This is a genomic window from Paraburkholderia sp. J7, assembly GCF_905220155.1.
Taxonomy (GTDB): Bacteria; Pseudomonadota; Gammaproteobacteria; order Burkholderiales; family Burkholderiaceae; genus Paraburkholderia.
The window spans coordinates 1-45,045 of the sequence record NZ_CAJMYZ010000042.1 but is presented as its reverse complement, the minus strand read 5'-3'; the positions used below and the strand labels follow the sequence as shown (position 1 = coordinate 45,045).

The 45,045-nt window shown below is 58.7% G+C and carries 41 protein-coding genes and 2 pseudogenes; 16 read left to right on the top strand and 27 right to left on the bottom strand.

Annotated features, from left to right (window positions below; translation table 11 throughout):
• Positions 1–302 precede the first annotated feature (302 nt).
• Complete coding sequence (locus tag U5A58_RS38695; protein WP_321965244.1) at positions 303–1,385, top strand: IS630 family transposase; 1,083 nt, start codon at positions 303–305, stop codon at positions 1,383–1,385.
• Positions 1,386–1,393: 8 nt separating this feature from the next.
• On the opposite strand, the gene U5A58_RS38690 is transcribed toward U5A58_RS38695, so the two are convergent.
• A complete protein-coding gene (locus U5A58_RS38690; protein WP_321965242.1) occupies positions 1,394–2,008 on the bottom strand; it encodes a hypothetical protein in 615 nt (204 codons plus the stop codon).
• A gap of 1,361 nt (positions 2,009–3,369) precedes the next feature.
• Between U5A58_RS38690 and U5A58_RS38685 the strand changes: the two genes are divergently transcribed.
• On the top strand, positions 3,370–3,891 hold the full coding sequence (locus tag U5A58_RS38685) for a hypothetical protein (RefSeq protein ID WP_321965241.1): 522 nt from the start codon (positions 3,370–3,372) through the stop codon (positions 3,889–3,891).
• Positions 3,892–4,138: 247 nt separating this feature from the next.
• On the opposite strand, the gene U5A58_RS38680 is transcribed toward U5A58_RS38685, so the two are convergent.
• Positions 4,139–4,459: a DNA-binding transcriptional regulator gene (locus U5A58_RS38680; RefSeq protein ID WP_321965240.1), complete on the bottom strand. Its 321-nt coding sequence runs from the start codon at positions 4,457–4,459 to the stop codon at positions 4,139–4,141.
• Between the two features lie 320 nt (positions 4,460–4,779).
• On the opposite strand from U5A58_RS38680, the gene U5A58_RS38675 reads away from it, so the two are divergent.
• The 4 genes from U5A58_RS38675 (at position 4,780) to U5A58_RS38660 (ending at position 8,119) form a co-directional block, all read left to right on the top strand.
• A complete protein-coding gene (locus tag U5A58_RS38675; RefSeq protein ID WP_321965239.1) occupies positions 4,780–5,751 on the top strand; it encodes a hypothetical protein in 972 nt (323 codons plus the stop codon).
• A 6-nt stretch (positions 5,752–5,757) separates the two neighbouring features.
• Positions 5,758–6,399, top strand: a complete 642-nt coding sequence (locus U5A58_RS38670) for a hypothetical protein (protein ID WP_321965238.1) — start codon at positions 5,758–5,760, stop codon at positions 6,397–6,399.
• Between the two features lie 85 nt (positions 6,400–6,484).
• Positions 6,485–7,570, top strand: coding sequence for a hypothetical protein (locus U5A58_RS38665; protein WP_321965237.1), 1,086 nt, complete (start codon positions 6,485–6,487; stop codon positions 7,568–7,570).
• 72 nt (positions 7,571–7,642) lie between these two features.
• A complete protein-coding gene (locus U5A58_RS38660; protein ID WP_321965236.1) occupies positions 7,643–8,119 on the top strand; it encodes a hypothetical protein in 477 nt (158 codons plus the stop codon).
• A 780-nt stretch (positions 8,120–8,899) separates the two neighbouring features.
• On the opposite strand, the gene U5A58_RS38655 is transcribed toward U5A58_RS38660, so the two are convergent.
• Positions 8,900–9,142 carry a hypothetical protein gene (locus U5A58_RS38655; protein WP_321965235.1) on the bottom strand — a complete coding sequence of 81 codons (243 nt, stop codon included), beginning with the start codon at positions 9,140–9,142 and terminating at the stop codon, positions 8,900–8,902.
• 280 nt (positions 9,143–9,422) lie between these two features.
• Between U5A58_RS38655 and U5A58_RS38650 the strand changes: the two genes are divergently transcribed.
• Positions 9,423–10,136 carry a hypothetical protein gene (locus tag U5A58_RS38650; protein ID WP_321965234.1) on the top strand — a complete coding sequence of 238 codons (714 nt, stop codon included), beginning with the start codon at positions 9,423–9,425 and terminating at the stop codon, positions 10,134–10,136.
• Between the two features lie 161 nt (positions 10,137–10,297).
• A complete protein-coding gene (locus tag U5A58_RS38645) occupies positions 10,298–10,975 on the top strand; it encodes a hypothetical protein (protein ID WP_321965233.1) in 678 nt (225 codons plus the stop codon).
• Positions 10,976–11,271: 296 nt separating this feature from the next.
• Here U5A58_RS38645 and U5A58_RS38640 read toward each other — a convergent pair whose 3' ends face one another.
• The gene (locus U5A58_RS38640) at positions 11,272–11,571 is read right to left on the bottom strand and encodes an H-NS histone family protein (RefSeq protein WP_321965243.1); all 300 of its coding nucleotides are present in this window, start codon (positions 11,569–11,571) and stop codon (positions 11,272–11,274) included.
• A gap of 804 nt (positions 11,572–12,375) precedes the next feature.
• Positions 12,376–12,819 (bottom strand): cupin domain-containing protein, encoded by a 444-nt coding sequence (locus tag U5A58_RS38635; RefSeq protein ID WP_321965232.1) that lies wholly within the window; start codon positions 12,817–12,819, stop codon positions 12,376–12,378.
• Between the two features lie 588 nt (positions 12,820–13,407).
• Here U5A58_RS38635 and U5A58_RS38630 point away from each other — a divergent pair.
• Entirely contained in the window at positions 13,408–13,563 is a 156-nt protein-coding gene (locus U5A58_RS38630) for a hypothetical protein (RefSeq protein WP_321965231.1), read from the top strand.
• Between the two features lie 350 nt (positions 13,564–13,913).
• On the opposite strand, the gene U5A58_RS38625 is transcribed toward U5A58_RS38630, so the two are convergent.
• The 3 genes and pseudogenes from U5A58_RS38625 to U5A58_RS38615 all read right to left on the bottom strand — a co-directional run.
• Positions 13,914–14,609, bottom strand: a complete 696-nt coding sequence (locus tag U5A58_RS38625; RefSeq protein WP_321965230.1) for an HAD family hydrolase — start codon at positions 14,607–14,609, stop codon at positions 13,914–13,916.
• 31 nt (positions 14,610–14,640) lie between these two features.
• Entirely contained in the window at positions 14,641–14,928 is a 288-nt protein-coding gene (locus tag U5A58_RS38620) for a hypothetical protein (RefSeq protein ID WP_321965229.1), read from the bottom strand.
• 75 nt (positions 14,929–15,003) lie between these two features.
• A pseudogene (locus U5A58_RS38615) lies at positions 15,004–15,318 on the bottom strand (SDR family oxidoreductase); the annotation flags it as partial.
• Positions 15,319–15,570: 252 nt separating this feature from the next.
• On the opposite strand from U5A58_RS38615, the gene U5A58_RS38610 reads away from it, so the two are divergent.
• The 3 genes from U5A58_RS38610 (at position 15,571) to U5A58_RS38600 (ending at position 17,408) form a co-directional block, all read left to right on the top strand.
• Entirely contained in the window at positions 15,571–16,197 is a 627-nt protein-coding gene (locus U5A58_RS38610) for a phage exclusion protein Lit family protein (protein ID WP_321965228.1), read from the top strand.
• A gap of 500 nt (positions 16,198–16,697) precedes the next feature.
• Complete coding sequence (locus tag U5A58_RS38605) at positions 16,698–17,054, top strand: hypothetical protein (RefSeq protein WP_321965227.1); 357 nt, start codon at positions 16,698–16,700, stop codon at positions 17,052–17,054.
• A gap of 12 nt (positions 17,055–17,066) precedes the next feature.
• Positions 17,067–17,408, top strand: coding sequence for a DUF2489 domain-containing protein (locus U5A58_RS38600; protein WP_321965226.1), 342 nt, complete (start codon positions 17,067–17,069; stop codon positions 17,406–17,408).
• Positions 17,409–17,556: 148 nt separating this feature from the next.
• On the opposite strand, the gene U5A58_RS38595 is transcribed toward U5A58_RS38600, so the two are convergent.
• Positions 17,557–18,972 (bottom strand): IS1182 family transposase, encoded by a 1,416-nt coding sequence (locus tag U5A58_RS38595; protein WP_321965225.1) that lies wholly within the window; start codon positions 18,970–18,972, stop codon positions 17,557–17,559.
• Positions 18,973–19,169: 197 nt separating this feature from the next.
• Here U5A58_RS38595 and U5A58_RS38590 point away from each other — a divergent pair.
• A pseudogene (locus U5A58_RS38590) lies at positions 19,170–19,280 on the top strand (integrase); the annotation flags it as partial.
• A gap of 24 nt (positions 19,281–19,304) precedes the next feature.
• On the opposite strand, the gene U5A58_RS38585 reads toward U5A58_RS38590, so the two are convergent.
• The 6 genes from U5A58_RS38585 to U5A58_RS40930 all read right to left on the bottom strand — a co-directional run bounded on the left by U5A58_RS38585 (position 19,305) and on the right by U5A58_RS40930 (position 23,852).
• Positions 19,305–20,033 (bottom strand): hypothetical protein, encoded by a 729-nt coding sequence (locus U5A58_RS38585; protein WP_321965245.1) that lies wholly within the window; start codon positions 20,031–20,033, stop codon positions 19,305–19,307.
• 16 nt (positions 20,034–20,049) lie between these two features.
• Complete coding sequence (locus U5A58_RS38580; RefSeq protein WP_321965224.1) at positions 20,050–21,198, bottom strand: hypothetical protein; 1,149 nt, start codon at positions 21,196–21,198, stop codon at positions 20,050–20,052.
• Between the two features lie 773 nt (positions 21,199–21,971).
• The gene (locus U5A58_RS38575) at positions 21,972–22,439 is read right to left on the bottom strand and encodes a hypothetical protein (protein ID WP_321965223.1); all 468 of its coding nucleotides are present in this window, start codon (positions 22,437–22,439) and stop codon (positions 21,972–21,974) included.
• Positions 22,440–22,482: 43 nt separating this feature from the next.
• A complete protein-coding gene (locus U5A58_RS38570) occupies positions 22,483–23,049 on the bottom strand; it encodes a hypothetical protein (protein ID WP_321965222.1) in 567 nt (188 codons plus the stop codon).
• A gap of 231 nt (positions 23,050–23,280) precedes the next feature.
• Entirely contained in the window at positions 23,281–23,565 is a 285-nt protein-coding gene (locus tag U5A58_RS38565; protein WP_321965221.1) for a hypothetical protein, read from the bottom strand.
• 98 nt (positions 23,566–23,663) lie between these two features.
• Positions 23,664–23,852: a GNAT family N-acetyltransferase gene (locus tag U5A58_RS40930; RefSeq protein ID WP_415774356.1), complete on the bottom strand. Its 189-nt coding sequence runs from the start codon at positions 23,850–23,852 to the stop codon at positions 23,664–23,666.
• Positions 23,853–24,688: 836 nt separating this feature from the next.
• Here U5A58_RS40930 and U5A58_RS38560 point away from each other — a divergent pair.
• Positions 24,689–26,371, top strand: coding sequence for an AIPR family protein (locus U5A58_RS38560; RefSeq protein ID WP_321965220.1), 1,683 nt, complete (start codon positions 24,689–24,691; stop codon positions 26,369–26,371).
• 450 nt (positions 26,372–26,821) lie between these two features.
• Here the strand turns inward: U5A58_RS38560 and U5A58_RS38555 are convergent, their stop codons facing one another.
• From U5A58_RS38555 to U5A58_RS38505, 11 genes are all read right to left on the bottom strand, one after another.
• Positions 26,822–27,832: an AraC family transcriptional regulator gene (locus U5A58_RS38555; RefSeq protein WP_321965219.1), complete on the bottom strand. Its 1,011-nt coding sequence runs from the start codon at positions 27,830–27,832 to the stop codon at positions 26,822–26,824.
• 179 nt (positions 27,833–28,011) lie between these two features.
• Positions 28,012–28,380 carry a BON domain-containing protein gene (locus tag U5A58_RS38550; protein ID WP_321965218.1) on the bottom strand — a complete coding sequence of 123 codons (369 nt, stop codon included), beginning with the start codon at positions 28,378–28,380 and terminating at the stop codon, positions 28,012–28,014.
• A 126-nt stretch (positions 28,381–28,506) separates the two neighbouring features.
• Positions 28,507–29,706 (bottom strand): porin, encoded by a 1,200-nt coding sequence (locus U5A58_RS38545; RefSeq protein ID WP_321965217.1) that lies wholly within the window; start codon positions 29,704–29,706, stop codon positions 28,507–28,509.
• A gap of 67 nt (positions 29,707–29,773) precedes the next feature.
• A complete protein-coding gene (locus U5A58_RS38540) occupies positions 29,774–31,426 on the bottom strand; it encodes a fatty acid--CoA ligase (protein ID WP_321965216.1) in 1,653 nt (550 codons plus the stop codon).
• A 112-nt stretch (positions 31,427–31,538) separates the two neighbouring features.
• Positions 31,539–31,865, bottom strand: coding sequence for a Rieske (2Fe-2S) protein (locus U5A58_RS38535; protein WP_321965215.1), 327 nt, complete (start codon positions 31,863–31,865; stop codon positions 31,539–31,541).
• Between the two features lie 40 nt (positions 31,866–31,905).
• Positions 31,906–32,454, bottom strand: a complete 549-nt coding sequence (locus U5A58_RS38530; protein ID WP_321965214.1) for an RBBP9/YdeN family alpha/beta hydrolase — start codon at positions 32,452–32,454, stop codon at positions 31,906–31,908.
• Between the two features lie 37 nt (positions 32,455–32,491).
• Positions 32,492–33,340 carry a TauD/TfdA dioxygenase family protein gene (locus U5A58_RS38525; protein WP_321965213.1) on the bottom strand — a complete coding sequence of 283 codons (849 nt, stop codon included), beginning with the start codon at positions 33,338–33,340 and terminating at the stop codon, positions 32,492–32,494.
• Positions 33,341–33,362: 22 nt separating this feature from the next.
• On the bottom strand, positions 33,363–34,343 hold the full coding sequence (locus U5A58_RS38520; RefSeq protein ID WP_321965212.1) for a quinone oxidoreductase: 981 nt from the start codon (positions 34,341–34,343) through the stop codon (positions 33,363–33,365).
• A 154-nt stretch (positions 34,344–34,497) separates the two neighbouring features.
• Positions 34,498–35,844 (bottom strand): MFS transporter, encoded by a 1,347-nt coding sequence (locus tag U5A58_RS38515; RefSeq protein ID WP_321965211.1) that lies wholly within the window; start codon positions 35,842–35,844, stop codon positions 34,498–34,500.
• Positions 35,845–36,219: 375 nt separating this feature from the next.
• Positions 36,220–37,152: a 3-keto-5-aminohexanoate cleavage protein gene (locus U5A58_RS38510; RefSeq protein ID WP_321965210.1), complete on the bottom strand. Its 933-nt coding sequence runs from the start codon at positions 37,150–37,152 to the stop codon at positions 36,220–36,222.
• An 85-nt stretch (positions 37,153–37,237) separates the two neighbouring features.
• A complete protein-coding gene (locus U5A58_RS38505) occupies positions 37,238–38,293 on the bottom strand; it encodes a 3-keto-5-aminohexanoate cleavage protein (RefSeq protein WP_321965209.1) in 1,056 nt (351 codons plus the stop codon).
• Positions 38,294–38,422: 129 nt separating this feature from the next.
• Here U5A58_RS38505 and U5A58_RS38500 point away from each other — a divergent pair, with 129 nt between their 5' ends.
• Positions 38,423–39,439: an AraC family transcriptional regulator gene (locus tag U5A58_RS38500; RefSeq protein WP_321965208.1), complete on the top strand. Its 1,017-nt coding sequence runs from the start codon at positions 38,423–38,425 to the stop codon at positions 39,437–39,439.
• A gap of 185 nt (positions 39,440–39,624) precedes the next feature.
• On the opposite strand, the gene U5A58_RS38495 is transcribed toward U5A58_RS38500, so the two are convergent.
• Positions 39,625–43,791 (bottom strand): hypothetical protein, encoded by a 4,167-nt coding sequence (locus tag U5A58_RS38495; protein ID WP_321965207.1) that lies wholly within the window; start codon positions 43,789–43,791, stop codon positions 39,625–39,627.
• Positions 43,792–44,523: 732 nt separating this feature from the next.
• Between U5A58_RS38495 and U5A58_RS38490 the strand changes: the two genes are divergently transcribed.
• Positions 44,524–45,045, top strand: a 522-nt coding sequence (locus tag U5A58_RS38490) for a 3'-5' exonuclease (protein WP_321965206.1), incomplete at its 3' end; no start/stop codon positions are given.

The following is a 45,045-nucleotide window of genomic DNA, read 5'->3' as shown; positions in this document are numbered from 1 at the left end:
AAAAATGTTTTGCGAACGTCTGCCATGGTCGCGAAAGCGTCTTGAATCCCCGCATCGGCTCGGTCGAGAAGTGAGAGTTGGAGATACGCCATGCGCGTGCAGCACAAGGTGCAAGTCGCGCAGAATTCGCATGATTCGAAGATTACCCCAACCATGGCGCCCCGCGGGGTAGCGGTCGGAGGCGGCACGCTAGATGATTTTCAACTTTGGGCTTTTAGGAAATATGCAACTAGTGTTCTGTCCCAGAAGAAACTTTATTAAATGAGTAATGTCCTATGATCGAGCTTATTCAAGGAGCGACCATGGGACGACCCGGCATTGCTGTGGAAGTATCGGCCAGCGAAAGAGAGCAACTTGTGGCGATGAGCCGCTCTCGTTCGCTCCCACATTCTCTGGTGCGTCGCGCGAAGATTGTCCTCATGGCAGCCGATGGTCATTCGAATGCCGAGATCGCTGCTCAGTGCGCAGTCACGCCGCCAGCGGTAACGCATTGGAAAAAGCGATTCGTCGCGCAAGGCTTGGCAGGGCTCCACGATCAAGCGAAATCCGGCCGCCCCCGTACGCATGACGATGAGGCTGTTGCCGAGTTGCTTAGCAAGGTCTTGCGTGAAACGCCCTCGGGTTCGACGCATTGGAGCGTGCGTGCAGCGGCAGAGGAAACGGGCATATCGAAGAGCTCCGTTGCCCGTTACTTCGCTTTGTTCGGTGTGCAACCCCATCGCACAAAAAGCTTCAAGCTGTCCAACGACCCGTTCTTCGTCGAGAAAGTCCGCGACATCGTCGGGTTGTACCTGAGCCCTCCGACCAACGCGTTGGTGCTGTGTGTCGATGAGAAGAGTCAGTGTCAGGCGTTGGAGCGTACCCAGCCGATGTTGCCGATGGGACTGGGCTACGTCGAGGGCGTCACGCACGATTACGTTCGCCATGGCACAACAACGCTGTTTGCAGCGCTTAATGCCGCTACGGGCGAAGTCATTGCTCAATGCAAACCGCGTCATCGGCATCAGGAATTCATCGCCTTTCTGAATTACGTCGACCGTGCGGTGCCCGCGAATCTTGATGTGCACCTTATCGTCGACAACTACGCGACACACAAGCATCCGAAGGTCAAAGCGTGGCTGGCCCGACGGGCTCGCTATCACATGCACTTCACACCGACGTACTCGAGTTGGCTCAATCAAGTCGAGCGCTGGTTCGGGTTGATCACCCAACAGGCAATTCGTCGCGGATCGTTCGAGAGCGTGCGTCAATTGATCTCCAGCATCCAACGTTACGTCGATCAGTACAACGTCCATAAACGCCCGTTCGTGTGGACGGCCACCGCCGATTCCATTCTCGAAAAGCTCGCGCGTTTATGCAAAGTTATTTCTGGGACAGAACACTAGGCGTAGACCTAAAATTCCTTGAAAAGCTTGACAAGTCTTTGACGAATCCCCTCTTCCAGTCCATGGGAAAGACCACTGGCAATCCCGCATAGGACCATCCCAGCGGGCACCGTCACGAGCAGGAGCGGTCCCTCATGAACCATGATAAAACCGGCATAGGCGCCAACGGCGGCCCCAGACGCGTGCAAAACGTCACTCAGGGAAATACCAGTGACCGGCGAGTTCTCGAACGGAATGATAGCTGTCTCAGCGAAAAACTTTCGAGTAATGACGGGCATGCCTCGCAGTCCATATTTTTCCGGGGCTGGGTCATCAGGCGGTGCTTTCAGCGTCATTTCAATCAACTGTGTCACCGTTCCAACGGGATCCTTGGAAACCGGAAAATCTAAATTGGGTCGCAAGCCAAGATGCTCTCTTACCAACGTCGCTGCGGTGTTCGCCTCTTCAATTGTCCATCGAAAATCAGCATCTGAAACTCCCATGCCTCTAGCAACGTGTGCGGACTGCAGCATCACTCGCATTTTCGCAGGGAGCGTTCGCACGGGCACAGATATATAGAACATGCTGATGTCGGTGTCTGGATCGTGCATCACAGTGCTGTATATGTGCGGCAGATATCGCATCACTTTCTCCATCGACGAATGAGTTAGTCTTGCGAAAGAAGCGATACTTGATTCTAGACAGCAAAGGAGGGCCAAAGAAGCGATATAGTGCGTTAGCGGCCACTCTGCGCGCAGATATTTTGTCCCTATTTATTGCTGACAGGCTGGAGATAGTTTTCGAATGTTCTACCACGGGCCGGCAATGCAAGCCAGTTGAACAGATTAAGCTTGGTGAGGTAACCCACAGTCTTGCGCGTCGCTTCGACCGGATGTCACCACTCGCCCACGCCTTCAACGCCGCTCGCGTGAAGTAGGGTTTGCGTGTTTCCGAAGGCGTCGCGCAGATAGCGCAGGCGTCGGACAGGGATAGGCCGCGCAAGTCGCGTTTGCCTATCGCGAGCACATCGAACACATAGAGACGCGCCGGATGCTCGCACAGTGCTGCGCGCGCACTGCCTATTCAAGGCTACTCGAATCGCTCATGGAAACGTTCCGCCTTGTGCATCGGAACCATAAGGGGCACGAATTCTCGATAGACGAAGTTACCAAGATCATGGAAGACAAAGCGTTAGTCAACGCGTGATAGAACAGCGCCGGTCACAAAAAGACGTTGCTTAACGAGGATCGTCGGAGAGGCTTCGATCGTCCATTCTTCATATTCAGCAAAGCGCATCGTGGCGATCTCCCGTCGTCGACATCGAACAGTCTATGCCACTGGTCATCGCGTTGCCGCGGTTGTTTTTCGTATCCTGGGGCGACGGGTTTGTTTCGGCATGCTGTGAATAAGTTCACGGGATGGTCTGGTCGATGCGTGCCGGAGACACTGGGCTGAATCAATGGGAAGTCCGTGCGCTTGCCCTCACTTGAACGCGAATATTGGCCGCGTCGAAATAGCCGCTCGCCTATGCTCGAAACGCCAACCGAGCGCAGGAGAAATCGTGGGGACAACTCGTCGTCGCATACTGCTAGTCCTTCTCTGGATCGCAGCAATCGGGATAACCATCGCATACCAGCGTGGCGCGACTACTCACGCGGACTACGCATTGTTGTCCGCCGCGGCGCCAGCGCCAGCTATCCCTGACGACACATTCCGACCCGTCGTCACCTCTCGATCCGTCGACAAATGTCCTCCGCCGTTTGATCGTCAGGTTTGTAGCTTGGATCGATGCTGGTGCGGCAATAGAAGTGGGGACGAGCGGCTTCCGCATGTCCCATCCTTCAGTGATGGAGGCGGGCCTGTAGGCGGCGGTGCTCTAGGCAAGTCCCTCGACGGCCCCAGCGAACGTTCCCCTGCCAATACCGGCAGCCTTTTTGATCGTTCCCCCACCGTTTCCGGCTTTGCCCAGGTTGGCGCTGCAATCGCAGCGTCGAAAGAGTCAGAGATGGCGTTCAATGTTCCGCCGCCAATGAACATCGACGACCCTGCGGCGCGTGTCCACCTAACCATCGCTCCGGGTGAGACAGGCGAGCAGGCTGCCAAAATGATTCGGGAGCCCGGACTCGTGGAGAATCACGATGTGCGAATCTCGTCTCGGATGAGAGCCAGGCTCTCTGCCGCCTCGGATGCAGTTGTGATCACGGAGTTGTCGGAGGCGGTGCAGGGAGTGAGTGATACCGAGCCCACAAACTGGTACTGGGCTGTGAAGCCGCTGAAGTCGGGTGAGATACCTCTGCACGTCTCGCTCGAAGCACTACTCAAAATAGACGGGGAAGTAACGCCGCGCCTCGTCAAGGTCTACGACGGTTCGATGACCGTGACGGTGACCGGGATACAGCGACTTGAGGAATTCAGTAAAGAGAACTGGAAGTGGCTGTGGACCGCAATCCTCGTGCCCGTCACGGGAGTTTTCTGGAAGCGAAAAGAGAAGCCGAAAGGTGATGAGTCGACCACCGTCGATGACTGACCCAAAACAAAACAACTCAAGGCATGGGAGCTATACGGGCATGCTTCGGGTCATCACCCCATAGATCGATCTGACGAGGATCGATGCCTCGTTCGCCAAGCTCTGCCGCTCGCTTTCGCGAGGGTGCCCCTCGTTGAACAATGTCCACCTGCGGAAACACATCGGTCGAGAACACGACATTCGGCGTGATTTGGACAAGACGTTCCGTCATTGCACTACGCGGGGTACGCCGAGGTAAGCGTCATCGTCAGCCGAAAATCTGAAGGCCGTTTTTCTGTACGAGTTGAAGCATCCGCGCAGCAATGCCACTTGGCTTCTTGTCACCCTGCTCCCACTGGCGAACAGTGGATGCGGTGGTATTCAGATAGACAGCGAATACGCCCTGACTGACCTTCACCCCTTTACGAATGCGCGCGATCTCTTGCGGATTGAACTCCGGTGCCTTTTCGATGCACAGGTCGTCGTACTCGCGCATCGTCTTCTTGTCGATGACCTTCGCGCGATGCAGGCCGGATGCTGCGCTATGAATCGCCTCCGACGCATCGCTTCTGAACAGTGCTTTAGCCATTGCAAATCTCCACTATTTCCTTCAACTCCACCATGTTCTCGATGTCGGCATGTGTGAGTCTTGAAAACAGTGCAGATATACCACCCAGTGGTATATTTTTCAAGAAATCTGACAAATTGGGGACGAAACTGTTCGTCGCACTGCATGTAGAATTTCGCCCCATAGACAGGGAGGTTCGATGGACGATCTACCTAATCGATATGCCGTTTTCGCGGCGATGCTCGGGGTCAAGGCGAGCGTGCTGCATGCGATCTCGGCGCCGTGGGCAGGCAATCCCTGCCCGCCCGCGTTCACACTGCCCGAATTCGCACCGCGACTCGATGAGGCCCAGCGCTCGCCGGCAACTGAACAACACGAACGCGTGGGAACAGGCATTCACGGGCGCATTCAGTCCCGAGGAGATCCCGCGTACGCTGCCGACCGCAGGGGTGGCCCGGTCGGCAAATCATGAGGATGGTGACGAAGTGAATACAGGCGTCGTGACCGGTTGGAAGTCGGTAAGGGAGTCGCTCTTGTTGATGGAAGAGGTGACGCATCGGATCGCATCGATGATCGAACCGCCGCAGGTGGTCAAGCTTTATGGCGACAAGGTAGCGCCCCGGTATTCGAAACAGGGACTCGAGCAGGCCATCGTGCCGAAAATGGCTGGCGTGGTCAGTTCGACTCGAGCGGCCCTTCTCCTTCTCGAGGCGCACTACTATGTCGAGCACAGCGCGGTCATGCGGATGGCCGAAGAAGCGAACGAAGACATTATGTTTCTCGCTCGCGGCCTGGAACTTGGCGCCAAGGAAGCACATCAGGAGTTTCTGGATACCTTCTTCACGGAATATTGGCAGGAAGGCAAAAATCCAGAATTACCCGATCTGATCAGCCGCCCGGAATTCAAACGCTTCAAGATTCGCAAGTACATGGATGAACTTCACGCGAACGGCCCCGCGCTGCCGGGAGGGATCAACATCGGTGGCCTGATGAAGACGTCATACGTGGTCGACTCAGGATATGTGCACGGCAACTGCCCACAATTGATGGAGAGATATGGCGGGAACCCGCCGAAATACCATGTGGCAGGTATTCCGGACCCAAGTGCCATGTTGAGGGCCACCTTGTCATTGTCCTATGGCGTGACGAGGGCGCTAATTACGTTTGCGACAGTCGCCAGGGCGTTCGGCGATGCCGCGTTGACCGAAATGCTGAAAAAGCGCGCGGACCAGCTCTTCAGACTAAGCGATCGGATGCAAGCTACCTTTCGGGCGTGGGAACAGAGTAACCCGCCGGCCGCGGCTACGAGTTAGAAAAACATGGATAAAGGCAACGTCTCCGCGATCATTTCGGCGCTAGCGGGTATCAGCGGCGTGCTCCTCGGCGGAGCGATCACTGCTCTCAAGGAATGGCTTATCCACCGATCCAGGCGAAAGACGGAGACAGCGTATCTCGCTGCGATCGTCGTATCGCATCTCGACCGCTTTGCCAATGCGTGCCTGCATGTCGCCCTCGATGACGGCACGGCGTATGGGCAACCTGCGGGCGAAAACGGAGAGCACGAGCCCACTGTTACCGCGCCCGATTTCCAGCCGTTAGACATCGACGTCGAATGGAAGGTGTTACCGCAGGATCTGATGTACGCAATATTGCGTGTGCCAGATCAGCGTGAGCAGATCCAGAACCGCATTGCAGGCATCGCGGAGTTCGTCGCAACACCGCCGGACCATAGCGAGTATTTCCACGCAAGACAGCGCGACTATGCCGAGCTGGGCCTCAAGGTATCGGAGCTGGCTCTACGCTTACGCAAGCATACCGGCATGCCCATCGAAACGACGCATCGCGATGAATGGAGCCGCGACAATGAACTGCGAAACGTCATTGAAAGAATCGATGAACTGGAAGCCGCTGCCGCACGGCACATCGCAAAACATCGGGAGAAATTTGATTCCTTGTCTTGAGCAACGGAATCCTATGCGATGAGGATGGCGAGCAGGACGAGCCATCCGCAGCCATCGTGACCAGACTGACCGAGGGCGACACCAAATGGCTAAAAAACAGAAGGTGGAATCGGCGGAAAAAGTGAGCGGCGAGTCATCTCCGAAGCGACAAGAGGTGCGATTGAGTGTGAAACTCAACGAAGAGTCGCTCGCACGGCTCCAATTGCTTTCGGACGCAGTCTCGATCTCGTCCAAGACCGAGAAGACCAGAGCACTTCTAGCCTTAGCCTCCAGACTTGCGTCCTCTTCTAGAGCGGGAGACGGCTGGGGGAACGAATTACATGAGCTAGGGGTGGTGAACTCCACCGATGCGTTAGAGGGCTTCCTTACGGGGCGACTAGAAAGGTTTGCCCGGCAGATCCAGGCGATCGAATGGGATACTGGCAGTCTCGCGGCTAAGCGCCCGCGGGTCGTGGAGGTCTTGAATGATGCGGCTCGTGGTGGAGATTCGGACAAGTTCGCGGACCTCCTCAAGGCGTGGCGAAATGCCAACCCCATCGCCGAACTTGACGAGGTTGTCGATGCGATGAGCGCCGACGGCCTCGTCCAATCCGTGTCCGCTGTGGGGAAAGCCGGTGGTCCTGCCGCTGCGCCGATGACAACCGCTGACATCGTGGATGTTCAAGCGATCGTCGATAGGGCTGTTGATCGAGCAACCGAGCAGGCAGAAGCGAAACTGGCGCCATTCGTGAAGGCGATTACTGAGGAGATTGAGTCGCTCAAGGACTCGCGACTGCGAACTTTTGTCGTCTTACTGGTGATTCCGGTGTTGATCGCCGCAGTCTTCGCGATCATCAATCCAATCGGAGACTATTACGTGAAGAAGTGGCTCGAGGATAACCCGAGTCCCACAACTCCGCGTGAATTCAAACAAAAAGTCAGAAAAAACACCCTCGCGTACGGGTCCGATCGCAGCGACCTTCAACAGTTCCGGTTCGTTTCGAAGATCGATTTGGTGGCACACACACATCCGTCGAGCGGCTCTCCCACGCTCGGCAAGCTGCCACTCGGCCAGGTCGTAGTTCTGCTAGACCGAAGAAAGGCGTGGTCGTCCGTTGCGTGGACTGTGGACGATGTTTCACCGCCGGTTCAAGGTTGGGTCTATTCGCGCTATGTGACGAAGATCGTTTAGCGCTCTCCCGTCCGGAGGGTCTCGCGCGCCATTTCGGTATCATTTCCCGAACAACGAACTGAGGGTGGGGACATGGCCGGCAAAAGCGGTCCCTTCGACTACGCTGCGTTTGTCGAAGAAATGAGGACGCTGATCGCGCGAGCGTGGGCATTCAAGGAAGGCGACAAGGCGCGTGACAGCGAGACAGTCAGGCAGTGGCGGCATCAACTGCACGACTATATGAACCGGATCCATCGGCTCGAATACAACAACGAGTGCTATGACACGTCAAAGCGGTATCACATTTACGAGGACGGGCCAATCGACGCCCGGCAGCAGCGGGAACAGTTCGACAAAGATCTCACCACCACGCTAGTCGAACTGCAGCACATCGTCGAGACCTTCGTTAAATATGGCACTCCAGATCGCAGGAAAACCTTTGGCTCTCGTGTCGCCGCCGCGCCAACCGAGGCGCCACCTGCAAAGCCCGAGGTATCCGCAAAGCTCGAGGTACCTCCGACGATCACGATGGCGTGGATCTGGAACAACACTTCAACGACGTTCTTGTGAGGCGTTGCCATTGGATCCGATGTCGCTTTGGGGGGGCTTTCTCGCTTGGGATGACATTCGGCGGCACGAAAGCGGGCCAGCAGATTGTCGAGTACGTCCAACTTGCAAGCGCCCCGGTAGCCGCCGTTGCGCCTGCAGCCCCCTGCCCCGTTGAGCGTCAGTGGTGTCGGGAGCAGCGTCGCTAGTGGTGTCGAGGGTGCCACCGACAGCGGCAGGGGTCACTGACGCGTCCGGAGCACGCAGAGTGCCCTGCGTCACCTCGTCAAGCTCGGTCGTTGCAGGCGTGCCTGCAACGACCGTGACGTCTACCACTGCAGACAGGCTGTCCGCTGCGTCCGAGACCGCCACCTTTGCGGCGCCCAGCTTGCCAGCGCCAGCCGGGCTGACCGGTTAGTAGCGAGCCGTCCGCTCGACAGGGTGGCCGTGACGGGGTTACCGTACTTTTTGTGCAATTTCTGTCGGTTTTACCAAGGAAATAGTATCAATGAATTGGCACCATCGCGGAGAAAAGCGAACGGCAAGCCGCCGGAGCCTTACTGGGTGCGGTTCCGCGCTTGGCCACCGCCAGATTTCGCACGATTACCCCTATAATGCGTTCCTTGTGATAAGTATTCTTATCACAATGCACGTATTTGCAAAGAAAACTCCGAGGTCGACCAATCCGCCTGCCCCCCCGCCTGCAGCCCCAGCGCCGTCTTCCAATAAACCCGAGTCAGGCGAAGTGCGGCGGCATCACACGCGCCGCATCGCGAATTCACTCGTATCGGACCTGTTCGACGCCTACTGGCTCGCCGGTTGGCTCTCGGCAGCGTGACTGGCAGCCTTCTCCTTCTGCTTCTTCGTCGCCTCATGGTGCCCGACGGCACATCCGGCGGCTGCTCCAGCCGTGCCTTGCTTCCCGGCAACGTGTCCTGTCACTCCGCCGACAGCGGCACCTTCCATGCAGCCCGCCGCCATAGAGGGCGTGGAGAAAATTGCAGGAAGCACAGCAGCAAGCGCAATAAAGTGTCTGGCATTTTTCATAGTGAGTCGCCCTCCAGTGATGTCCGTGTACCCATGCCAATTCCCGCACGGGACATGCCTGAAGGCCACCTAGCCGATCATTACACCGGCTCAGAACGCACGCGGAATCGGCCACGTGCGAGCGCTTTCGTAGACCGCAATATTCGTCTGAGCACTTATTGAACAGATTTTAGATAGTCATCTGGAGCTTCGGCAGGCTCCCCGACTGTGTGGGGTAAAGCAGACCGCATAGACTGCCGTTAACGTGTGCTGTGAGGACCGAGACTAATAGGATTGTGTAGTGGGCTACAACAGCGGAAGAACAGGTATTAACGTGGCGGCGATCATGGCGGGAACGCTGTTGGTCCCCGCCATGGCTGACGCACACGGCCACCAGCATCAGACGACTAAACACACCGAGCACATCCGGCACACAGTGCGCGCGCACGGGGGACAGGCGGTGGTCCATCACGCTCGTGGCACACACGGCAGTCACCACCTGTACCGTGTCGGCGTCAGAATGCGCAATCATGGCCACCATCATGGAGGGTGGGCACCACGTGCGAAGGGCATTCATTACCAAGTCGATAACGAACTGTGGACTCAGCAGACAGTGCATGCGCCCACGTGGGTACTGCCACCGGTCTGTGACCGCGTGCTGACCTACACTGGCGCGTGTCAGCCCGCAGTGCTGGAGGCCCTACGCGTTCTGGGTCAGCCTACCCCAGTGGTTGAAGACCGGGAGCGGATGGCCACCCACCTCCAATCGATCCTGGACCACAGTGGGCTGCACCAGGTGGAAACCGCTTGCCAATCACTGTTGGCCCAGGATCAGCAGAAGATCTCGGGGCTTCAGTTGCTGCTTACCCAGGCGCACGTTGCAGCGTCCGACGATTGCGCATCCGAGGTCAGAAAGCTTGCTGGTGACGAGACGGTGGCCACCGCAGCCTCAGCCGTGGCGGGGGCACAACTTCAGGACCGACCGATATTGGACTCGAAGGCAGACTCACAGTGACTGAATCGGACGGCCAAGGTGTCCACGGTTCGTGGGTAAGATCAACCTGAGCCGGCCGCGTGAGGCAGACGTCGGCCATGAACAGTCAGTCGACGCGGACAGCCAAAACGTTGACAATCTGTGTCCCTAACTCCCCGTGTGTTGAGAAAAAGAGCTAGATCGTGAAACAAATGGACATCAAACATCTGCACCTTCAGTACGACCGCCTATCCCGACATTACGAAGCCTCTCTTGCACAGAAAGATGAAATCAGCTTCTTAGATTTGGCGCATGCGCTACGTGTATGGGTTGATATGAAGGCTCGCGTTACAACGATGGCTGCGGAACGAGGATTACAACTGTCGCTCAGGCACCACACCGCACCGAAATCTCTGAAGAAATCACTAAAAGGCGCCACACACACGTACATTCCGCTCGCAAGCGGGGTCGAAAGTCCTGAAGTTCAAGTCAAGGGGCTCGTTATCACAAATCGTGCTCTGACGCCGGACGAGATTAAGCAGCGTGCGTCCATGGGCCCGCCGGTCGCCCAGGTATCTCAGATGTCGTTTGCCGAGTGGATGGCGGCCGGCGTATTAGAGGTGCCCTCAAACGACCCCTCTCATCCGCACGTAAAGATATCGCGGGAAATCATGATAAAGCGGATTGCTAATGCTCTTGGGGCCAGTCACCCGGTCGGAATGGAAGAGGACGATCCGCAAGAAAACAAGTTCGACAAGTACGTTCAAGAACTTCACCAGATCAAGATAGCGGATGGATATCCCGTTACGTACTATCAGCTTTTGGAAATAGCGGCGGAGCTACTAGACCGAACTAACTGCCTTCGCGACGCGGCAACCTGACAGATTGGTCCGGGCAGACGTCCACACTACAGACTTGTCACTGCGGTGGACGTCCGCTACGTAGAAAGGCCGGTGTCCCTTAAGGGTCGATATGACCCACTGGGTTTTGCGCCGTGAGCCACGCTCCTCCTGCGCAATCGCCCGCAAGAGCTATCGTAACTCTCAGCCTCGACTGTGAAGCTGTTCGCCTTTGCGAACGCGAGAGTCTTCGTCCCGAGGGCGTGTGAATAGCGAGACTAGTCGGGTTTCCGAGTTTGTGAGCAGGCTACCCGTTGCCTTGCCACCGAAGCGGTCCTTCAGGGCGAGATCAGAAACCTGTCGCGGTTCTTTGCGTTCTTGATCCAGTCAGGCGCCCGTCCCCTGCCCGACCACGTCGCCCCCGTCTTGGGATCACGATATTTGGGCGGCAAGACACCCGCGGCAGTCTTTCGCGGGCGGCCGCGCCCGCGACCGAAAATGTCCCGCTCCGTAAACCCATAATCGGCCACCTTTGCCCGGATATCCGCGAGGACTTCCTCGAACTCCGCAGCCCGGGCCACCGCCGCCTGCTCCTCGAGCCTGGCCATCTGTGCTTTCAGTTCCTTGAACGTCGCCAAGATTGCCTCCCAGACACGGAACACGATGACGGCGATCATAGCCCGCTTCATGATGACGCGATCGGTGGTTGCCCGACCGTAGAGCGTATTAAATGTGTCAACGTTTCGACATTAAATGTGTCAATCCGACATCCCGCGACAGAACGAGGCAGACGAAGCTTTCAGTGGATAGGATTTAACAACGCGACCTCAACCTGCTGTTGCCACATTTGGAAGAAGTCCTTCTCCCGTGAAGAAGCGCGGTTCCGTCTGCCGAGGCAGCGGCGATGCGAGACGCCCATCAAACGTTACCCTCGAACGTCATCAAGCCTACATCGTCTTCGCTTATATCAGGACTACTACGTTATAAGAAGCAACTTTTCCGCCTAAAAATAGCGGGCACTCCAGTCCGATGACGTCCACAACACTCATCAGACATGGCCAATTCCGGTACCCAAAATTCGAGTGTTGGGGGACGAAGTGATCGCCACGCAATCATCGAGATTTCGGCGATACGCCTCGAACTGCCAAGCACGCGCAAACGGACAAGACGAACCGTCTCCTGGGTATCGGGCGGGATCCGCGCCGGGCGGCAAACCTTTCAGAAGCGGCTCGGCCCGCAGCAGGCGAATTGACACATTTAATACGCTCACATGCAAATTGACACTTTTATTCCACTTTCTGCAGCAATAAATGTGTCAACAAATATGGTTCTGAGCACGCCGCGACAAGGCGAGGCCGGTGACACAATTATCGAGTTCTACGAAAAGCCGCGCAGCAAACTCGCTGGTAGCAGCAAGCTGCCAATCCAGATCCGTGCGGATATCAGGGCGTAACGCCAGACCCGGGCACTAACGAGTCAAGGTCCGGCCGCATCGTGACGCTTTCCTGTTCTTTGGGATCCGTTCGGGCGATCACCGCAACGCAAGGCTCATCCGCGCTCGCGTTATACGGAACATGAGGCACCCCTGCGGGAATGTAAAAGAAGTCTCCGGCTCGAACCACCGCATGTTGTTCCAAGCGTTCGCCATACCAGCACCCCGATACACCGCTTAGCTGGTAAATAGCGGTCTCATGGTCTGCGTGGAGATGCGCCTTCGCGCGGCCACCGGGCGGAATGGTTGCAAGCTGAAGATGCACATGTTTCGATCCCACGGTTTCCGCGGAGATACCGACAGCATAGGTGAGCCCTTGTTTGCCTTCGAACTCCCGCCCCGGTTGCACAAGCTGGCAGGTAGAGGAAGCAAGCTTCCGGTTACTAGTATTCATCGCGTCTCCAGACAGTGACAGCGGACAGCGCCGAATGGTCGGGCATACCGCCGCAGAATACACCCGGCCACGGATGGAAAGCGGTTAGCCGTTGCAGGTCGCACCCGCCCCTCCGATGACTGCCAGAGTTCGCACTACGTCCCCTGTGAAAAGCGCTGCCCGAGATCGCGCAGCTACCGTAGACCACATTAAATGTGTCTACAAGTGCGGCTCTGAGCACGTCGCCGCAAGGTTGAGCCGGTGACAGAATTATTGAGTTCTACGGTTGCTGAGACTGTGTCATTCAGACGGCCGCTTCGCTTCGTTGGTGGTCAGCGGACAGCATTTTTTGGGTTGCGGCAACACGGTGGCGTGCACTGGTCAAGAATTAAGCACCCACTGGCGACCGGGTGTCGCACTGCACACACGGGTAAAACTTTTATAGTGGCTGGGTTTGGGTCGCCCCTCTTTTTGCAGTGCGGTCCAGATCGCCAGGTGCGATCGGACCCCGTGTGCGGCCTTGCCGGTTATCGACAGCCATCGCACCGAAGTGATTCGGCCCCCTGTCAGCTTCGCCAGTTTCTGCCTACACCTCGAAAGGAAGTCCCTGTGAAATACATTCCCCGCATCGCCACATCTGCTGCCCTCGTCGTCGTCGCTTTCGCTGCTGTCACGTTTGCCCAGATCAAGTTCGCTCCGGATTCCGCCGACAACAACCCGGTCGCCCGCATCGTCCTCAACGTCGAGTCGCAACTGAACGGCTGATCTTCGCCGTCAAAGACCGGCGGTGGCGTTCTCGCGCCAGTCGCCACCCATCCCGCGGCACCACGCGCACTGCTGGCAGGCAGTGCCCATCTCCTGTCTGAGCGTCTCCAGTCTCTCGTCGCACGCGGGATTGCTGCACAGAATAAACGTCTGCATTTCTCTCCCCCGAGCGTGCACCAGAGCGCCAGCGCACACGATTGAAAAGGCCGCTGCGATTCCACAAGGGATGTGCAGCCGGCGCACGGATCGTCCTGAACGTCGAATCGTGGAACGGCTAACTCGCCAATCGAAGGCGCCGCGCGCGTGACGCAAATCGGATCCTCTGCGTCATTGATCTTTGCGCGGAAAGGCTAACGCACCCCACGGCCCAACATAGATGTACGTGTGGCCGATAGAGGAGACCAATCGAAACACGCGTCAAGCGCGGCCGGGCCCGGATAGACGTCGATGCAACCGGCGGCGCGCAGGTCTTTCTCGATGAATCCGCCGCATAGTAATCCTATGCAGTTCAATCCGGTCTTGTTTGCGGCTTGGGCGTCGTACGGAGAATCACCGACAGCCAGTGCGTTGGACGCTTCAACGTGCAGTTTTGCCAGCACCGCCTCGAAGATATCGGGCGCGGGCTTCGAGCGATCCGCGTCGGATGGCGAGGTGGCAGCGTCGCTCAGCTTCGTTACGCCCGCAATCTCCAGATACTTCTGCAGTTCATCTTCCTTGGCGGAAGAGGCGACGGCTATCTTGAGCCCGGCATCGCGAGCGTGCCGAAAAAGTTCTGGCACACGCGAAAAGGGTCGAACGCTGGCGAGATGCTCGGATTTGAAACGTGCGGATCGCCATTCTTCGAGTGCTGCCCCATGATCCGCGCTGTCATGGTCAGACAGGAACGTGGGGATTGGCTGGTCGCCGCCCTTTCCAATCTGACTGCGCGCCTGCTCGAAACTGACGCTGTGGCCAAACTGGCTGAACGCTTCATGCCAGGCGAGCGGATGCAGGTCAACCGAATCCACGAGGGTTCCGTCTATGTCGAACACGATCGCCTGAAGCATAGGTTTTACCGCCTCTGGCCCAGGAAAGACTTCATGCCGCCTTGGCGGCGGACTGCTCGACGATGCTGCTCACATCCAGCGCGACGCCGTGCCAGCTATGCATGTCTCGGGCGGCTTGCGGAAGCCCGGCACGGGGCGAGGACGCGGGCTGGGGCGCGGTGGGTGCGGTCGCGACCGTGGCCGTCTGTTGCGTGCAGGCTATGGTGCCGACGGTGGCAGTGGCGACTGAGACAGCAAGTACGGCAAGCCGGCAGGCAGCGCGGGCTCGGGTCGGTTTTGCTAGTCGTTGCAGCAGCCGGGGAAAAGGCAGCGAAATCATGGCGGGCTCCCGCAAGAGAAGTGGGTTGCCACTTCTCACGCAACATGCGTGCCACCGCTTGTGAACACGCCGACGTCACAGCATGCGCATGCCCCCGGTAACGGGCAGAAGCACCCCGGTCATATCGCGCCCCTCATCGGAGGTCTGCAGCACGTATGCGGGCGCGACTTCGGCGGGCTGTGCGGGCCGGCCGAGCGGCGTATCGCCAGCGAGCTTTGCGAGTCCGTCCGATGTTCTTGTCGACGGTTGCGGCGGCGTCCACACAGGGCCGGGCACCACACGGTTCACGCGGATACCCTGCGCGGCAAGCAGCTTCGCGAGGTCCACCGTAAAGGTCGTGATCGCGCCCTTCGTTGTCGCGAAAACGAGCATTTGCGGCTGCCGTGTTTTCGAATTGACCGAGGGTCATGTTGATGATAGCGGAGCCGGGTTTCATATGCGGTGCGGCGGCTTGGCAGAGGTCAAACATGGCGAAGGTGTTGGGACGAAAGCAACGCTCCACATCTTCCGGCCGAATATCTTCGAGGCTCCAACTTGGGGCGCGAAGTTACCTTTGCGGCTGATGATATGTACGCAAACCTGGTAATGGAGCGGGCGGCTGCGTAGTTGTTGATTTCTCGCCAGCCTGCAGGGTGTTGACGATTGTTGCGAGCGGGTAGCACGTTCGATTTGCGCGAATCACCGCGAGTATCAGAAGCCATCGAGTTGTTGAATTGGGCTTATTCCAGAATGAACAAAGGTGATCGTACTCCGTGGCCGCAGGGCACTTTACAGCCTGTGCAAACGCCTACTCACGGTAGTGCTGAGCATGCGGCCAATGAAGTGTTCTTGTGCGCGCTTGCCTGGAGTATTCATCACGAAATTGCTCACGTCCGTCTGGGGCATGGGATCGAAACCACTTATTCGACGCAAGAGGAGAATCAGGCGGACGCAGAAGCGACAGACTGGTGTTTTCCCGCGGGTCTAAGTGATGCCGTACTAACGAAAAGGCAACTAGGCATAGCCGTAGCCCTCTTGGCTGTCCAGTTTCTGGAAACCCCTCAGGGAAATGACAGCAAAGTCGGATCGCACCCGCCCGCAGTGGAGCGGATACATCGATGCTTTGACCAAGCAGGCGTGCCCATGGATGGCATCGTCCGCGCCGCAACGGCCGTGGCAGTTCAGCTTCAGCTTGCGAATCTGGGCATTGATGCCGTTCTGGATGGAGACTCCTGGGACGACATTATGATGGGTAACTTGATGGCGTTTGCAACCGCCGGCCGCGGGTGAGCTACGAGCACGCGCCGTTGCTGCCGTTTGAAACGGAAAAGCAGGGAGATGACAGGCTTAAAACTTCAGCCTGGCGAAGGCCTATGCGCTGCGTGCTATGAGCGGTTTTTAGACTTTTGCGATTCGCCAGCGACGAGTGTCGGTTGATGATCTCTAGAGACGACTGTGTGACCGACCGTTGCCCTTCAGAAGCCGTCACCACGACGCCTCGCCCCTCAACGGCCGCAACGGGTCGTCTGCGGAAGTTCAACTTCGCGGGGCCTCCGAAACTCAGATGGTCGACGTCCTACTTCCGGGTTCGGCCAACATGAGACGGTCGCCGGAAGCATCGGCCAGACATTCAAGCGTCGGCGGCGTCTCCAGAACGGTCATCCAGTCGATCTCTCAAGTTTCTCGCCCGATGGTCGTATAAACGATGTCATCGCTCGATAGTCGGGCATGGATTAAAAATGCATCTTCCTCGTCTTCTGCTACTCCCATTTCGCGCATTCGAGAGTGGGATGGTCGCCTCTGGCATCATCATTTCGTTTTTCTATGCGGTCGTACTTTTGCTAATAGGAGCGCTGGTTTACGAAATTATCAACTACGCAGGTGTTGCGCCCCGAGTTGGTGAGGCCAATGTGGCGAGGCGTCTTGTTCCCGCGCATTGGGAATGGCAAAGCCGAGGGCGCGCCATCATGCGGGTCTATGTGGAGGACTATGAAGTCCTTGATCTGGTCATCGACGGTCAGAAGATCGTGTATCGGCCAATTCCGTGGATTATGGAGCGGGCGAAGAGCGATACCACCGCGCCTGTCGAATATACGACGGGTCGGCTGAATGGCAAGATAAATGTCAGAAAATTTATGTACTTGTGATGGGGCGCAACGGTGAAGAAACACACGACCCATGGGGAATATGTGCGATCAGTTCGCCAACAGGTTGTCTCAACAGCGCAGGCGATGCTCGACGGGCGGTTGAGCTTTTTGATCGGTTCACGACAACTGGCCAGTTTGCGCCATGAGACCGATATCACTGACGACGACGCAGATTTTTTGATTTTCGTGGCTATCGATTCAGAAACCGATGCGTTCCCGCTTGGTTCAGTTCGAGAGCATTGGGATCAGCGTGCTCTAGCAAAGCTTGAACCCAAGATCAAAGAGGCTGAATTATGGGCTTCTACCGTAGGAGCCGATGCGTGCAGGTCGTTGATTGCGAGGTTTGCCGAGTAGATGCAGATCCACCGAAGGACCGTTTTGGGGTTGATTGTGTTGAAAAAGTCGTGTTTTAGTCGGACACGCATGGGTTGGCAGAACGTTTTCGAGTTATGGTGATCGGCAAAGTGGCGACCTTGAACGAGGCAACGGTCCCCTTTGCTCGTCATGCAACGGCATGGTTCATCTGCTTGCTTCCTGACATGAACCTCTTGGCCATTCTTCGCAGATTTTGCGCAGTCGCTGCCATCAGAAACTCATCATGGGCACCGCTTGGACCGCGCAGTCGCAGACGGTCGAGTCTCAGAATGCGTTTGAGATGAGCGAAGAGCATTTCCACCTTCTTTCGCTCGCGGCAGGATCGGTTGTACTCAGGCGTCTTCGCAATACGCCTCGTTTCGTCACGAGCAGCTTCATGGATGCTGCGGGCGATCTTGCGGAATGGTGTATTCGGACAGCAGCGATCTTTCATCGAGCAGCTCTCGCAGTCGAGCTGGCTTGCCCGGTAGATGATCGTGTCAGCCTTCGTGACACGCGAGCGCGGATTTTTGAATTTTCGCCGATCACTGCGTAGTGTGTGCCCGGTGGGACAGCGATATTCGTTGGCCAGTTCATCCCATTGGAACTCGCTGCTCGACAATGTGTTGTCCTTGCGTGTGGTTTTATCCCAGACCGGAACATGCGGTGCAATCTCTTTCTGCCCGATCATCCAGGCAAGCATCGCTGCTGATCCATACGCAGTGTCGCCAACAAGACGTCGAGGTTTGAGATCGTGTCGCCGCTCAACGCGGTCAATCATCGTCCGGGTTGATTCCACTTCATGCGCGCGGTTCGCGGGCGTCGCCTCGACGTCAACGATGATCCCTGCCTGCAGGTCAACAAGATAATTGGTCGAGTAGGCGAAGAACGGCAACCCACCCTCGGCAGCTGTCCAGCTCGCGGCGGGATCCGTCAGAGATAGCCTCCTGGGAGGCGTCGGTGTCTCTGCCTTCTCCGCCGCTTCGGTGCCCGCTGGATTCGCTTCTTCCAATGCTTCCAGATACTCCCGCACTGCACGGCTCTGGCCCTTGAGGCAACCCCAGTCGACGGGCTCAGAACCCCGAACACCGCGGACCGAACTCACGTCGGCTCTGATGATGCTCGCGTCAATCGCGAAACCTTCACCCTTTACGAGCCCTTCGGACATGCATCGACCCAGTACTGACTCGAATACATGGCGCAGCACATCACTATCGCGAAAGCGACCGTGTCGGTTCTTGGAGAAGGTCGAGTGTTCGGGTATGGCGGCCTCCAGCCCCAGGCGGCAGAACCATCGATACGCCAGATTCAGATGCACCTCTTCGCATAGCCTGCGCTCGGAACGGATGCCGAAACAGTAGCCGACGATCAACATGCGGATCATGAGCTCCGGATCAATCGATGGCCGTCCCATCGGGCTGTAGAACGGTGCGAGATGCTGGCGTAGATCGCGCAGATCAAGGAAGTGATCGATGCCTCTCAAAAGATGTTCGCGAGGGACGTGGTTATCAAGGTTGAACGAGTAGAAGAGTTCGTCCTGTCCGCTGCCCTGTTGACCCATCATGACGAATCACTCCCGTCGACCGATGTCTTCCAGGATACCGAACATTCCGAACTACGGGCGACTTTTTCAACACAATCGGGTTGCGAGCAGCCATTGACACGCGCCAGAAACGACCGGCCGCAACGGGTCGGGTAGCGACCACTGCTTCCACTGCGAGACGGCACACTGGATCTCCCTTCAACTGGAAGGAGACCATCATGGAAACGCAGAAAGGTCGCACAGCCAATCGTGTGCCGTGGAACAATGGAAAACTCACCGGCCAGAAGCCGCCGTTGGATCTTCCGGAAATCTGGGCGATTCGTACTAGGACACGCGGCATGCGCTGGCTGCACTCATTGAATCTGCATGGACGGCGCGCGACCCACCCTTTCTGCGCTGATCCCGTTCGGGTCCCGGATGATGCTTTCCAGCTGCTTTTTCTCGAGCGGGCTGGCGAGCTCACCGTGCAGGCTCACGCTGGAATGGGCGAAGTCGGGGGTCGCGTACACGCGGGAAAACTTGTTCGCATCCAGCCCGTCGCGCACTCGCATGTACTCATCGCGCATGACGCTCTGTGCGGTGAGCTGCCTAAGCAGCGCGGGGTCGCCCTTGCCCGCGAGAGCGTGCTCCACCTCGTCGCGCTGGTCCTTGGGCAAGGCGGCCACCGCGTAGATCTGTGCGGCCTGCTGCTCGGGGTTCTGCTGCGTGTAGATGTTCTCGGCCACCTGCTCGTTGTAGGCGCCTGACTGTCTGGAGCGGATGAGCGGGACCTTCATGTCATGGACCTGGGCCTCCGTGACGTTGATCACCATCGGGTCATCCCGGTAGTTGATTTTTCGGAACTCGGCGACCACCGGCAGCTTGACCTTCTGCGGCAGGGCGATCGCATAGTGGCCGTCGGCGTCGGTGATGTCCTCAATGTCGGCCGCGCCCGGGCACCGGACGAGAATCTTCACCCCCGCCAGACCCCTGCCCTGCCCCTCGCCTAGGTCCAGAACCGTGCCCGTGAGGGTCTGCTGCGCCCACGCCCCCTGGGCGCATAGCAGCGCGGTGAGTATGGCCAGCCACCGTGTCGCGTTCATGATGAGCGCTCCTTTTTCAGGTGTACTCACATTCAAAAGCGGTCACCCGCTTCACTGCCGCCCAGTCGGTGACACCGGGCGGGATGAGGTTGACATAGACCTTGACTGTCTGCTTCGCGCGGGCGGGCTTCATGGACCAGCCAATCACGAAGACGTCTGAGCCCGGTGGCCCCCGGTGCACGGGAACGGGCGCCTTGCGTGGCGCTTCGGAGGCCTCGAACCCGTAGTGCGCAAATTCGCCCGAGCGGGCGATCTGGATGGTGCATTCCACCACTTCGGCGCCCGCGCGACCGATATCGACTTCGCCGGCAAAGGCACCGTCCTGTGAATTCCGGATCCCGTTCAGCGTAAAGCGCGTCACGGGATGATCGGGCCACACTTTCAGCGGCCGGTTCAGGTCGAATTGACGGCTGCCACGCACCAGCCCTGCCGTGGTCTGAACCGTGACCCTGACGATGTAGTTGCCCGGCGCCGGGGGCTCACCCGAGACGACAAGGTCGCGTTTCTCGCCGCCGGTGAGCTCCGGAATGTCCGTCTCCGAGACCTTCAGCGTCCGGGGTGGCGAGGCACGCGGTGCGGCTTGTGCTGCGGCGGCAGTCCCCTGCCCCACAACGGGGATGGCGACGGCGTGCACCGTGATGTCTTCATTGGGCGTCTGGATCTGGTTAACCAGCGTGAGCTTCAGGTTGATCGCGTCACCCTGGATCAGGTTGAAGTCCTTGTCATCGTAACGAAACATCACCCTCGCAGGGGCGAAGAGCAGGTCCCAGAAGTTGTGAATGGTCGTGAGCGCCGCGAGCAGTCCGGCAATCGCGAGCACGCCATTCTGCAGGTAGCGACTGTTTTTGCCGAGGCTGAAGCGCTCCGAATGGAACTCGTCGACGTATCCCTCGGCGTGCAGCGTATATGACGGTTTGAGCGCCGTTTCCCATCCCAGGCGGTCATGCTCGTACGCGCTTTTCGATGCCCAGTAGCACAGCAGGCGAGGCGGCTGTGTGGTGGTGTTGATGGTGTTCCAGGCAACCAGCCCCCGAGGGGTGTCCAGTTTCCCGACCGGCTGGAGGACCACGTCTGGCAACGCCACGTACTCGCTGACGTAGCCGACCTGGTCGCTCGCGGACGAGCGGCTGGTGAGCCGTTTCATGTATTCGCGAAAGCCGCCCATGCCTCTTCTTCCCCTGCCCGTAGCGCGGGACCTCAGCCGGCCTCCGGCTGTCCGGCAGACATATAGTGGTATAGGCGATCCGCGGAAGATTGACAGCCCGAAGTCCAGGCGCAATGTGCGCGTTCATACATACCGGCCGTAGCACACCATTTCGTGAGCATACCTGAATGCGTGGGCGCCACCTGCGGCCAGCACGCCGGCGTGGACGCTTACCAGCGCACGCGCTGGTACCAAGCGTGGTCTAGGCTGACGTCGATGGCACGCGGATTGTGCGCGAGCTGCCGTATGAGAACTTCCGTCATAGACCTTAGGCGGCCAGGAGCCGCCCGTCGAAGTCGACATGCAGTTCGAATAGCCGAGGTTCCGTTCACCCTCCCTCAATGGCCGGCTTCCGACGAGCGAATCGCCGGCGACACTGTCTCAACGCGGCCCACAAACGGTCACTCGAGACCGGGCTTAGGATCGTCGGCAATTCACCCCTTCAGTATCGCAGCACTCCTGATCGGCGAAATCAAGGCCGAATGATCGGCGCTGTATGTCGCGCCGGCAGACAGACTACTAGCCGCTCCAGTCGCCAGAGTAAAGGTCATAGACCATCATGTGCCGTAGAGCTTCTCGAATCCTGTCCTCGCCGACGGTATCAAACAAGCGAGTCGGGATTGCGATCCCGACGGTCTCAGAATCGACCGAAAATACTTCGGCTCTACCGTTGAGGAAGTCAAGGCTATGCTCAACGTCGCTCAGGGATATACTGCGAACCATAAGTTGAAAGCTCATGACCGTTTCACCCGAATCTCGGCCACGTCCCCGAGCGCCCGTTGAAGACAATCTTCAAGCTCGTCTGTCACTTTTTGCCCACGGACATCATAGACCACCACAAATCTTGCGGCGGGCAGCGGTACGTGTTGTCGGCCAAACAGTACACGTGCTCGAATGAACGCAACGCTGAGGTTCAGCGCTACTTGCGTCTCGACAAAATGATTGGCGATCAGTGTATGTTCCGTGGCGTCGGCTGTAGAAAACTCTGGCGTGAACATCGCAATTTTGATCCGAACATTCCAGACTGTTGAACGGCCGTTCTGGGGAAAACTGAAGGGCAGTTCAGGGTGGGGCGCGCGCGTTGACGACTGGCGGCTTTCGGGCAGCGAAATTTCAACGGCCGTTTTCAGGGGATGAGTTCGAAGCGCGGACGGACTCAGCCCGACCCGGAGGGGACATTGAGCACACCTGGAAGCGGTCATTCGTTTCGCGCATTCGCGCGAGCGTGTGTCTGGCGTGGTGCCTTCAGAAGACCTCCGTGACTAGGAAAAAATGGTCCCCCATAGGACGCACGGAAATAGACGAGCCCTGCTCGTCAGCCGGAGGATGTCCTGAAGGTGGTTTATCCGCTTCGTCAAAGACAAGTGTATGGAAAATGTTCGGTCCGGTTGCCGCTCCGGTATCGCCCCAATCCCAGTGAAGGTGTTTCGGCGAGGCTCCCTCACTCTCATGCACCAGTCGTAAATACGTTGCTCGCGTGAGTTGAAAATGAATCCAGCCAGGATCAATTCGCAGCCTCAGCAATGAGCCAAAGATCGCGACAGTTACCACCGGAGCGAGGGCAACTGAAACGAGTGACCTCCAGCGCCGATTCCATAAATTCCAGGCAAAACCAACGAGCCAAGTGATGGCAACTACCACGGCTGGCAAGAGAATTACGGGTATCAAAAAATATGAAAGATTCAGCCACCTGTCTAGCTGGTCGGAGCAGTAGATCAGTGCGCCGAAAGCCAGCCAAACATAAAGATGCATCTGAGAAAAACGGTCTCCGTGTGTGATATTCGGAAATCGATTCTGCGCGCTCTTGTCCATGTGTTCTACTAGTCTAATGCAGGCCGGGAAAACCACCGTCATCAAAAGCTGCCACTACAAGGCGCTGATTGTCAACGATACAGCGGCTGAAATCGACTGTCGGCTCCTGCCCGCGCGCTGACTCACGATCTGACGCCGCCATCCCACCGACAGCGGGCTTTATGCAAAAGGCATGTTGCAAGCCAGAAGAGCCATTCGGCCTTTCTCAGTGCTGTCACTCGTTACAGCTTTTCATGTGGGATTCTTTCTTTTGAACAGCGATATGATGATGCCGAATGCAACCAGTAACATCGGGATGTCAAAAACCGCGTACATGACCACCGTCATGTCGAAGGTTCCGGGGTCCGTAGCATGAAACACATCGTGCATCGTCTCATGACGCTTCGCGGAGCCAAGAACTACACCGAAGATAGCGGCTCGGACCAACTCATACGTAAAGAAAACGCCACTGCAAAAGATGGCCAAGACCACGAAAATGGTCGTTCCCAGGTCAGGTTTTTTCCCCTCTTGTTCCAAGACAGCCCCCGAATAAATTTAATTCATCGCTCCGCAAATAGTGCCATATAAATCTCGGGCATGGGGCTACTTCCACTCATGGCCACGCCGCCAGTCGCTTACCCCCGCCTCATTTGTAACGACGTGTCAGTCGAATTTACTACCTGAAAACCAAAGCGTCGGTAAAGGTCTATCGCCCGATTCCCTTTCAAAACGCTTAGCTTGACTGGTACGCCAGCGCCGTCTGCCTGTCGTAAAAATTCGCCGAGCAGATGTCCCGCGATGCCGCGACCCTGGTGGGTCGGCAGGATCTAGATCTGCACGATGGTCCATTCGTGCGGCTCCCGAAAAATTTGAAAAGTCCAAATCTTTCCGACTTGAAACAGACTAGATGAGCGTCGTTGTAGCGATAGCGAAGACGCTCCCAATGAACGTGCTCCTCGGTCGATTCGCCAGCACATTTCAGGTGATCGTCCATCGTCCATCGTCGCTCTCCGCAATTCGAACAGAAATGCCTCGTCGGTAGGAGTCGCTGCGCGGAGCATGACTTCAAGATTTTCCATTCGCACCGGTCGTCGGTGGCGTTGGTTATCTCGGTGATTGTTGACGATCTTTAAGACGTTGTCGACCGTCCGTCTTTGGCCGATTGGGTGAAGTCGCCAACGGCCGCTTTTGGGCACTCCGGTTCGCAAAAACTGACTTCAGCTGACTGACCGGTTTGGAGAAGGCCATCTGACCGGAGTGGGTCGACTTCTGCCGAATGCGGTCGGATCGACGCAAGCGTCCGTCGTCGGCTCACCGTCGGACCGCGTTCGGCCATGTCCGGTCACTCGCCCCCGACGTCGCTCGGACGTTTAGGCGTCGGCTCTTACTTCAGAATCAGTCACCCAGCTCATGACGGCTATTGCTGTGGGCACCCATTTTAGAAGTTCGTTGCGGAAATCAAGGATGGCTAAAGCGGGTGGGCCAGTTGCTCCGTTGCTTCTTGTGCGGGCCCTCCATGTCGTCGACTGCTCTGTGCTGTTGGCGCCCTTTTGGAAGTCGTGAGTCCGTTCGATTTTGCCGCCGAATCAACAACCTTGCTTTCGTCGGATTATAATAACTGGCAGATTTTTCCTTCCACTCCCTCAGTCAGGAAACGAATGTGAGTTCCAACGACAAAATTATTCTTGAGCAGATCATCGATCAGCAACAACAAGAACGGGCCCCCTCTACCTCAAAGTCAGAGTTCTTTGAAATATTCGTTGCCGAACAGGTGCTCAAAGATTTCGACCTTGGCTACGACGAGATAGAGTCTGGGATCGTCGATGGAAGCCAAGACGGTGGTATCGACTCGATATATGTGATTGTCAATGGCGAATTGGCGCAGGAAGACTTCGACATTTCTCCCCTGAAAAAAGGGGTTGTCATTGAAACCATATTGATCCAATCGAAGTTGACCGACGGATTCAGTGAGACTGCCGTTGAAAAACTCACAGCTTCAACGGAGGATTTGTTCAATCTGGCTAAGGATCTTGACGCGTTAAAATCTGTCTTCAATGAAGGTGTGCGTGCCTCGGTCGGAAACTTCCGCCGCATATATGCAGGCTTAGCCTCTAGGTTTCCTATCCTACGCTTCCGATACGTTTACGCTACCAAAGGTGAGTCGGTGCATCCCAACGTCGTTCGAAAAACGGAAATATTGGGTGGAAAACTGCGTGGCCTCTTTTCTAATGCGGATTTTTCGTTTGATTTTCTCGGCGCCAGTAAACTGCTGTCATTGGCTCGGCAAGAACCTCCCGCGGCTTACAACCTGAGCTTAGCTGAGAACCCAATTAGTTCAGCCGGAGATGTTGGGTATGTTGCCCTCGTTAAGCTTCGCGACTTCAATGCATTTATTCGGGATGAGATTGGTAGGCTGCGTCGAAACCTGTTTGAAGCGAACGTCCGTGACTACCAAGGATCGACCACGGTGAACGAGGAGATTTCTACGTCTTTGAGGACTACGGGAGGTGAAGACTTTTGGTGGCTTAACAACGGAGTAACCATCATCGCTGGTAAAGCTACGGTTAGCGCGAAGACACTTACTCTTGAGGATCCACAGATTGTCAACGGCTTGCAGACTTCAAATGAAATTTATCGTTATTTCACGGAATCAAACACATCCGGAGATGAACGCAATTTGTTGGTGCGTGTAATTGTGCCCACTAAACCGGAGAGTCGAGATAGAGTAATCAAGGCAACCAATAGTCAAACCACTATACCGGCGGCGTCCCTTCGTGCCACAGACAAGATCCATCGAGACATTGAGGCGCATCTGCGTCCCTATAATCTCTTCTATGATCGGCGCAAAAACTTTTATAAAAATGAGGGAAGATCCGTTGATCAGATCGTGAGCATTTCGCTTATGGCGCAAGCGGTGATGTCGATCTTGCTGCAAAGGCCTGATGACGCCCGTGCACGACCGTCGTCCTTACTAAAAAAGGACGAGGACTATGCAAAAGTATTTTCAACCGCGATGCCGATTGGCTTGTACCGAGTTGCCGCGGTAATTGTCAAGAGGGTTTTCAACGCTCTACGACCCCGCACGGACCTTGACGCACAAGGCCGTAATAACCTGTTGTTCTACGTATCGATGCGCGTTGCCGCATTAGCTGTAGGAAGTGCGGCACCTGCGCCCGCTGATGTCGCCTCGCTAGACATCTCGTTGATCGACGACGACGCCATTGCCCAGAGCATCGAAATCGTCAAAAACATGTTCGACTCGCTTGGAGGAGATGATCAAGTTGCAAAGGGTAGTCAACTCGTCGAAAAGCTGAAAGCAGAGATTGCGTTGTCTACTCAATAGTCGTTCAGAGCGAACCCGCGGCGCCGGCTCGGAGAAAACTTTCTTTACGTCTGACCGAAGGTGCCGCTGTGGATGCAGCCGACGGGGAACGGTCATTGACCGTTTCAATTTGCTATGAGGCGACTCACTGCGGCGGTCGACTACAGATGGACTGAATTGAGTCGGCGACGGGCCGAAGCACCCCTGACAGCGGTCGTTTCGCTCGCGCTGGCTCGAATGGCGCACAGGGGGGGCGTCATCTTATGCCATTTGCATCGCACGCACTCCCGAGACGATCATCGCGTTAGTTCGTCGGGCGCTGAACGGCCAAGAGTGGACGCTGGCCGATGGCTCAATACTGACATTCGAAAGGCGGCATCGCCCCAAATAACGGTCCCTCGACGAATCACTGCATACGGAGCTTTGGATCGACCGCCCTCTTCGCAGATCTCGGAGGATTGTCGCCGGCAATCAGCACAGCCGCCTCGTGCGGCTATTGCGCCAGTCGCGCGGCGTCATGCCGAAACGTCCGACGAACCAGTTCGTAAACGTCCCCTGATGCGAATATCCAACCAGCCCCGAAACCCGCCCGATCGGATAGCGCGAATTGCTCATGAAACGTACAGCGAGTTCGTACCGCACTCCCTCCGTCAAGCGTGAGAAGCTGGTATTCGCAAGCTCGAGTTGTCGCTGCATGGTCCGAACGCTCATGCACAGATGTGCAGCGACCTGCTCGACGGTAGCTTGCCCTAACGGCAGCAACAGGTAGATCGCCTTGCGCACTTCGAGCGCGGTCGAGTCGACACCCGCCACATTCAGCGATTCGGCAAGGTCTTGCGCATAGCGCGCGAGTTCGGGGTCAGCGGAGGGGTTCGGGTAGTCGAGATCCGCAGTTGCGCACACAATGCCGTTGAAGTCACTGCCGAACTCCACAGGACAGCCGAAGAAGCGGCGGTGAAACACGAGACTGCGTGGCGCTTGATGAACGAAATGGACAGCGCGAGGCTTCCAGTGCTCGCCGAGCCGCGCGCTGGAATGACGCGCAAGCACGCCGACCGCGAGTTCAACCGCCTGGTTCCTGGCGACGCCCTTATCAACGACCAGTTCCTCTCGTATGGTGACCGTTGCGCCCGTGTCCTCGACATGCACGGCGAGCGCTTCGTTGAGGAGCTGGCCGTATGTGGTGCCAACGAGCAAGACTTCGCGCAGCGTGCGCTTGTGTGCGAGCAGCACATCGACGACCCCGGCGGCGAATCCGCTCCGGGTTGCAGCCATTTGCAGCGCGAACGTCTGGCACGACGCCTGTTCCGCCGAACGCTCGAGCAGCAGGCACGCCGCAGCGGCCGGAATGCGCTCGTCCGGGTTCGCAAGCGATGCGGCCTCAAGACCCGCTTCGCGCGCGAGTTCGACCGCGTTCAGACCAACCCGCAGCGCCACGTCGAAATAGCCGCTCAATGAGACCGAGCGCAGCATCGTTTCCATTGTCTGTTTCCTTCCATGCGTCAGGCAACGGTCTGCCTCTCGCAAACACTGGAGTTTCCTCATGCCGACGTCTTGCTGTGGCGCCCTGTCGAAGTGACAGAGCTGGATAAAGTCATATCGGTCCCGCAGCCAGAGTCAGCCCGCCATTTCCGACATGGCTTCCGGCGTGCCTTTCAAGCTTACATACCGCCCAGGGGCTTCTGGACCGTGAGTTTGTTTGTCACCGAGTTCACGCCAGGAACGCCTCTGGCGATTTCGGCCACCTTGTCGACCTGCGCGGCATCGGTCACCGTGCCATTCAGCGTGACAGCCCCATCCCTGGCTGTAACACCGATACTGCCTCCGTGGATTTCCTTGTGCTTCGCAATCGCGGTGTACACCGCGCGCCGCAGCCTGGTGTTGCCCGGAATAGCGGGCGCTGTTGTGCCGGACGCCGCCACGACCTTGGCGCTGGGTGCGCTGGCTTCGGATTGAGCGGACGCGTTCAGCGATGCCGCCGCGAGCAATGCGCAGAGCGCCAGGCTGAAGGTCTTGATAGTGGTGTTCATTACATACTCCTTTGGTTGCTGCAATAACTCGGAAATAACAAAGCCAACCCGACTCGAGCTTCGGGTTGGTCGGCAGACTGCGCCACGGTGGGCCGGTGCAGTGCCGGCCCAATCCCCGGATACCCGTTAGAAGGTGTGGCGCAGGCCGATGCTGACGGCCGTGGTGTTTTTGCCCGGAGCAACAGGCGTCCCATAGATGAGCTCCTGGTTCATCTGTCCGCGGTTGGACACGTAGCCGACCTGGGCATAAGCCAGCGTGCGCTTCGACAGGCTGTAGTCGGCGCCGATCGCATAGGCGGTCGACTGGTTCTGGTTGTTCCTGTTGTCCTTGATGTAGTAGACGCCTGAGGTGAAGTTGAGCGCAGGAGAGAAGCGGTAGCCGAGACCGCCCGTCCACATATCGAAATCACCCGAGACAACAAAGGCCTTTGGCACCCCGTTCGTGTTGGCTGGATTGCGCCCGTTGCTGAACGAACCGGAGACCGAGATGCCGTGCCACGTGTATTTCGCGCCGAAGTACACGAAGCGGTTGTTGTTCAGACCGGTTGCAGGCGTGCCGTTGGCCAGGCCGGCAGCGGTCGCGGCGTACGAGAACGGATTGGCGTCGTGCCCGTTGTAGTACACGGCATCCGCGTTCAGGCCAAAGCCCGAATACTTGAGCACTGCCGACTCGCGCGTGCCGCCCTGGGCCTGCCCCGCCACGCCGCCGGGCGCGTACTCGAGTGCTGCGGACACACCGTAGAACGACGGCGAGTTGTAGACGATGGCGTTGTCGTCATACAGTGCGCCAATCTGGGCGTTCGAGTTGCTTCCCGTCCAGCCCGACATCGTGTTCATGGTCAGCCAGGCGGTCAGCACGCTGCCGAAATACTGCGCGTTGCGCACGTCCGTCTCGGCCATCGCGTAGGCCATCGGCGCGAACTGGCGGCCGAAGTCGATCTTGCCGAACGGGCCCGACACACCAACGGTCGTGACCTGCGTGAAGACCGAGCTTGCCGTCGGCGTGCCGGACTTGCCCGGCTGGCCGTTGGAGCTGTTGAACGCTCCCTGGAGCTTGAAGTTGGCTGCGTACCCGCCACCAAGGTCCTCCGAGCCCTTCATACCGAAGATGCTCGAATAAATGCCGCCGTCCTTGAGCTGAACCACATGGCCTGCGTTGCCGTTCAGTTTCGTGTTCGGCAAAAACGGCGCCGCCGAGAACGACGCCGACGTGCTCTGGTAGAGCAGGCCAGAATCGAGCGCGCCATACAGCGTGACCGACGATTGTGCGTGTGCCGTACAGGCGAATGCTGCCAGCGCCGCAGCGGCGGCGAGTTTGACTTTCATGGTGTCTCCGTTTGGTTTGGTGTGCCTGGCGATTCGATGTCGCCCGGCGTTTTCTGAAATCCGTTGCTCAGTCAATCCATGCGCGGATGCGCTTCTTGTCGATCTTGCCGACACTCGTTTTCGGAATTTCCTCGACGAAGGCAATGCGCTCCGCTTCAGGCACCGCATAGCGGCTGATGCGGTTCGCCTGTGCGTGGGTCATCAAATGGTCGCGAACGCGCTGGGAAGTGACGTCGCCGTCAGGTCTGCGCACGATGAGCGCGACCGGTCGTTCGCCCCACTTCGCGTCCGGCACGCCCACCACCGCGCACTCCTGCACGCCCGCCACCTCGGCAATCAGCCGCTCCACCTCGATCGACGAGACCCATTCGCCGCCGGTCTTGATGACGTCCTTCATGCGATCCACGATCTGCACGAAACCGTGCTGCCCCGTCACGGCGATATCCTGCGTATGGAGGTAGCCCCCCGCCCAAAGCTCCTCCGACGCCTCCGGCTTGTTGGCGTAGCTCATCGTCAGAAAAGGTGCGCGCAGCACGATTTCACCGTGGGACTTTGCGTCGCGCGGCACGTCTTTCATGCATTCGTCGACCACGCGGAAATCGACCATCGCCACCGGGCGCCCGGTGGAGCAGCGCAGGCGCACCTCCTCCTCATGGCTCGCGGCCTTATAGCCGGGCGGCAACTGCGCCAGCGCCACGATCGGGCCGGTCTCCGACATCCCGTATCCGGAGAACACATCGGCCCCCAACTCCAGGGCCGCGTCGCAAAGTGCGGGCGAGAACGCCGACCCGCCGATGATGAACGTCCACCCCGACAGGCTCTTGCCCGCGCTGCGTGCGGCCTGCAACAGCATTTGCAGCACCGTCGGCACGCAGTGGGAGAACGTGACCCGCTCCTTTTCGCGCAACTCCAGCAGCCGCTCGGCGATGTAGCGCCCGGGCAGAACCGTCTTGAGACCGAGCATCACGGCGATGTAGGGCATGCCCCAGGCCATCACATGGAACATCGGTGTGATCGGCATATAGACGTCTTCGCGGTGCAGCCGCTGCCCTTCGCGCGGCGCACACAGACTCATGGCCGTCGCCATCGCATGCAGGACGAGGTTGCGGTGGCTGTACGTCACGCCCTTCGGGTCACCGGTCGTGCCGGTCGTATAGAACATCGCCGCACGCGTGTTCTCGTCGAAGTCACGAAACTCGAATTCAGGCGGCGCGTCGGCCAGCAGCGCCTCGTACTCCCCAGCCACCGCCATGTCCGTTTGCGGCATCGGCTCTCCATCCGCAAGCACGACCACATGACGAACCGACGGCAGTTCCGCCCGGATCTGCTCGAGCATCGGGACGAAATCAGCGTGGACCAGCAGCACTTCCGCCTGCGAGTCCTTCAGCGTGTAAAGAATCTGCTGTTGCGACAGCCGCACGTTCACCGTGAACAGCGTTGCGCCCATCATCGGAATGCCGAAGTAGCTTTCGAGGTAGCGATGGCTGTCCCAGTCCATGACCGCGACCGTCGTACCGTGTCGAACGCCAAGAGCGCTCAGGGCGTTGGCGAGCCGGCCGAGCCGCCGGCTGAATTCGCGGAAGGAGTACCGCAGCTCGCCTCGGTAGACGATTTCCTGATCCCCATACTGGCTCAGGGAGTTCAGCAGCAGCTGCTTGACCAGCAGCGGGTATGAATAGGCCGATGGCGTCGGCGTGATAAGGGTTTCGGTTGCGTGCATACGTGTTTCCTGGCAGCTATTTCTGTTCGGGTCGGGATGAGTTGTGGCGGCGGCGTCGACTGTCGTCCACGTCGCTCGTCCTGCGTCTGCTATGGGTGGGCTCCGTCTGGCCTTATTCCGGCTCGCCCGGATCTTCGATCAGTAGTTCGAAGTTTCCTTCTCGCTCCATGACCTGTAGACGCGCGGGACATAAGCCCGGGGCATCCGGTTCGGAGCAGGCGCGCAGATCGAAACGCAGTCCATGCGCCGGACAACGCAGAACGTGCCCGTCGAGCTGGCCATTGGCGAGTGACGCGCCGTTATGCGGGCACGAGTTCTCGATGGCAATGACGTTCCCTTCGATGTTGAAGAGGACAATGCTGCGGCCATCGACAAAGGCAAGCTTGCGCCGCCCAGGGGTGAGTTCGTCGACGGATGCGACCGGTATCTGACGTGACATGACTGACAGGTTTTAACGGAAAGTTCAGCAGGCGGTGCGCTCAAACGAGTTCCCGGATCAACGATTGCGCGAGCGGCCATTCCCCGAACCCCGATGCCGGATTCAGATGTCCCACTTCGCCCAGATCGACCAGACGGCTACCCCACGCCGAGGCAAGCTCCGAGACGCGATCGAAGGCGCCCAGCGGGTCGTTCCGGCTCGCCGCGACGATGCTCGGAAACGGCAGCCGTTCACGCGGAACGGGCAACCATCCGTCCATTTCGAGTACGTCCTTCGTCGGGTAGCCCTCGGGCGCGGGCGTATCGAGATCGGGGGGCGTGGCCAGGACTGCGCCGTGAATGCGCCCCGCATGCTGCCGCGCCCATTGCACGGTGGTGATGACGCCCGCGCTATGTGCGACCAGGATCACCGGCCCACCGATCGCGGCCAGCGCCTGGTCGAGCGCGGCCACCCTCGCGGCACAACTGAGCTTGTCGACTTCCAGTGGCGGCACGGAGACTGCGTTGGGCAGACTCGCCTCCAGCAGCGTCTGCCAATGTCCGGCTACGTGGTCACGCAGTCCAGGCACGATGAGGATGGTGGGTGTCATATTCGAATACCGAAAAATCTTTACGTCGTACTGCTGATCAAAATGGCTTGCTGCCGATGATCCCGGCTCGCTCCATCTTGCGGTGGCTCGGCGGGTAGTCCATCACCGCATAGTGCTGGGTTGCGGTGTTGTCCCAGATCGCCATGCTTTTGGGCTTCCAGCGCCAGCGCACCTGGTACTCGGGGATACAGGCCTGGCTGACCAGATAGCGCAGCAGGTCGGCGGCTCCCGGGTTGGCGTCATGCCCGTAGCGCACCCGCTCTGGCGTGTGGAAATTGGTGAAGTGCGTGGTAAAGACGTTGACGTAGAGGACCTTTTCGCCGGTCTCCGGGTGCGTGCGCACCACCGGATGCTCCGCGTCCGGGTACTGGGCCTTGAGCGCGAGCCGCTTCTCGACCGGCATGATCGCACCGAACGTGGCTTCGATGCTGTGGCGGGCACGCAAGTCAGCGATTTCGGCCTTCACATGCGCAGGCAACTTCTCGTACGCGAGCGCCATGTTCGCCCACATGGTGTCGCCGCCCACCGGCGGGCACTCCACGCAACGCAGCACGGCGCCGAACTGCGGAGCCTCGCGCCAGGTGGCGTCGGCGTGCCACGCATTCTCGTAGCGGTCGTTCGGCTGCTCCGGCGTGCGGTAGATTCTCACGAGGCCGGGGTAATCGGGATCGCTCCCGGCAACGGGATGGTCTTCCAGTTCACCGAATCGCCGCGCGAATGCGACATGCTCTTCCCGGCTGATTTCCTGGTCGCGCAGAAACAGCACGCGGTGCTGCAACAGTGCAGCGCGAATCTCGGCAAACAATCCGTCGTCGTGGACGGCGTCGGCCAGATTGACGCCTATGAGCTCCGCGCCGAGAGCGTGAGTCAGTTGTTCGATACGCATGATATTCGTCGTCCTTATTACATCAGATCACGAAGACCGACGAACCAGTGGTCTTGCGCGATTCGAGATCGCTGTGCGCCTGGGAGGCGTCTTCGAGTGCATAACGCTGGTTGATCCCGATCTTGATACGGCCCGACGCAACATGGCCAAACAGCTCGCCGGCGAGTTCTGCGCGCTCCGCGGGATCGGCGATGTAGTCGGCCAGTGCGGGGCGCGTTACGAACAGCGACCCCTTGAGCGCCAGAATGTGTGGATTGAACGGCGGAATTGGTCCCGACGCCGTCCCCACGCAGACCAGGAGGCCACGGCGCTTGAGCGAGTCGAGCGAAGCCTCGAAGGTGTCCTTGCCCACGCTGTCGAAGACTACGTTCACGCCCGTTCCACCTGTCAGCTCGCGAACGCGCTTCGCCACGTCTTCCTCGCTGTAATTGATGGTGTAGTCGCAGCCATGTGCGCGCGCCACCTCGGCCTTGGCCTCGCTCGACACCGTGCCGATCACGGTCAGGCCGAGCAGCTTCGCCCATTGCGACACGATCAGGCCCACGCCGCCTGCTGCCGCATGCATGAGGACCGTGTCGCCTTTCTTGAATGCGTAGATGCGGCGCATCAGATAGGAGGCCGTCAGGCCTCGCATCGTCATGCCGGCAGCGGTTTCGCAGCTGATCGCCTCGGGCAGCTTGATGAGCGGCGCCGCGTCGATGAGCCGTTCCGTCGTGTACGCGCCGAGCGTGTTGTACGCGCCCGTGTATGTCACGCGGTCGCCAACGGCGACGCTGGTGACGTGCGGACCCACCGCTTCGACCACGCCGGCGGCTTCGGTGCCGATCCCGGAGGGCAGCGCCGCCGGATACAGGCCGGTGCGAAAGTAGATGTCGGCGAAATTCAGCCCGACAGCCTCGTGGCGCAGGCGCACCTGACCCGGTCCAGGCTCGCCCACCTGGGCGTCCTCGTAACGCAAAACCTCGGGGCTCCCGGTTTCATAAAAGCGGATTGCCTTTGCCATGTGCTGCTCCTGTATTACCTGATGTCAAATAGTTGGCCGTGGGGGGCGAGCAGCGCTTGCTGCGCCCTCCCCGGCTGCTTCCCGCCGCGCGCCGAGAGCGCGATCTTGATGCACTCCCGGCACACGGCGGTCAATTCTGGTGTCAAAGTTGAGCCTAAGCGGAGAACACCGTATTCGCGCCGGCCGGCGCGGACGCGGCTTCCAGATGAACCGCCTGCGTCACTGCCGTCACCTCCGATTCGTAGGTCCGCCGCGCAACCAGGAAGCACACCGTGGCGAGCAACCCGAACGCCGGCATGATGGCGAGCGCGCCCTTCAGTCCCCAGGCATCGGAGAACACACCGGCCACGAACGGCCCCACGGCGAGACCAAAGAGGTTCTGGAACAGCGACAGGACCGCAGCCCCGGTGGAACGCACGCCCGGATGGATCACGTTGAACACCACGCTCGCAGCGGGCGCCATCGTGCACGTCATCAGGAACCCGCCGATCGCGATAGCAGCGGTTTCCCAGCGAGCCGGAACCACGCCGCCGAAAACGGCGGCCAGAACCAGCGTCGTGAAGACAGTAAGGAGTGCCATCATATTGAGGCTACGGCGTGGCCGGCGCACGGCAAGGCGGTCAGCCAGGAAGCCCCACACCACCGATCCCGCAGCACCGCACAACACGATCGCCGCTGCGTGAATGGCGGCCTGATCCGGCCGGGCGTCGTGGTAGCGAACGAAATAGCTCGGCAGCCAGGACCAGATGGTGGAGACGACGATCAGCTGGAGGGCGGCGCCGAGGCACGTCCACCACATCGCCGGAGAGCTTCCCAGCAGTTTCAGGATCTGCTTCGAGAACGTCCACGCGGTCTTCGGAGCATGACCCTTGCCCGGTGCCAGTGCGACAGTCTTGTAATCCGGCACGAGCAGGTACAGGAAGGCCAGCACAAGCCCAGGTATGCCAACGACGCCAAATGCAGCCCGCCAGCCCCAGTGTGCCGCGATGACACCGCCAAGGATGACGCCTAGCACGGAGCCGATCGAGGCGGCTGCGAGGAAAGCGCCCAGCAACGTCGCGCGCAGCCGCTTCGGAAAGAGGCTCACTATCAACGCACCGCCGACTGAACCGTAGCCGGTCTCGCCCACGCCAACGAGCGCGCGCGCGGCGAACATCTGGCCGTAGTTTCGTACGAACATGCACGAGATCGATGCGACGCTCCAGAGCGCCGCCATCACGAAGATGCTCTTCACGCGGCTGAAGCGGTCTGCCCACAACGCCACGGGAATGCCACCTGCCGCGACGACGATGGAGATCACCGAGACCAGCGCGCCCAGCTGCTTGTCCGACAGGTTCCAGGCAAGTTTCAGGTGCGGAAACAGCGACACGATGACCTGACGGTCGATGTAGTCGAAGAGCATCAGGGCAAACGTCATTGCGAATGCGAACCATGCGTGTGTCCGACCGACGAGGTAGCCGTCGCCAGCACCGTCCGGCGGTGTGCCGGGGAGTAAATTCATGAGTGTCTCCAGAGAGGAAGCTTTACGTAGAAAGCGCTTCCGTGCTCAATGTATGCCGGCCCGCCGCAGTGGGCGGCCCGTTACCGCATCTGTCACGCCGAATCGCCCAGAAAATTCATGCGTGATCCTTACTGTGTTGACGCTGGACTCGTCGAAGGTGTCGAACAACATGGAACGTAGTATCGAAGATCAGGGAATGTCCGTTTTGCTTTGTTGTGACATTCAGTTTGGTTTTTGAGACACCCCGGGTAAGCACTAGTCGTCCATGCTGCGAGGCATCCCGTGTCCGTCTACATCGAAACAAGCGTCCGGAAGCGCCAACAATGTGCAAGGTGCTCGAATCGATGATGCGCTTCCTGCACCTGCACACCGCTATCAGATTGCTACCTGGTCTGCACCCTTGAGCTGCAAGATTTCGCGCGCTTCGTCGGGCGTTGCCACCTCAAGGCCCAGGCCTTCGAGAATCTGGCGTACTTTGGTCACTTGCTCCGCATTGGTCCTGGCCAATTGACCTTTGCCAAGCCACAAGCTGTCTTCCAGTCCTACGCGCACATGCCCACCCATGGAAGCCGCCATCGCTGCGATCTTCATCTGGTTCACGCCAGCGCCCAGCACAGACCACCGGTAGGCGTCGCCAAACAGGCGGTCGGCAGTACGCTTCATGTGCATGACATCGTCGGGGTGGGTACCGATGCCGCCCAGGATGCCGAACACGGTCTGGATGAAGAATGGCGGCTTGATCAGACCTCGCTGTGCGAAGTGCGCCAGGTTGTAGAGGTGAGCGGTGTCGTAGCACTCGAACTCATAGCGGGTGTTGTTGGGCCCAAGCTCCTCGAACACGGTTTCCAGATCGCCAAATGTATTGCGGAACACCTGGTCCTTGCTGCCTTCGAGGAACGGCCGTTCCCAGTCGTGCTTGAATTCCTTGAAACGGTTCAACATCGGGAACAGGCCGAAGTTCATCGTTCCCATGTTCATGGACGCGATTTCCGGTTTGAAAACCTTGGCAGGGAGCATGCGCTCCTGAACCGTCATGTAGGGCGAGCCACCCGTCGTGAGATTGATGATGGCCGGGCTGCGCTGGCGGATCGATTTGAGGAAAGGCTCAAATGCTTCGGGGCGCTGATCCGGTTTTCCCGTTTGGGGATCCCGAGCGTGCAGATGAATGATGGAAGCGCCTGCTTCACAAGCCCCGACTGCCGCATCGGCAATTTCCTCAGGCGTCACCGGCAGGTAGGGCGACATCGACGGGGTATGGATCGCGCCTGTGACAGCGCAGGTGATGATGACTTTGTTCCGGGTACTCATAAAACGGACTCACAAGGAAAATGACGGCGCGCAATGAGCGCTGATGTATCCGGCGGCCGGCTTCGCACCGGCCACCTTTCCAGAATCAAGCGTTCCGCGCGCAGCCCTTCTGGCCCGGTTTGCGGTTCGGCGCAAAACCGTTGGCGGCGAGTGTTTCATCGGCATTTTTATAGAAAGTGCCGATCTTGTAGATCTCGCGCGCTTCCCGGGCGTTGGCGACCGGGCGGCCGCATTCCCTGGCAATGCGCACCAGTTGTTCGACCTGCTCAACGCTGGTCATCTTGCGCGAACGATCTGGCGTCCAGATTGTGTCTTCAATCCCGCAGCGCACGTGCTGGCCAAGCGCGATGGCAATCATGTTGAGCGGCAACACGTTGTTCATCTGGGCTTCGAAGGTCACCACTGCACCGTCAGGCACGGCGTTAAGGAAGTTCGTCATGTTGTACGGCGTCATGGAGTCAGCGCCGCCACCAATCGGGATCCAGGTCAAGATCAACGGCACGTTGCAGACACCGCGGCGCATCATGCGCTCAACCGTTTCCAGGGAATTGATGTTGCCCAACTGAAACTGGATCTGAATGCCGTTATCCGAGAGGCGTTTGATGTGCTCTTCGAGAAATGCCGGGCCTGCGGGGATGGTCATTTCCCTGTAGGCGGTCTGCTTTGCCGGGTCGGCGAACGAGGTGCCCGCGACATCCGCTTCAGATAAGGCCTCGATGATGTTGAACTGGTTCGAATTGATGGCCACGGTTACCTGGTCCGGCCTGGGCGTCAATTCGGCCAGCATGTGGCGGGTATCGTCGGACAGCCACTTGGCAATATCGCCATCCGACTCGGGGGCAAAAGAGATGGAACCACCCACCTGGATGATCATTTCCGGCACTGCCTCGCGCACGCCGGCGATCAACTCATTGAACTTGGACAGGCGCTTGGAGCCTTTGCCATCGAGTTCGCGCACGTGCAGGTGCAACACGGTGGCACCGGCGTTGTAGCAGTCGACTGCCTTCTGGATCTGCTCTTCCATGGTGACCGGAATGTCTTCCGGGAAATCGCTGACCTCAAACTGAGGGCCATACGGTGCGACCGTGATAACCAGTTTTTCCTGGTTTTCGGGATAGAACGATCCGTCGATAAAGTTCATGGTTGTCTCCTGGGTAGACATGTGTTGGGCCACGTAGGCGGCATGGACTTAGTATCGAAAATTGGCTAAAATTACGTTTGCCTTTTTGTGACATTTCTTTTGGACTTTGCGACACCCCGGGAAAGCACCATGTCGTACATGCTGCGGAGCACTGCGCTCACCAACTACATCGAGACTGCGCGTTCGTTAGGGTTAGATCCGTATAAGGAACTGGCGAAGGCCGGAATCAGCCGGTATGCCCTGCTGGACCCGGACATGAAGCTTCCCGTGGATAGCGTTGTGCGCCTGCTGGAGGCTTCGGCCGAAGTGGCCGACGTCGATGATCTGGGCTTACGCATGGCGGAGTCGCGCCAGCTCTCAGACCTGGGGCCGCTAGCGTTCGCGGTGCGCGAAGAGCCGACCTTGCGCAAGGCGCTCGAATCAATGGTGCGTTATCTGCACCTGCAGAACGAGGCGCTCATGATCCGCATCGAGGAAGCCGAGGGCCTCGTGATCATCAGCGAGGAGATTCAGGCGGCCGGTGCCCGGCGCCAGGCCATCGAACTGGCAGTCGGCGTGCTCTACCGGACCATCTCTCTCTTTTTGGGCGCAACGTGGCGCCCGCGCAGCATCTGCTTCATGCATGCGGCGCCGCGGAGCCTCGCGATCTGCATACGGGTTTTTGGCATGCCTGCGCAGTACAGTCAGGACTTCGACGGCATCGTGTGTCGCGCTTCGGACCTCGAGCAGTCGCTGCCGACGTACGACCCCGCGATGGCGCAGCAGGTCCGGCAATATCTCGATACGTTGCTCGTCCAGTCGGGCACGACCATGCCTGACCGGGTAAGGAAGCTGATCTTTGCGCTGTTGCCGGCAGGGGTCTGCTCGCTCGAGCGGATTGCGTTGCACCTCGGCGTCGACCGGCGCACCGTTCACCGCAAGCTGGCCGACTACGGCGAGAGTTATTCGTCGATTCTCAATGCGGCGCGCGTCGACATGGTCACGCGCTATATCGAAAATCGCGAACGTCCGCTCTCCGAAGTCGCGACGCTGCTTGGCTTTTCAGCTACCAGCACGTTTTCGCACTGGTTTAGTCGCCAGTTCGGCTGCAGCGTTTCAAGGTGGCGCGCTCGTGGAGCCCAGCCGCGCGAAGAATCGCCGTCGTGAAACATACATTTGCATGCGCAACGCTTCAGCGGTGGCGAAATGGACGACCGTCACGCCTTCGGAAGCTGCCGGACATTCTTCGCGGGGTTGAATGACCGGGACGGGTCGACTTCGGAAATTGGACCAGCTCGGCGAAGAGCGATCGTCGACGAGCCTCAAAGTTCCGGGATCAGCAATCTGAGGCGCTAGCCTTCAGCGGTCGCGTTCGGGTCCGGTGCCATGATAGGCCAAGGTTTACTGGAAGCGAGATCGGGATGGCGTGGCTCGGACAGGGGCAAGCCATGCTCGTCCCTTATTGTGTCGATGGTGTTCAGGCAGCGCGCGGCAGCATCCGTTGGCCCGCCGTCCCTCGTCTCTGCAAGCAGTTTCTTTCTAAGTTCGGGGACTGGAACAGAGACGACGTTGTAAGCACCGCCCCAATTTTCAACGGGAACGTGTTCGGTGACGACGTTCTCTATCGAGCGCCACCCTAAGAAAGACTGGTTCTGTTTGTTCTCAATGTCGGTCAGGAGCAGAATCCCCTCAATATCGGGACTTTCCGCGACTGCCCGCGCTAGCAGCACAAGCGGCTGCGACATTGCCTCGTCTTTCAATAGTCCGTATACGTGCCTGCGGACTTCTGGAAACTTGGCAATCAACGCGGCGAGTTCACTCGCCTGACGCCAATGGTCAAACGACTTGCCGTGTAGAGTGCCATTCGCCGTCAAGTCGATGAGGCGGAGTGCAGCAGATGTGGTGCCGAACTTCAGGGCAGTTTCGCGCCATCGATAATTTTGATAAAAGCGCGGGTCGTCCTCGGCGAGCTTGAACAAGATTTCCTCCCCCTCCTTGGATGGGGTTTCTGCGAGACAGCCAACCATTTCTTCAAAGAATCCGGGATGGCGCAGGGCCGCGGGCATTTCACGTACGACCTCAAGCGTGTCTTCTGGGCGATTCGTGAATGGCAATAACCGCAGCCATTCGCGCAGCTCGTAGCCGTCACTTTGCGTGAGTATCCACGGTTCCTTCTTCGCGGCCTCGAATGTTTCTGCGATGCCGTCAACGACAAGCTTGCTGTCGATCTCCTCGCCCGACAGTATACGGTTCAGGAGCAGTTTGGAGCGTTCGCGCCGGGAAGACAGGGCGAGAAACGTTTCGATCGTTGTATTGCGCTGGCCGTGTGGCAGGCGCGCTGCGACGATGCCGAGTGAAGCCGCAAGTTTCTTCTGCTCGTCAGTTGCGCCGTCCGCGATCAGCGGCCCAATCGCAGTGAAAATAGCTTCTGATTCCACCGACGTCGCGGTGGGGTCAGCGGTGCGTGTCGCGCGCTTTTCCTTCACACAGCTGAAATCCATGCCGCCGAAGAATCCCTTGTCGCGCGGTGGCTCGTTTGCGGTTTCCCATTGCGAGGCAAGAACGCTAGCCGCGAGTTCTCCGAAGTGCGGGTCGGCGAGATATTCGCGCATGAGCGCGGCGGTCGCCGGCGCGTCGATCGCGAGAAACGCGCGCTGATACTCCTGCGTCATTGGCTGGCGTGCCTCATTGACAGCATCGCCCTGTCGCCAGCCTGCGGCTTCGGCCTCTTCTCTGAAAGCGCGGTAGCGTCGAAGATTTTCATCCAGCAGCCGCTTCAGCAGTGGCAGCAGGCTCGCGTCCGGAGCGTGGCTGGCGAGAGTTGCGATCGCCGCCATTTGCCATCGTTCTGCGATGCCAGAGGCCAACATACGGTCGCCCCAGTCTGCAATAAGCGCGCGGATCGCTACGAGGCCTTCCGCATTAAAGGGCCTGGAGCTATCGGTTTTGCCATTGGAATGACGTGACAGCCGCTCGGCCAACCGCGCCATCTGCTCGCTGTTCGCCTGCGCTGAGCGAGCTTGCACTGCGGCGACGAGGCTCGCAGCTGGCACGTGGGCAATGCGGGCTTGAATTTGGTGATAGCGGTCGGCCGCCCTTTTTTCGTACGTGCCGTCTGCGTGACGTAACCGCGTCGCGACATCCAATAGTGCGTCAACCAGGCTGCCTGTAGCCTTCGGACCGAGGACAGATGCGGCCGCTTCCGCACGGTCGTCGCGAACCGGGCCTTCCGCTAGCGCGAGCTGCAGCAGCGTGTCGTCCTCGAAGCTGCCCCCCGCCGACGCGAGAATGTCGTCTGCGCCATAGAACAACGTGCGGCCTGTCCGCACGCGCGCCAGCAGACCTTCGGCCACGGCACGGGGATACCGATTGCGTGCTTCATAGACGAGATGCACTACCGCATCCTGGCTGTTCTCGACTTCCATCTCGCTGATGATGGCTACGAGGTCTGCGCTCCTGTCCTGACCATCACTGGCAAAAACGATCGCGCGCAGCCGATCGTATGCCGACACGCATTCCTTGGCCTGCCGCTCCCGAGCAGCTGCAATCCCTTGCCTTACGCGCTCGTCGCTTACGTCATCAATGAGGTCCTTTCGAACCAGTAAATCAAAGGTCGATTCTTTCGCTTCTTTGAGCAGCGCGGCAAGGTGGTGATCAGCGCGACGAAACGCCAGTGCTTCGGCCACTGACGCCTGCACTTCAGGGTCTGGATCATCCTTCGCGATCGCAGTCGCGAGATCGAGGCCATCCATCTCGCTGCGCGACGCCATTTCCGACAAGAGGATCAACCGTGGCTGTGGCGGCAAAGTCTTGATGCGCTTCACCGCGTCCGGCCCAAGCAAGGGAGGACGGAAGCGCCTGCAATTGCGCAGCGCCTTGAGACTTACCTGATCGTTCTCGTGCGTGATGAGCGGCCAGACGCGATCAAGGAATTCGGGACGCCCCGAGTTCATCATGAAGCGCAATGCGCGGTCGCATTTTCCCGGCGCGTGCCAGTGTTCGACTCGCTCTTGGATCATCGAGGCGATAGAAGTCCAAACGTCGTCCGTCGCTCGATATATCATCTCGGCCGCAAGGAGCGGATCGACCTCGAAAGCGGCAAGAATGGCCGCGCCGCAAGCAGCCTTTTCGGGCGCTTCGCCGCGCGCCATGCGTTCGACGGCGAAGAGAATCGCTTCTTCCCATACAGGGAAATTGAAGATTTCCGCTTTCAGAGTTTCGAGCCCCGCGGTGACTGAGGCGTTCGCCATGATCTGCCGCTCCACCCAGTGAGAGGCGTACCATTCCTGAAACTGCTGGTGCTGGAACGACACACCGGGCGTATCGCCCGCGCGCATGAGTACGTGGTTGTCGACCAGGACTTCAAGCACGGCGTCGGGTTCGGGCTTGGCCGCGATTTGTCCGTTCGCGACGAGCAGTGTTGCCGTTTCGGAAAGCGAGCGCCGCGCGCTGTAGTCTGTGATGGCCGTGTTCGTTGTTTGCGTGGCGAAGACGGCCAGACTGTCCAGAAAGTCCTGCTGGAACCCCCTCGCCACGGCTCGCAACGCCTCAGCACGGCGCGCGTCTTTCTCGTGAGCCGCCACAAACCGTCGCAAGACTTCTTCCTTCGTTGTAGGAAACGGCGCGCCGTCTGGTAGAGAGAGCACGGCGATGAGATAGAGCGGAATTGAGATCAGCTCGCGCACGCCCGCCGTGCGCCAAGCTTGATCGACAATCTTTGCGCCCGCATCGCCGCGCATCGCCTTGGCGATTTCCATCTGCTGCTCGTCGTTTAGCGACAGCAGCTCGACGAGTTTTCCGGGAAACGGAACATCGAGGACTTGCCTGCGTGTCGAAACGACGAGGCCAAGTTGGGGTAATGCCGCTTTAAGTGCTTCCACCTGAACGCGCGCACGCTCGCGCGCGACTGCGTCCAGCTCGTTCCAGCCGTCGAGCAACAGCACGACGCCGGGCAGAGCCGCAGCGACACGGAAATCGACTTCTGAAATATCGCGAAACGCAGGGCGTTTCAGGATCGAGTCCAGTATCGCGATGTTCTCAGTCGCCCAATCGCCTAGAGGAATGACTACGGGTATGCCGCTGTCGCCGGCCAAAACGCCATCGGCAATCTGAAACAAAGTCGTTGTTTTGCCCATTCCGGGCGACGCTACGAGGATCAGGTCGTCAAACGTCCTAACAGCGCTGGCGAGTGCGGTCGTCGTCGCAGGTGTGTCGTAGCCGTCTACCTTTACCGTCAGCGCAACGGATGTTCGCGGCCACTTTGCCGTCTTCCGAAATGTCGCAAGATCAGCCGCGGCGGCACGGCGGAGTCGAGTATGCGAGTCGTCTTGCGGCGGCGACGCTAGCACTGGCGGCGCTTCGTTCCGCAGCACGCGTCGCCACGAGTCCTCTTCTGCCAGCTTCTTCCATTCGCGCAAACGTTCGGTGGTGAATTCCCTTACATCGGAGTCAACGGCCTTGCCGTGATCGCGACACAACCAGATGCCATTTTTCGCGGAACTGCGCTCGTCCGCTGACATCGAAGCGTCATAACGCGGGCCACCAGGAGAGGCGGCGCAGATGTGTGCCGCTGTACCAATGTTGATCTCGCCTTGCCCATCCGCGGTTGCTCCGACCGTCGGCGTACGGCAAGTTGGAAAGGAGCAAAGCCAGCCCGCGCGCTTCGCGATCTGCAGCGCCGTCGTCTTTGGGAAATCGTCTCTGCGTCTGTTCGCCACAGGCTAGATACTGGAACGTTCCGCTAACTCACCGGAGCGGCACGCTCGAAATATACCACTTCGGCGTTTCGGCCAGCCCTGAGGCCGACCACCTTTGGAAACTTGCCTATCACCACGCCTCGCGAACAAGTCCGTTGATGGCAATAGGGTGTGTTATGCGGATGCACCAAGGATGCACACGCGGTGCGCCTGCAGGTTACGTGCATACGACGCCAACGCCTCTCTCACGAGGCGTAGAATACGCCGCCAATCATTCAACGCATCCGGATCCGGGCGCATCGCCACGAATACCCTGAAATTTCAGGCTCCGGCTGTGTCGTTGGTTGGCGAACTGGCCTGAGCGGCAGCCGGGCGAGCAAACAAAGGCGTCATCACGCCTGACGGCCAGAAAGAGCGAAGCGCTCCGTTTGGCTTTGTACAAGGGTGTTCTCCATGCAGCCAGGCATCCGGATATGAGCGTCTTGCCTGGGTCGCTCGTCAGGTGTGGGGAAGCGTGCGCAGTACGGCATCAACTGATTAGTGAACGAAAGAAACATGCAAACTGTTGCGGTACTCGACTTCGAAACAACCGGGCTTTCGCCGAATCTGGGCGACCGCGCTACCGAGATTGCCGTCATCCTCCTGCGTGACGGTCAGATTGTCGATCGTTACCAGAGCTTGATGAACGCAGGAAGGCGCATCCCGTCCGATGTCGTTGCTCTCACCGGCATCACGAACGACATGATCGCATCGGCTCCTCCTGTATCGAAAGTCATGAGGGAATCTGCAGCATTTGTTGGAAACCATCCCGTCGTTGCCCACAACGCCGGTTTCGACAAGCGGTTTTGGCAGGCAGAACTGGGGCTTCTTGGAGTGCCAGCGGAGCATTCGTTTGCTTGCACGATGCTCGTCGCCAGGCGGATCTACCCACGTGCCCAGAGTCACCGCCTGGCTAGTTTGGCGGAGATGCTTCGGTTACCGAAATCGGGTCGTGCTCACCGGGCGATGGTTGACGCTGAGGTCGCCAGCCATCTGTGGTGCCGGTTGCAGAACGACATCGCTCAAACTTACGGGCTC

Coding starts and splice junctions, on each gene's coding strand:
- U5A58_RS38695 (WP_321965244.1), top strand. CDS start 303: ATGGGACGACCCGGCATTGCTGTGGAAGTATCGGCCAGCGAAAGAGAG.
- U5A58_RS38690 (WP_321965242.1), bottom strand. CDS start 2,008: ATGCGATATCTGCCGCACATATACAGCACTGTGATGCACGATCCAGAC.
- U5A58_RS38685 (WP_321965241.1), top strand. CDS start 3,370: ATGGCGTTCAATGTTCCGCCGCCAATGAACATCGACGACCCTGCGGCG.
- U5A58_RS38680 (WP_321965240.1), bottom strand. CDS start 4,459: ATGGCTAAAGCACTGTTCAGAAGCGATGCGTCGGAGGCGATTCATAGC.
- U5A58_RS38675 (WP_321965239.1), top strand. CDS start 4,780: ATGAGGCCCAGCGCTCGCCGGCAACTGAACAACACGAACGCGTGGGAA.
- U5A58_RS38670 (WP_321965238.1), top strand. CDS start 5,758: ATGGATAAAGGCAACGTCTCCGCGATCATTTCGGCGCTAGCGGGTATC.
- U5A58_RS38665 (WP_321965237.1), top strand. CDS start 6,485: ATGGCTAAAAAACAGAAGGTGGAATCGGCGGAAAAAGTGAGCGGCGAG.
- U5A58_RS38660 (WP_321965236.1), top strand. CDS start 7,643: ATGGCCGGCAAAAGCGGTCCCTTCGACTACGCTGCGTTTGTCGAAGAA.
- U5A58_RS38655 (WP_321965235.1), bottom strand. CDS start 9,142: ATGAAAAATGCCAGACACTTTATTGCGCTTGCTGCTGTGCTTCCTGCA.
- U5A58_RS38635 (WP_321965232.1), bottom strand. CDS start 12,819: ATGAATACTAGTAACCGGAAGCTTGCTTCCTCTACCTGCCAGCTTGTG.
- U5A58_RS38625 (WP_321965230.1), bottom strand. CDS start 14,609: ATGCTTCAGGCGATCGTGTTCGACATAGACGGAACCCTCGTGGATTCG.
- U5A58_RS38620 (WP_321965229.1), bottom strand. CDS start 14,928: ATGATTTCGCTGCCTTTTCCCCGGCTGCTGCAACGACTAGCAAAACCG.
- U5A58_RS38605 (WP_321965227.1), top strand. CDS start 16,698: ATGGTCGCCTCTGGCATCATCATTTCGTTTTTCTATGCGGTCGTACTT.
- U5A58_RS38595 (WP_321965225.1), bottom strand. CDS start 18,972: ATGATGGGTCAACAGGGCAGCGGACAGGACGAACTCTTCTACTCGTTC.
- U5A58_RS38585 (WP_321965245.1), bottom strand. CDS start 20,033: ATGAACGCGACACGGTGGCTGGCCATACTCACCGCGCTGCTATGCGCC.
- U5A58_RS38580 (WP_321965224.1), bottom strand. CDS start 21,198: ATGGGCGGCTTTCGCGAATACATGAAACGGCTCACCAGCCGCTCGTCC.
- U5A58_RS38575 (WP_321965223.1), bottom strand. CDS start 22,439: ATGACCGCTTCCAGGTGTGCTCAATGTCCCCTCCGGGTCGGGCTGAGT.
- U5A58_RS38570 (WP_321965222.1), bottom strand. CDS start 23,049: ATGGACAAGAGCGCGCAGAATCGATTTCCGAATATCACACACGGAGAC.
- U5A58_RS38555 (WP_321965219.1), bottom strand. CDS start 27,832: ATGGAAACGATGCTGCGCTCGGTCTCATTGAGCGGCTATTTCGACGTG.
- U5A58_RS38550 (WP_321965218.1), bottom strand. CDS start 28,380: ATGAACACCACTATCAAGACCTTCAGCCTGGCGCTCTGCGCATTGCTC.
- U5A58_RS38545 (WP_321965217.1), bottom strand. CDS start 29,706: ATGAAAGTCAAACTCGCCGCCGCTGCGGCGCTGGCAGCATTCGCCTGT.
- U5A58_RS38540 (WP_321965216.1), bottom strand. CDS start 31,426: ATGCACGCAACCGAAACCCTTATCACGCCGACGCCATCGGCCTATTCA.
- U5A58_RS38535 (WP_321965215.1), bottom strand. CDS start 31,865: ATGTCACGTCAGATACCGGTCGCATCCGTCGACGAACTCACCCCTGGG.
- U5A58_RS38530 (WP_321965214.1), bottom strand. CDS start 32,454: ATGACACCCACCATCCTCATCGTGCCTGGACTGCGTGACCACGTAGCC.
- U5A58_RS38525 (WP_321965213.1), bottom strand. CDS start 33,340: ATGCGTATCGAACAACTGACTCACGCTCTCGGCGCGGAGCTCATAGGC.
- U5A58_RS38520 (WP_321965212.1), bottom strand. CDS start 34,343: ATGGCAAAGGCAATCCGCTTTTATGAAACCGGGAGCCCCGAGGTTTTG.
- U5A58_RS38515 (WP_321965211.1), bottom strand. CDS start 35,844: ATGAATTTACTCCCCGGCACACCGCCGGACGGTGCTGGCGACGGCTAC.
- U5A58_RS38510 (WP_321965210.1), bottom strand. CDS start 37,152: ATGAGTACCCGGAACAAAGTCATCATCACCTGCGCTGTCACAGGCGCG.
- U5A58_RS38505 (WP_321965209.1), bottom strand. CDS start 38,293: ATGAACTTTATCGACGGATCGTTCTATCCCGAAAACCAGGAAAAACTG.
- U5A58_RS38500 (WP_321965208.1), top strand. CDS start 38,423: ATGTCGTACATGCTGCGGAGCACTGCGCTCACCAACTACATCGAGACT.
- U5A58_RS38495 (WP_321965207.1), bottom strand. CDS start 43,791: ATGTCAGCGGACGAGCGCAGTTCCGCGAAAAATGGCATCTGGTTGTGT.